Source organism: Rhizobium sp. P28RR-XV, assembly GCF_012641385.1.
In the GTDB taxonomy this organism is placed as follows: Bacteria; Pseudomonadota; Alphaproteobacteria; order Rhizobiales; family Rhizobiaceae; genus Rhizobium.
The window spans coordinates 1-57,671 of the sequence record NZ_JABAIG010000025.1; the positions used below are offsets into that span (position 1 = coordinate 1).

Genomic DNA, 57,671 nt, shown 5'->3' on the forward strand with positions numbered 1-57,671 from the left:
CTTCCACTTCGAAACACACGAGGGAGCGATCGCAAGTGCTGCTGCGATCGATCGTATCGTTTCTCCGGCATTCAAGCGCGCCATCGCCCGTTCGCGAAGATCTTCGGAATATGGTTGGGTCATCCCTACCGACCGTCCTTTCCCGGTAGGAACAGAGAATCATATCTCAGCTGATTTGCGAACCTGCGATTCTGAGAAATCGAAGCGTGCTCTAAGGTCGAGTGGCACTACATCGGACCGGGAAAGCCAATGCAAAATGGCTATGTCGAAAGTTTCAACGGCCGGGTGCGTGACGAGCTATTGAACGAGAGCCTCTTCTTCGGTCTCGATCATGCCCGAAGCGCCGTTGCCGAATGGGCGGAGGATTATAATAATTTCCGCCCGCATTCATCGCTCGGATACCAGACCCCGGCAGGCTATGCCGGGTCCATCGCCGCAACCGGCTCCAACGCTGATGAAAACTTCGCGTTTCCGCCGGTTGCTTACACCGCGCCACTCGGCGTATTCAAAACCGCCGATGGATGAAACTTCAGTGGCAGGTCAGACGTTATCGGCAAAATCTGCTTGTCCTCCAGCACAATATCAGCCATTCGCTCGCGTATTTCGATGCCAGTAGCATTCTGCAAGGCGAAATCAGTACCGTAACCAAAGCGTAGCATGGGTACGCCGCGTTCGAACGCCACTGCTATCCTGTCAAGAAAGCTCCAGTCGCGTGCGTTCGCCGTTAGTTCATTTTCCCTGAATTCAGATGGAATATCACGATATCGGCATGCCATCACCTCAACATTGCAGTTGGATGGGTGCTTGGCCCGCCCCAGGCGCTTGCACCAAACACCGCATCAATCAAAGCGCCGCAGCCATGCCAGCGTTTCGTCCCGATCGTCCAAAGGTGGTGGCAGGCTTTCGAAGATTCCGCGCCGACCGAAATCCTCGAAACGGAGTGGTTTCAAAACGTTTGCCACCTTTCGATACGCGACCAATGCCTCTCCACGGTTGACATCCCCGATCCTTGGTTCCTGCCCGGCTTGGATAATGATGCCACCATCATAAGAATGGATGGAGCATTCCGGCTCTAGCGCAGCACGGATTTTATCAAGGCCCCCAACCCGCCGAAGGCGCTCGTCATCGATTAGTGTCAGCCAATTGATCGATCGTATCACTGGTGTTGCCGCTGCCTCACTCCTGACGCGCCACAAGCTCAGATCCGGATAATCAAAGCCGATAAAACGTTTCAGAAATGGAAAGGCGAGATCAATGAACGGGCCACGACCGCCTCCCTCCTCCATAACGAGGCCTAGACCAAAAGTGCCGTGGATCGGCCGACCTATGGCTGCCCAGCGGGTCAGAACGCTCAGCAGTTGCGTATAATCTCCCTGCGGCCAGTCAGCCGGGAAATAGGCCTCAAGCCGGCCGAGCGCATTATCCTTGTTTGCCAAACGCTTTTCGGCGATAGCGGGCCGCGCCACAACGCCGATGTGATATGGGGTTGGTTCATCCCTGTCGACACCGCCCGAAAAACCGTAGAGTTCGGCGTCGAAGCCTTCCACCTTTTCCTCGGGCGGGATGCTACGCATGCGGTCCGTAAAATAGCCGACATAATCGAAATTTTTCGTGGGTTTTAAGCGGTTGCCATCATAGGGCATGTAGTGAGTGATCTTATCGGAAAAGATCTTTCCGTAATCCTCCACCAAACGGATCAATCGGATACGAACTTCGTCATCGTAAGCATGGCTGAAATATAATTTGAGCACAAACCCGAATTGCAGCGCCGGATTGCCGCGTTTATCGGCAATCGTGAGCTTGGCCAAATCCGATATGGTCTTAAACTCCGACAGGATTTTATTGTAGTCGATTTCTGTCACTTTATATTCCACCTGCGAGTAGGTTTCATCAAGCTTCACAACGCGAGCGCAGCAAGCGACGCTCCGCCCGTTTCCGGAGCAAGCAGAATGGCGCCTACAGCCACAGCACCCACGCCGAGCGGAACGAGCCAGCCTGCATTGCGACTAAACCAGCTCCCGTTATTCGATGGCTCGGTCTCTCGCTCCGTCTGCGGCGCTGGTTGAGTAACAGGGGCCCTGTTGCCATCATCATCATCGCATTTACAGTCTTTTTTGAAGTTGATGTCGTTCCGATCCTGATCCGTATCCTGTCCAATTTCATCGTATGTTTCATTTTGATTGCCGCGATATCGATCCTTCGGCAATTTATTTTCGCCAAAGCTATTGTTATCGTGATCGGTGTAATCCGGCATCTTCGTGCCTTTAGGCCCACCCCTCAACTGGTTACCGCCGTCATCCAGCCGATATGCCCACTTCCCGTCCTCGCCAATTTCATAGGCACCTCCAGGGGTTACGTTGCGCCCTGCCTGGCTAGCCCACTCCAATATCTTGCCATCGATGCAACGCTGACTGAACGTGCCGGCCGCCTTGCAGGCACACGCAAACTCACAGATCTTCTCCAATATCTCGCGCTGCGGGCCTTTAACTGGCCCAGTATAATATCCCCCCGCCGATATGGTATTGCCCTTGTTCAGCAGCATGCGATCCGTCAGGCGCGTAACATTGCGACCTTCCATGAACACATTCGGCGACCATGACAGAAAGGTGGCGCGATCCTTGTTCACGCCGGAAACGATCCCCCCGCCGACGCCAGGCTCATCGCCAAAAGACCGATAGAATTCTGAGCCCTTGACCCCATTCATCGCTCCACCATGCGAGAATACCGTCGTCGTGCCTTTGGCAAGATCCCGGGCATAAGCCGTGTTGGTATAGGGGATAGGCTTGTCAGGGCTCTTGCACACATCTGGCATAGTTGAACGAACCCAGCCATCGGAATGTTTGTGGCAGAGCGTCAATCCATTGATGGCGATAGTCTCCTGCATCGGCTTCAGTCCTTCTTCCGATAGCTTTCGATAACCGCGACGCAACGCGGGCCGTCGGGATGAGATGTCGAAACGATCGACCGCATGGGCACCCTCTTATCTGAGAGATGACCATCCCGCTCGCCGGCGTCACTTGCCAGGTGAGTTTTGGATGCAAGCGCAAAGCTCGCCATCACCATGCCGTTCGTCGCCCCACAATCTCCCGTGTTTCCGAGCGGCGCTTCGAAATCTTGGACGAGAGGTTCTGGTATAAGGGCACCGGATAACGCAAAGCCGAGATCCTCTGAGCGCCAACGCTCTCCATTCAGATCGGCAAGAAATCGATCCGGAACGAAGGCCTCGAAGGCTTGCCGCAAGGGCTTGGCAAGCCCTCTGCCGACAACGCCTTTGGGAGACGAAGGCTTTTCAGTCTCAAACCCAGTAAATAGGGACTTCAAAGCGCCGACCGGTGGATGCGCTCCTGCATCTCCGCTTCCGATCAAAAGCAATGCGGCCGCCTCGCCGGGGATAAGGCCGTGGGGCGTCTGTCGTGAATAAAGGCGGTTGTTCATGGCGAGGATATCCAAAAATTCTGCGTCCATGAAGCTGTCAATGGCGCCGACGATCAGTGCGGGAAACTGTCCCGTCGATATCTCGTTCGTACCACGAACGATTTCGTAAAGAGCAAGGGTCTCCCCGTCGATTAAGATCTCGACGTCTGAAAATAGATGGGGGTAGGTCTCGCTTATCCAGAGAGATAGCCGCTTGCCGATCGAATGACCGACGAGCCAGCGCGGCGCGACAATCCGTAATGGAACAGGTCCAAACGTCTCGGCAACTACGAGATCATCCGCCGCACCGGCGAACAGCCTTTGCAGTCTCAGTTCGAAGTTGCGCATATCTTCAAACGGAATGGCACAGGACAGCGTCATTGGCATTCCGTCGACGCCAATGGGCCCCTTACGCGACTTCGTAAAATTCCGCTCATTGGCAAAATAAGCATCGCAGGCATTGGCAAACCCCTTGCCCAAGGGGCAATGCAAGCCGACTCCGAGAATTTCGACCATGGCGCTGCTCAACATTCCACTCCCGCCATCTGCCGTACATGCAAATTGCAGCCCGAAACGGACATATCTCCCCTCGGACAGGGAATAGCCGTGTTCCAAACCATCTCCAGCGTCTTTTGCGTTCCATTCAGCAAGACGGAGACTAGCCTCGGACGGCTCTGTGTTTTTTCATGCCCCATCCAAGTGGCGCATTCCATGATGATCTGCGGCAGGCGAAATGCATAATCACCGCCCGCGTGGAGGCCGATCACTCGGCCTGTCTCGCCGCCTTTCAAATCAAATATCTGGTCTTCGGGAGCAGCCTGGAAAAAGCGGTCGGAAAAATCTTGCGGAGGTAAAGGCGCTTCGTATTTCCGCCAGTTCTCGTCATACGTACCGGCGTGCGCCGAACGGGCCTCCCAGGACGGCTGAATGGCTCCGAAACCGTGCGGATCCGGCAGAGTGCCATCGTCGATCAAGGCAGCCGGGCTTTCGATGAAGGGGAGAGAAATTTCCGTGCCCTCCGGCATTTCCTGCCAGGCCGACGTCCAGCCCATGCCGATGGGATTGACACCATTCGCCGGCCCATCTGCCTTGATGAAGTCGGCGCCGCCCAGACTGTTGCGCCAGCTAAGCCGACACTCGCGGTAGGACTCGTATCCCTCGAGCTGCAACCTGCCGGATTTTTTACGAAGCCGGCGGGCGCCGAAAACTAACGCGCGCTTCGAATGTGCCCCAAGATCAAAACCGGCTTCCATTTTATTGACAGCGCGGCCCGCGGGCGCGGTGATGCTTCCGGTGAGCAGGAAATCGACTTTGGGCCGAAACGGTGAAATATCGGCCTCCGCTTTCAATTCTAGGCTGTCGTCATCCTCGTATTCGGGCGCAATGCGGATCGCGCCTTGATCTTTTACAACAGCGTTGAGGCCATTTTCCTGGACATCGAAGCGCGCGCGAACCGCAACGACCCAATTTTCCATTCCTGCGCGGTCACGAACAAAGTAACCCAAGGCGGCGAACGGAGTCCGGTTCTCAACCTGCCACATGACAGCGCCTCAATTCAGGTCAATCGTAGCGGCATCAAGCGATATATGCCGTTCCGCAGACTGAGCGATCGACACGCCGTGCACGATGATGCTGCCATCCTTACGAAGCGTGAGCGATGATTTTCCATTGCGGATCGTCATTGCGCCCGTATCAGCGTCGATTTCCAGCATATCGGCAAGCTTGCGCAATTTCGACCATGCGCCGTCCTCATCAAAGGCAACGGCTTCGACAAAAAGGGCTCTCTTGGGAATATCATTCATGATTTTGGACCCGAGTAGTTTCTCTCTGGAATACATGGCCTCACACGACGCTCGCTGTAGATAACGCATAAATTATGCGGCCTTCCTTTCATACGGAAGTATTCCCAGCGAAATTATCGAATTTAGGCCGAAGCTCCCTTATCATGGTTCGTGCCGTCCCTGGCGTGATGGACCAGCATTCGGGAGTACCGATTTCCGAAACAAGGCGCGCGCGGTGACTCTCTCTGTCATACTGAAGAAGTACTCGACACAAGGTCTGTGGGACCCCTCGATTAGAATCGCCCAGAAACGCAATCACCGCAGGCTTCACGTCCTTTATCGAGCAACTGAAAGCCCACCATTGGCCATCCGCGTCATAGGCGTAGCCACTGTTACCGAAATTCCGCCCGCCATCAGAAATAGAAAATACGACAGCCATGGTTTGCCAACGCTCATCCGCAAGCACATCCGCAGCAAGAACCGACCGTACAACAGCCGTTAGATGCTCACGCCGTCGCTGCCGCTCATCGGCAAGCGAAACAATCGCTCCACCATTTCTGTAGGGGCTATCCAACAATGCCCTATTCTCCAAGGTTAGGGCGAAGCTGCGCGATGATGGTGTCGACGTTCTTTGGTGTTACCTGCCAACGCGCGAGGTCTTCATACTCGAAGTCAGCGTTAACCTTGCGGCTCACACGATTGAATTGGAATAGGATCTTTCGAAAGCCCGTGTCTCCGTCTTGACGAAGCCACTCTCGGTATGCGGCTACTGGCTGCTCGATCTCACGCAACTTTGGTGCAACAGCGGTATAATTTCCCTTCTCATCGTAAGCATAGCCAAATATCTCGCTTGCTTCACCGCTCTCATCAACTGTAACCACAATTGAGATCTCGACCCACTCGACACCCTGCATCTTGCCCGAACTTACGATTGCTCGTGCAATATCGCCCATGAGTTCAAGGTTTTCCGACATTTATTACTCCATGTCCCGAAATCGAATTCTGTTGAAGCTTTCACCCGCTTGGTTTTTGAAGCGCTTCTCATTGCTATATTTAACGGCTCCCGTTTTGGGATCGCGAATGGTGTACTCCACATCAAAGCTGCTCGGGCGCACCGATCCAGGCGGATTGACGTCGATGTTATAATTGACTTCGTAGCCTTTGTTTACCCAGTCGGCCCATTCATTCTCCATTGTTTTCCATGCGCCGGTGTTGAGATTACCAGCTTGAGGAGCGATACCATAATCCGGCGTATTGCCCATAAACCTGTGCGCAACGAGATGGCCGCCCTGATCACCCGGATCGCCGAGTTTACCAATGGCCGTGGCATTGTCACCTCTGGCCGTGCCTCCAAAATCCTCGCGCAGAGTGCCTTTCGCATTGATCGGTCTGCCGGTTGCCGGATCGTAAGTGATTTCATTGTCATTTCTGCCATGCGTAAGCTTGCTCGACTTCGGCTTGCCAGCTGCCTCGCCATTCTTCAGCTCATTTTCAGGGGACGGATTATAATTTGGGTCTTCTGTCTTTACCCCTGGATGATGATCTTCAGGCTTTCCAAACTCGCGCTCGAGTTGATCTACAGCAAATTCACGTTCCACTTTACCGCCAGACGCATGCGTGAATTCGACAATAACTTTCGAGGCTTTGCCCGCCTCTTCCCCAGCCTTCACGACACGGACGAAAACCTTGAGCGATTTCAACATCGCCTTGGCGGCAGCGCTTATTCCTTCACCCAGCGCAAGGTCGCCGACCAGAAAGACCCCGTCTACCGTCAAGGTTGCAATTCCGTACAACCAGCCGCATTGCGTAAACCGCTTTTTGATTGCATTCCATGTTTCGCTGAAATAGCCAGCTATCGCGTCAGCGGCCTTACTATATTCCGACTGACTCAAAAGTTGCATATTCATGCCATCCTCGGCATATTTTGCAGCTTTGTCTTTGTCCCCCAACCCAAACCAACTGAGAATCTGCTCCGTTGCGGATAACTGGAAATTGCTCTGGGCCATTTCGGAATAGCCATAGCCCGACATGAGATGGCCAAAACCACTTTCGGAAACGCCTGCCATCAATTGTTTGCGCGCTTCCGCGTCGGTCGCCAGCACATAAACCATTTTTGCTATAGCGACATATTCGTAGAATTTTTCGCCGGTATAAGCTACAATCGAGCACGCATTATCTGCATGCGTTCCTTTTGTAATATCCGCACCCGCGCCTAGGTTGTTACCCGCGTTGGTCAAATTATTCGCAGCACCGGTGCCAAGACCCATCTCATGCACCGTCTATTATGGATGCTTCAAAAGCGGTGACATGCCATTGTTGAAAGAATTTCTTCATCTCAATCGGCAACAGTTCATTCCACGAAAACGCCAGGCTCGACACACCTGGCTCCAACGATCCGAGCGCCATGTCACCGATTGCCTGTGCAGCCGCAAGCGTGATGCCCTTCATCTGCGAGTTGGCCTCGGGACCTGATATCGTTTGCTGAACCAGCGATCGGAAAAGATCCATCCGTTGCGAGACCGGAATATCAATTTCGGCCGTATCCCGCGCAGGGGTGATACCAAGTTCCTCCCAAAAGGCATTTCGACGGTCATCGCGTTTCTGCTGATTGTCCGTTTCATCGCCCTCCCAGGTGCCAGTGAGGAATTTTGTCGCCATCACATCCTCAATTCATGTCAATTTTTCCAGCAGTCATCGTAACGGATGTATCCTGCTTGATGTTGAGTTTGACACCCTCAATGGTAATCGTTCCATCGCGCTCCATGACTATTCGAGATTTTCCGCAAATGATCTCGTATTTGTAACCAATCATCGACACCTTGGTCTGCCCCACCTCCTCCCATGACCCCATCGCGACGCTCTCATTCTTCACGCCGCCAACCGTTAGCTGATACCCGCCCCCGACCGTGGTTGCCTTTGCCGCACCGACGATTTCCGTAGACGACACCATTACGGTTTCCGCCTTGTTCTTGCCAACGCCGACGATCATATTGCCTTCGCCCATGGTAGCTTGAGAGAGAAAGCCAAGGACATCCGTGAAGCCGCCAAGCTTGCTCGTAAGAACGTTGCCGACTGTGTCGCGCAATATCCCCATCGCGGCCGTGACACCTTTTTGCAGGATGTTTGGCCCAACCATTAGCGTCATATTGCCGCCGATGACTTCGTGGTGATTGTTGCCGACCTCGATCGACTTATTGTGGCCTATCGACTCCGCCTGGTTATTATCGATGCGTTTGGAATGGGAGTTTTCGACGTGCACGCGATGATCGCGTTGAGCGTGCATATAGATTTCTTCCCGTCCGTTCTCGTCTTCGAAGGAGAGCTCGTTAAAGCCATTACCCTTGTGGGTCTGCGTTCTGAAGATGGACTTGGTCTTATTCGCGGGAAGCGTGTAAGGCACGCTATTGGCTGGATTCGGCACCACGCCGGTTACCAGGGGCCGGTCCGGATCGCCGTCGATGAAGGCGACCATGACTTCCATGCCGATGCGCGGGATGATCTGGCCGCCCCATGTGCCGCCGGCCCAGTTCTGAGCGACCCGCACCCAGCAGGTATCCGATCCGTCCTTCTTGGCGCGGCGATCCCAGGGATACCAAAGCTTGATGCGGCCGTATTGATCCGGATGGATTTCCTCGCCGGATGGGCCGGCGACGATCGCGACCTGAGTGCCGCGAATGCGCGGCCGCTCCGTCTTGCGATGCGGCGTCATCGCGACGCGCGACGGCACCGCTTCGAAATCATTGGTATATTCCGGCTGGTCCATATTGGTTTCGTAGGAGGGGTCGAGCGCGACGTGGGTTGCGCGCACGATCACGTGTTCCTCGTAAACATGCTCCGGATGGGCCACTTCATAGGGCGTGAAGCGGCGGCCTGCCTCCAATATGCGTGAGGTCGAACGCCCAACCACGCGATTGTGGTCGGCCTCACTTGCCTGCATGCGCAGCTTCTGCGCCCTTTCGGCTTCCGCAATCGATGAGATGCGGGCCGGATATTCGTAAAGCTCACGCTTCATCGCGCCCGGCATCTGCACAAGTGATGGTGTGGTCGTACCCGGCACCATTTGCGGCGTCTCGAAATTCCAGTCGGCGCCGGCGCGTTGGCCGGGGATATAGGCGTAATGCCTCATCCATTCATTGATATGGTTGCGGTCGGTCGAACCTTGGGCAAGCCGAACCATGCCCTCGCCCTGTGCGGATGGCGACGGCCCCGCCCATGAATTCGCGCCGTCCGCGACATGCAGCCGGTGGCTGCCGTCTTCGTGGGAAAACCAGTAGAACAGCCCGTCTTCCTCGAAACGGCGGGTCAGATAATCCAGATCCGTTTCGTTCCATTGCACCGAATAATGCTGTGGCGGCGGCGGTGTCACCACGCCGGAAACATCGGGGGCCGGAATTCCATGTTCGGAAAACAGCGTTTCGACGATATCGATGCTGGTCTTGTCCATCCAGATGCGGCAGTCCGAGCGCTGCGAGAGCAGCCACATTTGCGGCTTCAAGACCATCGAATAGGAGCGCAGACCGCGCGTGATCGGCGGCCCTTCCTGCAGGCTCGTCACCAGACCGTTGAAGGGACGGCGAACGCCGTCACCGCCATCTTCGGCCTGCCGAACTTCGATGGAGACATCGACGAGCCGGCCGATCAGATCCTGCGGCTGGATGATTTCGCGCTTGGCGCGCACGGAAAGCTGGATGTCGAAAAGTGCGGACACGCCTTCCGTTATCGTCACCCGCTCCGGCAAGAGCTGGTCCGTACCAAGCGGTGAGACGACCCGGAGATTTCGGGTCGCCTGGATGAAATCATTGGCCGAAGGCTGATCGTTCATCTGCGTTTATCCTACCAGTGAACTTGCCGAGCCCGTCTTGCCGGCGCTGCCGACCACCTGCTTGCGGCCGCCCACCAGATAGGCGATCTGGTACAAGGTGCCATTCGGCACGGTTTCGCGCATGCTGGGACCGTAGAGCACGTCCGGCGTCAGGATCTTGCCGATATCGGCGCGCGAAGCGACCGTGCCGAGCAGATAGGCACCGCGCACCATGTAGGTCCGGACCTCGGCATCAGTCACCGTATAGTTGAACTGAGCGACAAAGGCCGAATGGTGGTTGACGTCCATTTCCCGGATGATGTGAGGCTCGTTGTTTTGCAGCCACACCTTCAGCCAATGCGTCAACGACATCTCATTGGCTTTTTCCATAACGGACCGGAGACCAGAAGCGAACGCACCTGCGGCCTGGTTGCGGGCGGCATATTCGCGCGGACCTTGCGGCCATGAGAAGTAATCGTAGGAAGGACCGCGGCCCGCGCGCTTGATCGGCGGAAGGTCGGTCTGCTTCACCGGCTCCATTTGCAGAGCCGGCGATGAAACGGAAAAATCTACCATGGCGACCTCGATGAAAAAGGTTGTCGAGAATGTTCAAATCCCAGCCGCCGCAGCGATCTGGCATTGGGCACGATTCCGGCGCGTTGATTGCAACGCGCCGGAAAACGATGCTGGTGTTAGGCAGCCTTGGTCGTTGCCAGATCGTAGGAAGCGATCATCGGCGACTGCGGCGTCTGCGAGTCGTCGTAAGGCGTGTACTTCACTTCCATCTTGGTGAAGTTCAGCTTGATCGTCTCGACCGGGCGATCGCCGCTGGAATCGACCGAGTAGCTGGCGATCAGCGTATTGGTCAGCGTGTATTCGATGTAGGTATCGCCCGGATTGCCTGTTGTCACCAGATGGATGACGGCCTGCTTGCCGGTACGGCCCGAGCATGCTTCCTGGAACAGCTTGGTCGACGAGGAATCGCTGACCTTGGTCAGGATGACTTCCGAAACGGTGGGCTCGGAAGCTTCGCGGTTCGCTGCGGAACCGGCCGACGTCTTCATGTTGCGCGAGACGTTCCAGTGGATGACTTCGATGTCCATCCACTTCTTGTGCTGCTCATGGGTGGCATCGCCTTGAATTCCGTCGATCTGCAGATAAATCGGCATGCTCTCAACTCTCCTGTTTGAATTTGAATTTCACCTTGTCGCTGCAAGGCGGGTTTACCTTTCCGTCTAATGCCGCATCCGGACGTTTCGCTCGTCCGGGGCTGCTTCATTCGCCGCGCCGCCTTGTTCGGGGTCAGCGAATTCATGGTCGTTCACCGGCTTCTCCTCGATGAGGAAGCGGTGATCGTGAAAACTGATGCTGATGCCGGCAATCTTGCGCCGCTCGGCAACGGCATCGAGGAAGAAGGTCGACAATTCGGGCAGAAGATCGCGCCCGATCATGGTCTCGATGGCGCGCGCGCCCATCTCGCTCGCCTTCGCGCGGCTGACAAGCGCGTCACGGGCCGGTTCCGACAGGAAAACCGCGGTCCCGTAGGAGGCTGAGACACGATCGCGGATGCGGCCTATCTGGATATCGACAATGCCGCTCAACGTCTCGCCGTTCAGCGGCATGAAAGGCAGCACCGTGGTTCTACCGACGAAGGCCGGCTTGAAATGCTTCTGCAATTCGGGAAGCAGCAATGCTTCAAGCGCCTGACCCTCGGGCATGGTCTCCGGATCGGCGGCAAGTGCCGCCAGCAGATCCAAGCCGGTATTGGCGGTCATGACGATCGTGGTATTCTTGAAATCGATGTCGCGGCCTTCGCCATCGCGCAGCGTCCCCTTGTCGAAGACCTGATAGAACACCTCCTGGACGCCCGGATGTGCCTTGTCGATCTCGTCCAGCAGCAGGACGCCGTAGGGACGTCGGCGGACCGCCTCGGTCAGCACGCCGCCTTCACCGTAGCCGACATAGCCGGGCGGCGATCCGAGCAGCAGCGAAACCTTATGCTCCTCCTTGAACTCGGACATGTTGATGGTCGTCAGATATTGGCTGCCGCCATAAAGAAGATCGGCGAGAGACAGCGCCGTTTCGGTCTTGCCGGTTCCCGACATGCCGACAAGCAGGAAGACGGCAGGCGGGCGGCGTGGGTCGGAAAGGCCGGCGCGCGCCGAGCGCATGGCGGCCGAAATTCGCGCGATCGCGGCGTCCTGGCCAAGCACGCGCTCCTTGAGCCTTGCGTCGAGCGTCTTGACGGTCTCGACCTGATCCGACAGCAGCTTGCCCACAGGAATACCAGTCCAGCGGGCGACGATACCAGCGATCACTTCCTTGTCGACGACGCGCGGAACCAATGGCGTCTCGCCGGCAACATCGGCAAGGTTGCGCTCAGCTTGCGCCAGCGCCGCGCGAGCGGCTTCCGAGGAACCGCTCGCGGGAAAAAGCGCGACATTGCCCTCATGGGTCTGGTCGCCCCGTGCGGGCGCACTCTCCTCGGCCTGCAGCGTACCGGCATCGCTAAACGATGCCTCGATCCGGTCCGCCTCCTTCGACAGGCGGATTTCCTCGTCGAATTTGGCCTGCAAACGCTCAATCTCGAGCAGCACCTCGCGCTTCTCATTCTCGATGATCACAAGCCGCGCGGTGAGCTCAGGCGTCACCGGCTCGGCTAAAAGTGCTGCAGCTTCCGCCTCCAGCATCTCCTGCTCGTTGCGCAAGCCTTTGAGCGCCTCGGGAACGGTCTGTCGGGAAAGCGACACGGCGGCAGCGGCAGTATCGATGAGGCTGATCGCCTTGTCCGGCAACTGCCGCGCCGGGATGTAGCGGGCGGAAAGACGCACGGCGGCAGCCAGCGCCTCGTCGCGGATGCGCACCTTGTGATGAGCCTTGAAGCTACCGACAATGCCGCGCAGCATGCGGATGGCGGTTTCCTCATCGGGCTCCAGCACCTGAACGACCTGGAAACGCCGGGTCAGTGCCGCATCCTTCTCGATGTGGCGCTTGTATTCGCTCCACGTCGTCGCGGCAATCGTTCGGAGTTCGCCGCGGGCCAGTGCCGGCTTTAGAATGTTGGCGGCATCGCCCTGCCCGGCCTGGCCGCCGGCGCCGATTAGACCATGCGCCTCGTCGATAAAGAGAATGATCGGCTCCGCGGCGGCGCGCACCGCGGCGACCACGCCATGCAGGCGCCGCTCGAACTCGCCTTTCACGCCGGCTCCGGCCTGCAGCAGGCTGAGATCGAGGAGGAGAATACGCACGGACTTCAGCATATCAGGCACGCTTCCGGCGGCAATTTCCAACGCCAGCGCTTCGGCCACGGCCGTCTTGCCGACCCCCGCCTCGCCCACCAGGATAGGATTGTTCTGCCGGCGCCGCATCAGGATATCGATGACCTGGCGCAGTTCGCGATCCCGTCCGATCACCGGATCTATGCGGCCGAGCTTGGCATCGGCCGTCATGTCGCGGGTGTAGAGGCGGAGAAATTCGTTCTCGCCGGCGGCGGGAACGGCTTCAGAATGTTGCGATGGCGAGGCGGCATCCTGAGACGGAGCCGCGCTCAAGCGCTTTTCGAGAATATTGCGATCGAGGTTGCGTAGCGATGGCGCCATGCCCCGCGCCATGATCCGCAGCGATTGGTCATCCGTGAGCGCGGTCAGAAGATCGGCGAGCGTAACGCTGTTGCGGCCGCATTGAAGCGAGGCGACAAGCCAGCCTTCCCGCATCAGCGCCAGCAAATTTTGGGAGAGCACGAGGGCGGCACCATCCCCTCTCGGCAGTTCGGCAATGGCGTTATCAAGCTCCGCGCGCAGCGCCGCGGATGACACGCTAAGTTCTTCAAAAAAAGAGCAAACTTCCGATGACTCTAATAAGGAGACTATCCAATGTGCGACATCGACATTCGCATGCCGATCACGTGCTGCATGCGACGCTGCAGCCTCGAGGCCGACGCGCAATGCTGGCTCGAGCGTTCTGATCAGGCGATTGAGATCGATATTCGACACCTAGAAGTTTCCTCCCTCTAGTTTCATTTCAACCACACCTTCATGTCGCGGCAACAACTAGGGCGGTTATTCTCCGGAGTCCAGACGGACAACAAAAAATTTTTCATGTGGTCAAAAATCGGAATTGTCACAAATTCGTTGCAGAATAGACATGGTTGACAAAGGAATATATCGACATAAGTATCACGCCCTTAAACGATGTAGTTCGAGCTATGGAGCTAATATCCTGCTGAACGTCCGCGACATAGAGAATTCATTTGAAGAAAATGCGCCATGCGGAGAAAATGTGCGCAACAATACTTCTATGCGCGAAATATACTATAGAATAAAAGACGCCAGAAACCAGGCTCGCGCTACGGAACGAGGTATATCACCAGGTGAAAATATTAGTCTTTCACCTCTTTGGACAGATGTTAGCAATCTTGGATTGCAGATTGTTTCTTCTAAAAGTAAGGACCTCGAAGTATTAGCATGGCTGGCCGAGGCGGAATTACGTCTGCGAGGATTCGAGGGTTTAAGGGATGTCTACCAGGCGATTGCGTCGCTATTGGACAAGCATTGGGAGAAATTTCATTCCGTCGGAGCAGACGATATCGAAGAGCGGCTTGCCCCGCTTTCAGGTCTTAATGGTGTCGGCGGCGAAGGGACCATCATTCAGGCGATCAGGCTGTCGCCGCTCGTTCCCGGAATGAAATTCGGTCAATTTTCCCTTTGGGATTTTCAGTTGTCGCAACGGCCCAACGAGGTGAAACGGCGCGATGAGCTGAACCAGGCTGTCCTTGAAGCCGGCACGGCAGCGATGAGCTCGCATCTGGAAATGGTGAAGGGCTGCATCGCAGCTTTCGATCGGCTGGTGTCCATTTTGAACGAGCGCTGCGGACAGATGGCGCCACCCAGCTCGAATACGCACAATGTCCTGCACGAGGCTGCCGCAGCGCTTCGGACCCTTGCCGGCATCGAAACGCAGGCAGCCGAGGCCGACGTGGATCCGCAGCAGCAGGAAGGTTCGGGCGAGCCGGCGCAAGGTCGCCCGCGCCCCTTGGGCGCCGAGCAGATCGGCTCGCGCGAAGAGGCTTTCGAGCTGCTGCTGGCCGTCGCGCGTTATTTTCGCCGCACGGAACCGCATTCGCCGATCTCCATGTCGATCGAGACGATGGTCCGGCGCGGACGCATGGATTTTTCGGAACTATTGGCCGAACTGCTGCCGGAGGCGCAGGTCCGCAACGCCGTTCTAACGGCGGCGGGCATTCAGCCGAAGTCGAACAAGACGGGATGACAAATAGAACTGGTATCCTGAACTTTTTGCAACCCGCTCTTTCCAAAGGCGAGTTGTGCCACATGTGAAGAGCGAAATTGCCGCTGGGATTTGAAGGAGAAGCTTTATGGCGAGTGTTCACGAAAAACTGGAACGAGTGCGCAAGCCGAGGGTCCACATCAAGTATGAGGTGGAGACCGAGGGCGCCATGGTCGTCAAGGAATTGCCCTTTGTCGTCGGCGTGCTCGGCGATTTCTCGGGCAATCCGACCCAACCGCTGAAACCGTTCGGCGAACGCAAGTTCGTGCAGATCGATCGCGACAATTTCGACGATGTGATGCGCCGCATGACGCCGGGCCTGAACATCGCTGTCGAAAACACGCTCGAGGGCGACGGTTCGCAGCTTCCCGTTTCGCTGAAATTCGAAAGCATTCAGGATTTCGAGCCCGGCTCGGTCGTCAATCAGGTGCCCGCGCTGAAGGCGCTCCTCGATGCCCGCAACCAGCTTCGCGACCTCATGAGCAAGGCCGACCGATCCGAAGAGCTGGAGCGGCTGCTCGAGGATGTCCTGCAGAACAAGACGGATCTCTCGAAGCTGATGTCCGAACTCGGTCTGGCCGACAAGCCGACCGCAAGCTGATCGTCGTCGATTGCCGGCTGGCGCCGGTCGTCCAATCCTGTTTCAAGCAGCCGATAACGGCAGGCATCGAGCTCCACCGCTATCGCCCGCACTTTCCGCAAGGATCGAAAAAATGAGCGCTGAAAGCCAACTGAAGACCAAAGAGGCCGAGTTTGCGCCCGATGAAAATCTGCTGTCGCAGATCGTAGCCGCAACCCGGCAAACCGAGCCCGACCGTGCCCAGGATCTCTTAAGAACGCTGACCGATCAGGCTCTCAAGGGGACCGTCACCTATGATCGCAATCTAACGATCACCCTCAACAAGGCGATCGCCGAACTCGACAGCAAGATTTCGCGGCAGCTCGCCGCGATCATGCAGTCGCCGGAATTCGCCAAGCTGGAAGGCAGCTGGCGCGGCCTTCACTATCTGGTCAAGAATAGCGAGACCAGCGTCAACCTGAAGATCCGCGTCCTGAACGCGTCGAAGCGCGACGTCTCCAAGGATCTGGCGAAAGCGGTGGAGTTCGACCAGTCGCGGCTGTTCAAGTCCATCTACGAAGACGAATTCGGCACACCGGGCGGCGAACCCATGGGCGCCATCATCGGCGACTACGAATTCGACAATTCGTTCGACGACGTGCAGACGCTGCAGGCGATTTCGTCGATTGCCGCCGCCGCGTTTGCGCCGTTTATTTCGGCCGCCAGCCCGCGCATGTTCGGCTTCGACGATTATCGTGAGCTTGCCCGTCCGCGCGATCTGGAGAAGATTTTCGAAACGGTCGAATATGCGAAATGGCGCAGCCTGCGCGACAGCGAGGATTCGCGTTTCGTCACGCTCGCTCTTCCCCGTGTGCTTGCCCGCATGCCCTATGGGCCGAAAACCAACCCGATCGACGATTTCGCCTTCGACGAGACCGAACATTCGAAGACCGGCGAGCTCGATCACAACTCCTATTGCTGGATGAACGCATCCTATGTGATGGGAACGCGGCTGACGGACGCCTTTGCCCAAAGCGGCTGGTGCACGGCGATCCGCGGCGCGGAAAACGGCGGCAAGGTCGAAAACCTGCCGATGCACATCTTCTCGAGCGATGATGGCGATCTCGACCTCAAATGCCCGACCGAAGTCGGCATCACCGACCGCCGCGACGCCGAACTCGGCAAGCTCGGCTTCCTACCCCTCTGCCACTACAAAAACACCGATTATGCCGTGTTCTTCGGTGCCCAGACGACGCACAAGCCGAAGCTCTACGACAAGCCGGAGGCAACCGCCAATGCGGCCGTTTCCGCCCGCCTGCCCTACATGATGGCGACGTCCCGCTTTGCGCATTACCTGAAGGTGATGGGCCGCGACAAGATCGGCTCCTTCATGGAAGCGCAGGATTGCGAGAACTGGCTGAACCGCTGGATTGCCAATTACGTCAACGCCAATGACGATGCGGGTGAAGAGTCTCGCGCAAAATATCCTCTGCGCGACGCGAAGGTGACGGTTCAGGAGGTTCCGGGCAAGCCCGGCTCCTATAACGCCGTCGCCTGGATGCGGCCCTGGCTTCAGATGGAAGAGCTGACCACCTCGCTTAGAATGGTCGCCCGCATCCCGAGCAAGAACTAGGAGAGGTGGCGCGGCGATCGCCTCGCCGCGCACCTTCAGCCAGCACCATGACCGCGACGACGATGGAACCGAGAGCTCCCTGGCCCCGTCAGGCGCATCGCGTGATCGCCATGATCGACGATGCGCTAAACCGGCAGGTCAATGCTATTTTGCACCACCCCGAATTCCAGGCGATGGAAGCGCGGTGGCGCGGGCTTGCCATGCTCATGCGCTATACAGGGCAGTCGGACGAGGTGAAGGTCAAGATCCTCAGCGTCAGCTGGCCCCAACTGACGCGCCATCTCGAACGGACGACGGAGTTCGACCAAAGCCATCTTTTCGAGCTGATTTACAGCCGCGAATTCGGCATGCCCGGCGGCGAGCCGTTCGGACTGCTGATCGGCGATTACGAGCTTTCGCCACAGGATCCGGCCGGGGGCGATACCGTGGGGGCGTTGACCCAGATCGGCATGGCCGCGGCCGCGGCATTCTGCCCCTTCATGGCGGCAGCTGCGCCGCAGGCAATCGGCTTGCAGGATTTCAGCGAACTCAACCGCGTGCAGGATTTTTCGTGGCTGTCCTATGATCCTGCCCGCATCCGCTGGAACGGGCTTCGGGCGCGCGAGGATTCCCGCTTCCTAGGGCTCGTCGCTCCACGGATCCTGATGCGGGCTCCCTACGAGGCCTATTCTCGCGACCGCGACGATCAATTCCCGTTTCGCGAAAGCATCGCAGCCGACGGCAGCAGCCTGCTTTGGGGCAACGGCGCCTTCGCCTTCGCGATGATCGTCATCCGCAATTTCGTCGAATCCGGCTGGTTTGCCGACATTCGCGGCGTGACGCAGGATGCAATCGACGGCGGCATGCTGAGCCAGGAGGAACTGGCGCCCTACGATCTCGGCATCGAAAGCAATGGTCTTTCGCAGCAGGCTCCTGTCGAAATCCGCCTGACCAATGCGCAGGAGCAGCAATTGTGCGAGCTCGGCATTGTGCCCGTCGCGACCACCTATCTTTCCGCCTCAGCGATCTTCAATTCCAACCAGTCGCTGCATGCACCACCGCATTATACGAGCGAGCACGCCCGGCAGAACGCGCGCATTGCGGCAATGCTGCAATATGTGCTCTGCGCCTCGCGCTTCTCGCACTACCTTAAGGTCATCATGCGCGACGAGATCGGCCGGCTTGCCGATACAATCTCGATCGAACGCAAGCTGAACGACTGGCTGTCGCGCTACACGCTCGGCAACGACGATGCGGACCTGTCGCTGCGCACGCGCTTCCCGCTGCGCTCGGCCGGCATCAGCGTCGACGAAGTTCCGGGCAAGCCCGGCATGTTCGCCTGTACCGTGCGGCTGCAGCCGCACTTTCAGCTCGATGACGTATCGACCAGTTTTCATCTCATCGCGGAGACGGCAAACGCGACGCATGCGCTCTCCCGTTCCGCAAACACGCCGCAAAGGAAATCCGCATGACGCTCGCCGCCAAGATCGCCGAAGCCCTCAGCGAAAACGCGCTCGACGATGCGATCGAGCAGGCGAAAGCGCATGTGAAGGCGGCACCGACGGACAAGGACGGAAGACATCTCCTTATCGATCTTTTGATCCTTGCCGGCGATTACGCACGAGCCGACGCGCAGTGCAATCTTGCAACGACGTTTGCGCCGGAAGACATGATGGGCTTTGCCATGCTGCGCAATCAGCTGCGGGCAATGGCGGCGCGTTCGGCCTGGTTCGAAGAGGCGGCCGCACCGGATTTCCCGAACGGCCCGACGGCTCTCGACCAGGCGGCGATGAAGGTTGCGATCGCGCATCTCGACCGTTCTGCAGATACGTCCACCACACTGCGGTCCCTGGAGGAGATCAGGGGCGAACGACCGATGAACTGGAACGGCCAGCTCGTTTCGGACTTTCGTGATCTCGACGACCGCATTCCACATGCTCTCGAAGTCATCATGACGGGCGGAGCCTATCTCTGGATCGACTTTTCGAGGATTGCCTCCCTTCACGTCGAACCGATCGCGCGCCCGCGCGATCTCGCCTTCCGCAGGGCCGAGCTGGAACTCGGGGACGGGGCAAGCGCGCCCGTCCTCCTGCCTGCGATCTACCACGGCACCACGGGTGCCAGGCTGCTGCTCGGCCGTGAGACCGAATGGGTCGATGAGGCGACGGGCATCACCACCGGCCGCGGCCAGAAATGCTTCCTGGCCGGCGACGATCTTGTTTCCTTCCACGATCTGACGTCGCTTGAAACGGTCTCCGGCTCCGACGGGACGAGGCGCGCCGCCCATGGTTGATCCGCTGGAACGCTACAGGCCTCGGGAAAGGGTCGTCGCCAGATCGATCATCGATCGGCTGATCGACGAAAATCCCGACCGCCTGCAGGATCCGCCGCAGACCTCGGCCGAGCAGCTGCGTGAACTGCGCGAATGCATCCGCCGCGATCTCGAAGCCCTGCTCAACACCCGCCGCCGCCCGACGGCACCGCCCTCGATCCATGATGAACTCGGCGATGCGCTGGTGTCTTTCGGCGTCGACGGCATGGTGTCGGCAAATCTTGTGACCGACGAAGCCAAGAACCGCCTCGCCCGGCTGATCGAGAGGCGGATCACGCTTTTCGAAACGCGGCTTTCCGACGTGCGGGTGAACATCCTGAAGAGCCGGGGCAATGGTGAGCGCGCCCTGCGCATGCGCATTCAGGCAACCTTCCGCGTGCATGAGGGCATGCCGCCCATCAGCTTTGAATCGACGATCGACCCGTCGACCCAGCGCTTCCTGGTGGAGGCCAACAATGGCTGACGGTTTTCTGCAGCGCTACAACGACGAGCTTGCTGCCATCCGCAAGCGGGCAGCCCGGTTTGCCGACGCTTTTCCGAAGATTGCCGGCCGCCTGCGTGTGACAGGCGAAGTCGCCGATGATCCCCATGTCGAGCGGCTGATCCAGAGCTTCGCCTATTCGGCGGCCCGCGTGCGCCAGAAGCTCGACGACGAGTTTCCGGAACTGACGGATGGCCTGCTGGAAACGCTTTATCCGCACTATCTGGCACCGCTACCGTCGATGAGCATCGTGCGCTTTGCTCCCAGCGCCATGTTGGCATCCGTACAGACCGTGCCGCGCCATACGGAAATCTTCGCAGAGCCGATCGGCGGCGAGAGCTGCCGCTTCCGCACCACGCAGGACACCCAGGTTGCTCCCATAAAGATCGTTTCGGCCTCCCTGGCGGGCCATCCGATCAATGCGCCGCCCTCTCCTCACGCGGGGGCTGCTGGCTGCTTGCGCCTTTCGATCCGGGCACGCGACACCAATAAGCCGTTCAGCGAGATCGGCCTCGACCAGCTTCGGCTTCATATCGGCTCTTCCTGGCAGCAGGCGGTCGCCATTCACGAGCTTCTCGTCAATCATACGCTCGGCATCGCTCTGGCCCAGCATGCCGATGACCGCGCTCCGGTCATGCTACCGGCCAAGGCTCTTCGTCCCGTCGGCTTCGAGCCGGAGGAAGCTATATTGCCCTACCCCACATCGAGCTTCACCGGCTATCGGCTGCTGACGGAATTCTTCGCCTTGCCGCAGAAATTCCTTTTCGTCGATATCGTCGGGTTGAAGGCATGGCGTGGCGAGACGCTGGAAATCTTCATCTATCTCGACGAAACCAGCGCCAAATTGGAGCGAGCCATTTCGGCGCGCGATTTCGTCCTGAATGCCACCCCGATCGTCAATCTGTTCCGTCAGACCTGCGAGCCGATCGCGCTCGACGGGACGCGCACGGAATATCGCGTGCTGCCCGATGCCAGGCGACAGAAGACGCGCGAGATCTATGCGATCGAAAAGGTGCTCCTATCGGCCCGGACCGGCGAAGAGGAACAGTGCCAGCCGTTCTTCGGCCGCAGCTTGAAAGGCGGTGCCTCGTCGCTTTTCTGGCAGTGCGCGCGCCGTTTCGATGCCGACGACCACACGTCGGACATGGAAATCACCTTCGTGGATCGGGCGCGCCGCGCAAGCGATCCCGTCGATAGGATCGCCAGCATCGACGCCCTTTGCCTCAATCGCGAACTGCCCGAGCAATTGCCGTTTGGCGGCGGCCATCCCCGTCTGCAGCTCGCCTCCGGCAGCGAGGCGGTGGAGGCCGTCGAAGCCCTGATGGCGCCGACGCCGTCCGTGCGAATGAACGAGCAGCAGGGGCGCAACTGGCGGCTCATGTCGCATCTTCAGCTCAACCATCTGTCCATCTTCGACAATGATGGCGCTGCACTGAAGGACATGCTGGCGCTCTACGCATTCAGGGACAGCCGCGAGACGCGGCAGCTCGCCGATGCCTTGGTGCGGGTCGACGCCAAGAGTTCGATGACACGCCTTGGCAGCGGCGGGATGGTGACGGGCACGGATATCCGCCTCGAGTTCGATCCGGCTGCCATCGATAGGCCCTCGGCCTATCTCTTCGGCAGCGTTCTCGACCGGTTTTTCGGGCTTTACACCTCGATCAACAGTTTCACCCGCCTCTCCATCTCGATGAAGGGGCAATCGAAGCCGATTGCCGTCTGGCCGGCTCGCGCCGCCGAACGACCGCTGCTTTGACGAAAGGATGATTTGAAGGCGATGGACCAGTTTCGGCCAAGTGATAGCGAAATGCTTGCCGCGCTGCTTGAACGCGACCCCGGTCGCTTCGAGCCGACGACGGCCTTTCGCATCGCCCAGCACGCGGCCGGCGATCACCTTACGGTATCCTCGCCGGTCGGCGTTTCGCCGGCCCCCCTTGCGGTTAGCGACTTCAAGCGCAAGGGTATGATGGGTTCGGTGCGGGCCAGCATGGCCGGCCTGCTTGGCCCTCTCGGCGCCATGCCGCCGAGCTACAATGAGCTTGTCATGCGCGAAGAGCGCAATCGCGCTCATGGGTTTTCAAGCTTCTTCGATCTCTTCACCAGCCGTCTCGCGGAGCTTTTCGTCGATGCCTGCGAGAAGTACCGGCTTGCCCGCCGCATGCGATGGAGCCCGGACAGAAGCGGAAATTCCTTCATTACGGCGCTGTTTGCGCTTTCGGGCTTCGGCACGGCGAGGCTGAAGGAGCGGGTTCGGCCGGATGACGAGCTGATCCTGAGGTTTTCCGGTTTCTTTGCAGCGCAGACGCGCAATGCGGTCAACCTGCAAGCGATGCTACGGGAATTCAGCGGGCTGCCGATTCAAATCGAATTGTTCAAGGGCCGCTGGCTTTCCATTCCCGTCGAGGAGCGCAGCCGAATGGGGCAGCCGCAGGGCGTGCAGCTGGGCGTCAATGCAACAGCGGGTGCCGCGATCCATGATTTCGGCGGCAGTTTCCGTGTGGTTATCGGGCCGGTCGATTATGAGGACTACCGCTCGCTTTCGCCTGGTAGCAGCAACATCGATGCGCTCTTTGCGCTGACGCGCCTTTATGTCGGTCCGTCACTCGATTTCGACATCCAGATCGTTTTGAAGAAAGAGCATATCCCCTTCTGCCAGCTTGGCCAGTCGGGCGACCCGCCGAGACTCGGATGGAACAGCTGGGCACGCGTCGCTGCGGCAGATCGCGACAGCGGCGATGCCGTTATCGTCGAACCCAGGGTGAACCGTAGTCCCTCGAAGCAAGGAGGCGCCCATGCGGCTTGAGCTGCGGCAAGTCTCCGGAGAGGGCGCCAGCAAGGGCTGGTTTTTCGAACGCGGCAAGCGCACGCTCGGTCGGTCGCCGGATTGCGACTGGCAGGTTTCCGACCCGGATCGGCTGATCTCGAAAGTTCATTGCGTGATCGAGCGCGACCGCGTCGGTTTTCTGCTGCGCGACCAGAGCGCCAATGGAACCCATGTGGATGGCGCAGCGATCCTGGAAGGAGAGACGGCAAGGCTTTCGGACAAGTCCAGGATCACATTCGGCGACGTCACCTTCAACGTCGTCATCACCGGGGAGGCGGATCGCGATATCGACGATCCGGCCGCCGATTTGCGCCTCAGTGATGAAACCATGACGATCTCTTCTATCCTTGCCGATATTGCGCCGGGCGGCAGCACAGCCACCGGCGTACTTGGTCAGCGGGGCGGCGATGATTGGATCGCATCGGTTCCGCAATCCTCCAAAAAAAGCAAATCATCCAGCAGGAACGTCGATATCGGCTGGAACGGTCCGCCTGATATCGCCGGCATCAAGCCAACCCTTCCGGACGACTGGAATTCGGAGTTCGAGCTTGGCAGCCAGCTGGAACATGGTCCGGCGACACATGTCTCCGTTGCCGTTGCCCGCAGCACCGGCCGGGATGCCACCGAGACTGCCAAAACGATCGTCCCGGCCAACGATATCCGAACCATGGATGAAGCGGATCAAGGGACGGACGATACGAGCCTGACTTTGCAATTCGATCCGCTTCGGCAGCTCGAAGCCCTTGTCGACACATTGGAGCAGACCCTCGACGATGAGGCATCGATCTTCGGCGTGGAGAACGATAGCGCGCATTCATCGGCCTCGCTGTTCAGCCGGGAACGGACCGACCAGCTCGCTGAACGCCTTCGATCGCTTATTTCAAGGCAATCCGCGCTCAACGCCGGCCTTGAAAATCTCGTGCGCGAAGCAAGCCGGATTTTCGAGCCGCGCATGATCGAAGCGCAGGTCGATGCCTCCCCGCGCAAGGCTCTTTGGCGCGGCAGCCGTGACTATTGGAAGTCCTATCGCAGCCGCTTCGAAAAGGACGGCAAAAGTATTTCGGTCCGCGACCTGCTGGCCGAGGCGTTCCAGGCCGCTACGGATGGCCGCGACGAACAGCATAACAGCAGTTTTTTAGAGAGGACGGGCAACACCCGATGAAGAACGAAAACCGAGTGGTTTGGAACGAAGGCATGTTCCTTCGCGTGCAGCATTTCCAGCAGGCCGACCGCTGGACGGAGCGGCTGGTCCGCACGACTGCCCGGGGACTTGCGCCCTATCCCTGGGGCATCGCGGAAATCGGCATTGATCGCAGCGCGCTTGCCATCGGCCAATTTGCGCTGTCTAACCTGCGCGGCATCCTGCCGGACGGCACGCCCTTTGAAGCGCCGATCGATGCGGACCTGCCTCCTCCACTTGATCTCGACGACTCGACAAAGAATGCCATCGTCTATCTGGCCCTGCCGGCGCGCCAGCCCGGCAAGGCCGACGTCGCCATGAACGGCAGCGCCATGCGCAATAGCGTGCGCATCACCGCCTCGCAGTATGAGGCGCCGGATGCGAATATGGAGACCGACTTCATGGCGCCGATCGATGTCGGCCGCCTGAGCCTGCGCTATCTGAAGACCGGCGACGAACTTGCCGGCTATGACCTGATCGGGCTTGCCCGCATCATCGAAGTCCGCTCCGACAGGGCGGTTATCCTCGATCCGGATTATATCGCGCCATCCTTGAATTGTGCCGCCGAGGCGCGGCTGAACGAGCTCATCACCGAATTGCTCGGCATCGTGCGCCATCGCGCCGAGGCGATTGCCGAACGCATCGGCGATCCCACGGTTCGTGGCACCGCCGAGGTGGGCGACTATTTCCTGCTCCATATCCTCAATCGCGCCGATCCGATGCTGCGCCATATCGCGGCGAATGCGTCGCGGATGCATCCGATGACCTTTTATGAGGAATGCATCCAGCTCGCGGGCGAGCTGGCCACCTTTACCACCGACCGCAAGCGCGCCAGCGATTTTCCGCCCTATCGGCACGACGATCTGAAGGCAACATTTTCGGCTGTTTTCAATGATCTACGCTCTTCTCTTTCAGCAGTGCTGGAACAAGCGGCGGTCGCGATCGAGCTCATCGAACGGCGTCACGACGTGCGCGTCGGCACCATCAACGATCGCTCGTTGCTTAAGGATGCCGGCTTCGTGCTTGCCGTGCGCGCCGAGATGTCGGCCGAAGATGTGCGCCGCAAGCTGCCGGCGCAGATCAAGGTTGGTCCCGTTGAGCGGATCGCCGAGCTTGTCAATGTCGCGCTGCCGGGCATCCCCGTCCGGCCGCTCCCCGTGCTGCCGCGGCAGCTGCCCTACCGCTCAGGCACGATCTACTTCGAACTCGATACGAAGAATCCGCTTTGGAAACAGCTTGATACCTCCGGCGCAATCGCCCTGCATCTTGCGGGCGACTTTCCTGGCCTGGAGATGGAACTGTGGGCTCTGAGAGAATGAACACACCACGCTCAACACCCTGGCACGAGCTGCCGACGATCATCGAGCTGACCGAGGACGGTGCCCGCAAGAACGAGACGGCCCGCAAGATGGCCGATTTTCTGGACGAAGAACTGGACCAGAAAGCAGGAGGCAAGGCTGGCGATGCGAGCGGCGGCTGGTCGGTCGATGCCCTGATCCGCGGCTTTCGCTTCGGTGGTGAGGACGTTCCCACCATCGTACGTTCGGCGGCGCCATTGCTCAATCTCGCCCATAGCCTGCGCAACACCGAAGAGCAGCCCGACATTGCCGAACTGCGGCGGGTGACGATCGATGCGGTCGGCCGTTATGAGCGCGATCTTGCCAGCGCCCGCATCAGCCCGGAGCGGGCACGGGCGGCGCACTATGTCGTCTGCGCGACCATCGACGACGTGGTCTTAAGCAAGCGCTGGGGCGTTCGCGCCGGCTGGGCGCGGTCCGGTCTGGTCTCGACCTTCCACATGGATGTCACCGGCGGCGATCGCGTCTTCGATCTTCTCGATCATTTTCAGCAGAGCCCCGGCACCAACAAGGATCTGCTGCTCCTCATCTATCTCTGCCTGTCGCTCGCCTTCGAGGGCCGGACGCGCGTTTCCCCGCGTGGCTCGCTGGAGCTTGGTCGCATTCGCGACAGCCTTTATAAGACACTGCTTGGCCAATATGGCGTCTTCGAGCGCGAGCTATCGCCGCATTGGCGCGGTGTTTCCGCGCGCCACAAGCCACTGCGGACGGCAGTCGCCCTCTGGACGATCCTTTCCGTGCTCGCGCTACTTTTTGCGCTTGGCTATATGTTCTTCACGCTTTCCCTCAACAGGGCCTCTGATGCCACTTTCGAGCGTCTCGCCAATCTGCCGCCGCGCGATACGCCAAGCGTTCTGATCGAGAAGCCGAAAGAGGTTACCGTACAAGTTCCACCTCCGGCAACCAAGCAGCCCGACATGCCGCCGCCCGTGGTCAAGGCGCAGCCGAGCCCGCTCGACAATCTTCTGGCCTTCCTGCAGCCGGAAGTCGATCGCAAGCTCGTCACGCTGTCGAATTCCAACGGACGGCTGCTTGTGCGCATCAACAATTCCGGCCTGTTCGACACCGGCAGTGCCGAAGTCAGCGACAAATTCCGCGATCTTCTTCAGCGCATCGGCGGCGCGCTGGCCTCGGAAAAATTCCGCGCCGTCGTGGTCGGCTATACCGATAACGTGCCGATCCGCACCGCGCAGTTCCCATCGAACTGGCATCTTTCCGAAGCGCGCGCGCGCGCCGTTGGCAACATCCTGGCAGCTTACACCGGCAAGGAGGCTATCCTGACCGAGGGCCGCGCCGACAGCGATGCTCTGGCAAGCAACGATACGCCCGAGGGCCGCGAGGCAAATCGCCGAACGGAAATTCTGGTGCTGACCGATCCGGCGCAGCGCCTCGGCGATGCTGCCCTCAACCCGCAAGCGACGCCACAAACGCAGACCGGCAAAGCGCCGGCGCCCGCGACAACGACGGGGGGTGGCCGATGAATCCGCTTGGCGCGTTCTACACGCTTCGCTCCTACGTCTCGGCCTATGCTGGCCTTCTCGGTCAGCGTTTCATATCGCTCATCTGGGTCGCGGCGATCTGCATTGTCATCTGGTTCTACGGCTATATGGCCGGTTATGGCAACTTCAAGCCACTGGCGGGTACAGGCGCGCGGATGATCGCGATCGGCGTGATCATTGCCGCCTGGCTTCTCTACATGCTGATCGCGAGGCTACGCGCGCGCAAGCGCGACAAGGCGTTCGTGGACGGCATCGCCGACGATGCAGCCAGCCAGCAGGCCGAAGTCGGCGAAATCCATGGCCGCCTGAAGGAGGCGCTGCTGCTGCTGCGCCGCATCAGCAAGAAGCGCTTCGGCTATATCTACGAACTGCCCTGGTACGTCATCTTCGGCGCACCCGGATCGGGAAAGACGACGGCACTGACCAATTCGGGACTGAAGTTCCCGCTCGGCGATGCGATGGGAAGCAGTTCCGTGCAGGGCGCCGGCGGCACACGCAACTGCAATTGGTGGTTCGCCGACGAGGCGATCATGATCGATACTGCCGGTCGTTACACGACGCAGGACGATCTGAACGGCGCATCGAAGGCCGGATGGGAAGGTTTTCTCGGCCTCCTTCGCAAATATCGCCGTTCCCAGCCGATCAACGGTGCCCTCATTACGCTCTCGATCGGCGACCTGCTCGGCCGCGATCATGAAGCCCAGCTCGACGAAGTGCGCTCCATCCGCAAGCGGCTATCGGAGCTCGATGAATTCCTCCACGCGCGCGTACCTGTTTACGTCATCCTGACCAAGGCCGATCTATTGACCGGCTTCGTCGAATTTTTCGACGGCCTTGCCAAGACAGACCGCGAGCAGGTCTGGGGGACGACTTTCAATCTCGACGAAAGCTACAAGGGCGAAAACCTGCCCGAGCGCTTCATGGAAGAGTTCGCGCTTTTGCAGCAGCGGGTCGATGCCATGCTGATCGAGCGGCTGCAGCAGGAGCCGAATGTCGAGGTGCGCGGCCGCATATTCCGCTTCCCCGCGGAGCTAGCTTCGCTCGGCGAACGCCTGCAGGAAGTACTGAGCGAACTTTGCTCGTCATCCAATCTTGTCGAAGCGCCGCTGATGCGCGGGGTCTACTTCGCCTCGGGCACACAGAGCCGGGAAACGGAAACACCGCGAACGCGCCGCAGCTATTTCCTATCGCGTCTGTTCAAGGACGTCATCTTCGGCGAGGCGTCGCTGGTCGCGCGCGACAGGCGCCTGTCCGGCCGCCAGGCCATGATCAGGCGCATCGCCTATAGCGCAGCCGCAATCGCGCTTGCGATCGTCTTCACCGGCTGGACGGCAACCTATTTTCAGAATTCCCGCGCGATCGCTGCGGCCGAACGGCGCATCGACAACTACGAGAAGCTTGCGACCGGCATCCCGGTGCGCGATGTCACCGACGCGGATTTCCTGCGGATCTTGCCGGCGCTCGACAATCTGCGCGCTGTTACCAGCGGCTTCGATGAGGCGCGTGTCTGGCCGACGAGTTTCGGCCTAGACCAGGAAGACAAGATTGTCAGCCGCCAGCGCGGCGCCTATCAGCGGGCGCTCAATTCGCTCCTTTTGCCGCGCATGCTGGTGGAGATTCAAAATGAGCTCAAACAAACATCGGACGTCCAGAAGACCTTCGATGCCTTGAAGCTATACGGCATGCTCGGCGGCATGGGGCCGATCGACAAGGATTTCGTTTCGCAGCAATCGGAAGACATGTTTGCGGCACTTTATCGCGGGGAAGGACGATCTGCCGCGCGCAAGACACTCGTTGAACATGTCGAGGCAATGGCTGCAGGCAGCCTGCCCGCGATCGAGCTGGATAACACCTTGATTGCCAAGGCGCGGGAGACCATCCATACGCAAAGTCTTGCGGCTCGCGCCTATGACATCGTGATCCATTCGCGACAGGCGCGCCGGCTTGACGCCTGGCTTCCGGTCGATGCTTTGGGGCCGCTGGGCGCTCAGATCTTCCAGCGGAAATCCAAGGCGACGCTCAGCGATGGCATTCCCGGCATTTTCACCGGCAAGGGCTATCGTGACGTGGTGCTGCCGTCGATCGCAGCGGCAGCAGCCGAGGCACTCAGGGAGAAATGGGTTCGCGGTGACGGTGGAGCGGCGTCCTATGGGATGACTACGGACGCGATTTCGCAGGCGGCGCTACAACTCTATTTTGATGCTTTCCAGCAGCGCTGGTCTTCGCTCCTCGCCGATATGCAAGTGCGCCCGTCGAGCAACCTTGCCGACGCGACCGAGACGGCGCGCATTCTGGCGGCCAATCCAAGCCCCGTGGAGATGGTGCTGAAATCAATCGCCGCAGCCACGGATCTGCGTCCGGCTGCCGGCGCCGAAGTCGCCTCGCTAGACGATGCTCCGGATGCGGCACTTACGGCCGCCACAGCAAGTGCTGTCAATGCACCTGATCCTTACGGTCCACTGCGTGCCGCACTTGAAGTAAATTCCGCCAATGCGCAACCGTCGCAGGACGGAAAGGACGCTAGCAGCGACAAGCCGCGCTCCCATATCCAGAGCCTCCAGCCAATCCTGCAGAATATCTACAGTCAGTTGTCGCGTGCGGCCAATTCGACGGCGGAGGTTGCCCGCGTCTTCGACGCCGGCGGCCAGCTCGCCAATGCCAACCAGGATCTGTTGCAGCAGGCGCGCGGCTTGCCCGCACCGGCGGATGCATGGATGGTGGCGGTTGCAGCCGATATCGGCTCGCTGGCGGTCAAGACGGCCCGCGCCCGCATCAATGATCTTTGGGCGGCCGAAGGCGCCGATCTTTGCGCTCGGATCGTCACCGGTCGCTATCCTTTCGACCGGACATCCAGCCAGGATATCGCCATGGCCGATTTCGTTCGGCTCTTTGGACCGCAGGGCATATTCCAGAACTTCTTCAAGAACCGGCTTGAGGCTTTTGTCGATACCAGTGCCCAGCCATGGGGCTGGCGCGGCACCTTCGGTGGTGACAGCATTCCGAGCCAAGCGATCGCGCAGTTCGAGAATGCCAGCAAGATTGAGAACGCCTTCTTCCCGGCTGGCAGCGAGAAACCCGCCATATCGATCAATATCAAGCCCGTCTCGCTGTCGGACTCGGCCAATGCTGTAATCATGGATATCGTTGGCGAACGCGTCGTCTATAACCACGGACGCATAGTCCCGAAATCCATTGCCTGGCCGGCGGCCGGCGCACAGAACCAATCTCAGATCGCATTCTTGCCGGGAGGCTGGCAGGAGGCCATGACACAGACCGGCGACTGGTCGCCCTTCCGCCTGTTCGATGCCGCCAAGGTGACGGTTCAGGCCCCCGATCTCTTCCGTGCCAGATTCGAAGACAAAGGCCAAGAAGCGGAATTCGACGTGCAATTCGGCTCGGTGCTCAATCCTTTCCGGCTGCAGGCATTCTCCGACTTCAGCTGCCCGGCACAATTCTGATGGTCTGCCGATGAACGATGCCCTTCCCCGCGCTCAATCGCCGATGCAGGCCGATGCGATCGGCTTCTTCGGCAAATTGCCGACACATGGCGATTTCGTTTCCTCCGCCCTCGGATTGCGCCTGCAAAGCGAGCTTGACCGATGGATTCACGGCGGCCTCATCGCCCTTGAAGCGACGTTGGGCGAGGAATGGCGCCGGCTTTTTCATGCGACGACGGCCTGGCGCTTCGTGGTCGGCAGCGGCATCTGGGGGCCGACCGCCGTTGCGGGCGTGCTCCTGCCGAGCCGCGATCGTGTCGGACGGAGCTTCCCTCTGATCATCGTCGCACAGCTGCAGCGCTTTTCCGGTCAGCTGCGCGATCTTTGCGAGGATGACAGCTGGTTTACAGCGGCAGAAGCGCTCGCAGAAACCTCCGACAACGCCGACTTCGACATGCAGCGCTTCATCGAGGGCACCAAGCGGCTTCGCTCGCCCTTTGCCGACAAGCGATCGGCGACGGCGCAATCGGCTGCCGCGGGCGAGGCCGGCCCGCCCGCCTCGCTCTGGTGGCGCATCAATCCCGGCACGCGCCATGGCAAGGGATTTCGCACCATGGCAGCACCCACGGCGCAGGATTTCGTCAAGCTCGTGACAGCCGAAGCCATCCGGGCGCCCATCGCCACGGAGCCGTTGGTGCGCGCTGCGGCATCCGTTCCAGACACACCGGACAAAGAGGTGCAGGTCGCACCGGCAACCCGGGTGGATTGGACGATAGATTACAGTCGCGCCAGTCATCCGGGAACACGTTTTTCGCTGAATGCCGATGCCCTTCTCGTCAGCGCACCTCGCATCTTCGCGATTGCCGATGGCGTCGGCGATGGCCTCAGTGCCATTGAGGCGGCAAGGATCACGACCGGGATCCTCGCCGGCATTCCCGAACGCGAGAGCGCGCAAGCATTGGTGCAGGACGTCAAAGGCAAACTCAGCCACGCACATGCAATCCTTCGCGCCAAGGGCGCAAATTCCGAAAAAGAAGCCGCCGTTGCCAGTTTCGTGGTTGCAATCGTGCTTGATGACGAATTCGCGGCCATATGGGCAGGAGACGCGCGCTGCTATCTGCTGCGCGATGGATTGATGCGGCTTTTGACGCATGATCATATCGACATTGGGCTTCGGCGCACGCTTGGCCGCGGCCTGGGGCTGAAGGATCAGTTCGTCGCGGAAACCGTTAGCGATCAACTTAGCCGCGGCGATCGCCTGCTGCTTGTGAGTGGCCCGCTCTCCCGCGCGCTTACGGATCGCATCATTGCCGAGATCCTGATCGAGACACCTCTGGAACAGGCAGCCGAGGCGCTGATCCAGGAGGCGCTCATCGCCAACTGCCGCGAAAACGTCAGCGCAATCGTCATCAGCGCCCAATGAGCGGAGATCCAAGCACCAATGAGATGAAAGAGATCGCAACGCGCTTTGCCGAGCTGCTGCATCTCATCACCCACGACGGCGAAACCGAGCGGCCGAAGACCATGAGCGATCTTCTGGCCGATCGATTGCGCGATGCGCTGGATCGGCGCCTGCCCTCGATCGCCGACGATCAGCCGAGCTTCGTCGCGAACACGTTTCTGGTGGAAGCGGTCGTGCATCGCAACGAGCGGACGGAAATCAGCCGGTTGCGCCATCGCGATCTGGGAACGCGGCATGCGCTGAAGACGATCAGCGCCGAGCGAGCCGACGAAGCCGTCACCAAGGCCCTGCTGTTGCGGGAGGCACGGATAGGCATGACCCTTTGCCATGTCCATCTCGCCGCCGTGCAATGCGCCATCCGCCTGGCCGATGGCCGCCCCGCAATCATCGCGGAATGGGCCGGGCCATCGCTGCCGCAACGATTGGCCGCCAGCTCGATTTCGTTGGGGGATGTCAGGGCGGCTATGCGGTCCCTGCTTGCGGGGCTTAATGCAATTCATGCGGCTGGCTTTGTCCACGGCGATATTTCGCCCGCCAACCTGCTGCTATGCGAAGACGACTTCAGGCGGCTGAAGATTACCGATTTCGGCACGACGATCGAATACGGGGCACGCTATCGCGACCTGGATATTGCGAAGGCCGCAACAGCGGGTTTCAGCGCGCCGGAACTCTTAAGAGATCCCGGCGCCGATCCGCGTGCCGATCTTTATTCGGCCGGTTGCGTGATGAAACTGCTTCTCGATCATTGCGACGAGGCCGATGAAACGGTTGCGCGGTTGACGGCCGTCGCGCAGCACCTGGCAGATCAAAGCCCATCGAGCAGGCCGCCGAGTGCAACGGCGGCCATTGCCTTGATAGACGAGGTCTAGTCCGAACCCTGTCAGTTCGACGATGAACTGCCCGGTAGCGGGGCGGCAGCCGTCGGCACGCTCTTCTGATAGACGGTCAACAGCTTGGCGGCATCGACCATGTCTGCGTTGCTGGCGTAAATCGTGTCGCCATCCTGCATCTTGAACTGTTGCATCAGCACGAAATTAGAGACTTGCTTGAGGTTGACGCTGTAGATGACTGGCTTGACCGAAACGACGGTCGGCGCACTGGCGCTCTTAGCTAGGCTCGACGCAACCTGCGAATAGATCTTCTGATTCCGGAAAAGGTAGAAGTTGCGGGAGTCAGCACGATCGTCGAGCATACCACCGGCGCGGGCAAGCGCCTGGGCCAAGGTCGTCTTGCCCGGTTCCAGCGGAAATTCACCGACGCTCTTGAAGGCGCCAAGCGCCGTGAAGGTTTGCGACGCTCCGTCGACGAAGACCTGATCGCCAGGAACGAGATACACGTTCTGCTTATCGTCCTGGAGAATGCGAGCGAGCGGCGCGGTGGCGCGCTGCGTTCCACGAGTCACTGTAACGGTGGTATTGCTGGGCGCAGAGGATGCGCCGCCGGCCAGCGCGAGAACATCGAGCACGCGCTCCTTGCGCGCCGTCAGCGGAAAGCGTCCAGCCGAGCGAACCTTGCCATCGACCGTCACGGCGTTGGAAGGCTGGTCGACGACCGTGACCACAGCCTGGGGATTGACCGAGGAGCCCTTAAGGGCGGTGACGATCTGCGATTGCACGCCTTCCGGGCTCGAACCGCTCACCTTCTGCTTACCGACGTAGGGCATCGTGACAAAACCCTTCGGATCGACCGTGAAGCGACCCAGATTAAGCGACTTGCTCTGGGTCGCGGACAACAAACCATCCTCGCCCGTATCGAGCACGGTCACGTCGAAGACGTCTCCCGCGCGCAGCCGCGCATTGGAATAGCCGCCCGAGCGGAGGCTTGCGAGCCCCAGATCGGTGGGCGCATAGGACGGCGCAACGACCTGCGCGCCCATCGGAGCCTCGGAGAGCGGCACGACCGGAATCTTCCGCTGCGTGTCGGGCATCCTGGCATTGCGGATATTAAGGGCGCTTGGCCCGTCAGACGGCCTTGCACAGGCGCTGAGGACAACCAAGGGTAAAATCGCCGCCCATTTCCGCATTCCGGAATCTCCTTCGGATGTTAGAAGCAAGGCAGAAATATCAACCACAGGGCGGGAGGCAATATGCCGGGCTAATAAATAATGAATTATGACAGTCCGGTTGTTTACGATTGTGTCCAAATAGCAACCGATCACCCGCTTTGATGGTTGGGACCACGCCTCCGCATTCATTTCGACTACGACTTAACGGCCGAAATACACGGAGAAATTACGAATCAGGCGGCAACCACGGCGATAGGGAATGCAGGATGCAGACACGGTCGTCCATAATCATTTAGAAGATGAAACCTCTTTCACTCAAGCGACGCGTGCAAGGCGACGATGATACATTTCCGTCGAAACCCTCCCTTCACGCGTGTTTCCTCGATAGACGCACTCTCTCCAAAATAGTATCAAGATTACGCGTTGACCTGACCGTCTTTCTCAGTAGCAAAAGGCTATGAAATCATGATTACAAGGATAGCTTGCGTATTTGCGCTCGGCGTTTTTTCCGCCGCCCCGGCGTTCGCGGACGCTTGTTCGGATCATTACGAGAGCAGCGGCGTGCCGCTCGTGACGGGCATCACCTACAAGACCTGGATGGTTTTCCCGTCCGTCAATACCACCGCCGCCTTCGACAAGGTGTCGCGCGCTGTTTTGGCCGAAGGCTTTGTCGATGTGAACGTGGAGAAGAAACTCGGCACGCTGACCGCGCAGCAGGAAACGAGCGGATCCGGCAGACCGCAAACTCTGCGCGTGGTCGTGCGCAAGAATGGCAAGGGCAGCCGCGTCGATGCGGTCTTCATCGTGCAGCAGGGCCAGGTGGCGCCGGGCGTCGGCAAGAATCTCTGCCGTATCGTGAATGCGGTCGGCGAATGAACCGCCTGCGGGCGAAACCTTGTTCGCTCGGCAGACCTCATCTTACCTATCGCCGTTCCGGGGCCGTCTCGCAGTCTCGGACGGCATTTCGCCAAAGGCCTGATGATAGAGCGCCGCAAAGCGCCCCATGTGGGAAAACCCCCAATCGCGTGCCATCTCGGCGACCGGCCGTGAAGGTCCGCAGTCCATCAACGCCTTGCGAGCGCCCTGCAGACGGATCATCCTCAGATAGTTAAGGGGCGTCATGTTCTTGAATTGCTGAAAAGCGGCCTGAACCGACCTCACGCTTGTTCCGGCCTCGCGGGCAATTTCACCGATCCGGATGTCGGCGCCGACATTGGCATGCATAAATTCGACGGCGCGCTTCAACTGCTTTGGCATCGCCGGTGAAACCGGCCGGCGCAAGTGCGCTGAATAGGCATGCGGCACCACTTCCAACAGCGCGATCATCATCGCCTGCAGCAGACGCTCGCTGAACGCCAGGGACGAGCGGTCCGCATCGTCAACCGTCAAATTCTGCCAGATCAAATTTCCGAGTGTCGCGATCTGCGCGCCTCTTTGCGTCATGAGATCGACGGCGCCGCCCATTTCCAGATCGTCGAGAACGGGCGCGTCCAGCAATTCGCTCAACTGACGGATCATTGCCGATTTTTCGAAGGCCATGCCCATATGGCCGCGCCGCTCTTCCAGGGTCAGCTTTTCGAACGACGACATATCTGCAAGCAGGCCCTCGCCTGCCTCCGATACCAGCTGTCGCCCTCCTGCATCGATCAACATTTTGCCCATGGTTGGGAGATAGAGACCGTAGGCATTAGGACCACCGGGAAGCGTCACGCTCATTCCGGAATGACATTTCCCATTCCACACGCTGCAGGAACCGACCGTATAATGTCGGTCCTCCACCGAAATCGAAGCGCGTCGTTTGAGAGGCTCGACGACGGCGGGAAATAGGGTTCTCGCATAATGTGCCGTCATCTCCTCAGCATCGGCATTGTCAATTTTGAATATCGATTGAGTAACGTACGTCAAAAATTTTCCTCAGATGCACGCATTGAGACGCCTTCCTTTAGAATTTCTCAACGCGTGCGGCGGCAGCTCGTCATTCATATCTCCGGCAAATAATTTTAGACGAGATGTGATCCAAGCGCACTACCTAAGAAATATTAGTCCAAATAGAGGATGATACAACTCTAGTTAGTACTATGAACGTTTGGCGAGAAAAGATCATCATTTCATAAGATGATTGCGGCCATCAGTTTTTTTATTTTAGATATAAAGAAAATCACTTCGGAAATACAGATTACAATTCTTTCAACATTAAAGGAACGCATCCAGCAATGAGGTTCGGAGCAGAAGGCCTTGACGGAATGTTATCGATAACATAGCCTCCTTCCATCGAAGCTTTGGGAGGAGCGGGATGGACGACGGAAAGCTGCTCGAATTTTGCGAGATCACCAAGGAGTTTGGTGGAACGCGCGCCCTGTCGAATGTTTCGCTCGATCTGCGGCCGGGTGAAATCCTGGCGCTTCTTGGTGAAAACGGCGCAGGCAAATCGACGCTCATCAAGACGCTGGCAGGCATCTACAAGCCCGATGGCGGACAGATCCTGTTTCGCGGCAAGCCCTATCATCACCGCCCGCCGCAGCCTAACCAGCGTCAGCCGGTCGCCTTCATCCACCAGGATCTCGGGCTGATCGAGTGGATGACGGTCGGCGAGAATGTCGGGCTGGCGCAGGGTTATTCTCTGCGCGGCCGCCTGATCGACTGGCGCGCGACGGAGCGGCGCACGGCAGAGGCGCTGAAGCTCGTGGGCTGCGACTTCGATCCTTCGACCCGCGTTCAGGAACTGACGCGCACGGAAAAATCACTCGTCGCAATCGCCCGCGCACTCGCCGTCGAAGCAGATGTGCTGGTCCTTGACGAACCCACCGCCAGCCTGCCCGCCGACGAAGTCGAGAAGCTGTTTGCGGCCATTCGGCCGCTCAAAGAACGCGGCGTGGCCATGATTTACGTCTCGCATCGGCTGGACGAGATTTTCCGCATTGCCGACCGCGTCGCTGTCTTGCGCGACGGTCAGTTGGTCGGCCAGAAGCCGGTTTCGGAGACGACGCCGGATGAGCTCATTCGCATGATCGTCGGGCGCAAGGCCGACCAATTGTTCGTCAAGGCGGAAAGAGCGGCAGGACCTGCAGTCGTTTCTGTCAAGGAGCTTTCCTGCCGCGGCGCCGGACCCGTGTCCTTCGATATTCGGCAAGGGGAATTGCTCGGTCTTGTCGGTTTGCGCGGTGCGGGGCAGGAACTGATCGGACGCGCGCTGTTCGGCTGCGAGCCATCGCACGGTACGGTGCGACTGAACGGGAGCGAGCCGGACCTTTCCAGCACGGTCGCAGCGATGGCGTCCGGCATCGGCCTGATCGCCAGGGACCGGACCGAAGAGTCCGTCGCCATGTCGCTCAGCCTGCGTGAAAATACCTTCCTGAACCCTGGTGCGTCGGGGCGTAGCTTGTTTTCGTTCCTGTCGCCGCGCCGGGAGGCGGAAGCGGCCTACTCTCTCGGCGCCCGCGTCGGTCTCAGGCCCAACGATCAAAGCCTCGCCATCGAGGCACTATCGGGCGGCAACCAGCAGAAGGTCGTCGTGGGACGATGGCTGGCGACGGGTCGCAAATTGTTGATCGCCGAAGATCCGACGGCCGGCGTCGACGTCGGCGCCAAGGCCGACATCTATCGCCTGATCGCCGAGGCAGTCGAGGCTGGCCTTGCCGTTCTCGTCGTCTCAACCGATTTCGAGGAAATCGCCCATATCTGCCATCGCACCCTCGTATTTTCGCGCGGAAGGATCGTGCGCGAGCTTAGCGGCGCTAACCTCACAACACCGGCGGTCATCGCCGCCGCATCGGCATCCGAAGCGGCCTGAACCGGAGAGAAACATCATGCAATCGATCGAATCCAACGCGCTCGAGCCGACCCGCGCCGAGCTTTCGGCTATGAGCTTCGGCCAGAAGGTCCAGCGTCTGCTGCCCGTTTACGGCCTCGTCATCCTGACCGTGCTGCTGATCGTGCTCTTCTCCATTCTGCTGCCGCAGACGTTTCCGACCATGCTCAACCTGCGTTCGATCGTTTCGGATAAGACGATCATCGCCATCCTGTCGCTTGCGGCAATGATCCCGATGGCGGCGGGCCGCATCGATCTGACGATCGGCTATGGCATCGTGCTGTGGCACGTGCTTGCGATCAGCCTTCAGACAATGTTCGGCCTGCCGTGGCCGGTCGCCGTGCTTATCGTCATTGCGCTCGGCGCGCTGACCGGTTTCCTGAATGGCCTTCTGGTGGAAATTGCCAAGATCGACAGCTTCATCGCAACACTCGGCACAGGCACTGTCCTTTATGCGATCGCGCTCTGGCATACGGGCGGCCGGCAGGTTGTGGGCATGTTGCCGCAAGGGTTTTATGCACTGAACGGCACCATGGTTTTCGGCCTGCCGATCACCGGCATCTACGTCCTTGGCCTTGCCTTCGTCATGTGGATCGTCCTCGAATATCTGCCGATCGGCCGCTACATCTACGCGATCGGCGCCAATCCGAAAGCCGCCGCGCTGAACGGCATCCCGGTTCGTCGTTTTGTCATCGGCGCCTTCGTCACCTCGGGCACGCTTGCCGCCATTGCCGGCGTGCTGCTTGCCTCCAAGCTGCGCATCGGTCAGGCAAGCGTCGGGCTTGAATATCTCCTGCCCGCGCTGGTCGGCGCATTCCTTGGCTCGACGACGATCAAGCCGGGCCGCGTCAACGTCTGGGGCACGATGATCGGCGTCATCATCCTAGCGGTCGGCATTGCCGGCATCCAGCAATTCGGCGGTTCCTTCTATGTCGAGCCTCTGTTCAACGGCGTCACATTGCTGGTCGCGATCGGCATTGCCGGCTATGCGCAGCGACGCCGCAGCCATGCAGGGCGCATGGCGCCGGCCCAGGCACCGCAACTCTCCGCCAAGCCGGCGGAGAAATGAAAATCATCTGAAGTTCAAATGTCCAAAGGGAGGAGACGACATGAACCGTAGACAATTCCTGCAGGCGACCACCGCCGTTCTCGTGCTGTGCGCCGGCCAGGCCTATGCCGATCCGATGGCGGATGCGAAGGCCGTCGTCGACAAATATGCGACGCCGGTGACCAAATGGGACGGCCCGACGACCGGCCCGAAGGCACAGGCCGGCAAGACCATCGTCGTGCTTGCGGGCGACCTCAAGAATGGCGGCATTCTCGGCGTCAGCAACGGTGTCGAGGAAGCAGCCAAGGCCATCGGCTGGCAGGTGAAGGTTCTCGACGGCGCGGGCTCGATCGGCGGTCGCACGGCTGCCTTCGGTCAGGCGATCGCGCTGCAGCCGGCCGGCATTATCATCGATGGTTTCGATGCCGTCGAGCAGGCACCGGCGCTGGAGCAGGCAAAAGCCGCCAAGATCCCGCTGGTCGCCTGGCATGCGGGCCCGGTCATCGGCCCCGACGACAAGAACGGCCTCTTCGCCAATGTCAGCACCGACGCCATGGAAGTCTCGAAGGCCGCCGCCGACTGGGCCTTCGTCGATGCCAAGGGCAAGCCGGGCGTCATCATCTTCACCGACTCCACCTATGCGATCGCCATCGCCAAGGCGGACAGGATGAAGCAGGAAATCGAGCGGCTAGGCGGCAAGGTGCTGGAATACGTCGACACCCCGATCGCCGAGACGTCGCAGCGCATGCCGCAGCTCACGACGTCGCTCCTGCAGAAATATGGTGACAGCTGGACCCATTCACTTGCGATCAACGACCTCTATTTCGACTTCATGGGTCCCTCGCTCGCCTCCGCCGGCAAGGGCGGCACCGACGCACCGATCAATGTCGCCGCCGGCGACGGCTCGCAATCGGCCTATGAACGCATCCGCGCCGGTCAATTCCAGAAGGTCACGGTGGCCGAACCCCTCAATCTTCAGGGCTGGCAGCTGATCGACGAACTCAATCGCGCATTCGCCGGCGAAAAATGGTCGGGCTACCTGTCGCCGCTGCATGTCGTGACGGCCGACAATATCCAGTCCGATGGCGGACCGAAAAACACGTTTGATCCGGATAACGGCTATAAGGACGAATACAAGAAGATCTGGGGCAAGTGATCCCGTTGAAACGATATGGCGCGGCCTACGGGTCGCGCCATATCATTCGGCAAGATGCTAAACTCGGCGGCTGCTATCGCGCGCAATCAGTTGCGGTGAAATCCTAACATCGGTGACTGGCTGTGTGCCATCGAGAATATCCAGGATCAGTTGCGCGGTCCGCTCGCCGATTTCCCGCGCAAAGGCGTTGATCGTCGTCAATGTCGGCACGCAGACTTCGCCGATTTCATAATTGCCGAAGCCGCCGATGGAAAAGCGCTCTGGCACCGGAATCCCAAGTCGGCGACATTCGGTGAGCGCGCCGTAGGCGGCAAGATCCGAGACGCAGACGACGGCCTGCGTATCCGGATAGAGCTCGATCAACTTCGCCATGGCATTGGCGCCTTCCCGCATAGAAATCGGCGGCGATCCCGCGGCGATCAGCCGGGTGGCATCAAGGCCATGCGCCTGCATCGCCGCGATGAAGCCAAAGCGGCGCTCGCTGCCGCGCGAGTCCCTCTCGACATCGCCGCCGATGAAGGCGATGCGCCGACAGCCAAGGGCTACGAAATGGTCCACCATATCCCGCATGACGGCCGTGTTGGAAAAGCCGACATAGTGGCCGATCGGATCGGCCGGGATGTCCCAGGTCTCGATCACTGGAATGGCGACGGTCTGCAGGAGCCTGCGGGCACGGTCCGTATGCGTGCCACCGGTCACGACGATCGCCTGCGGCTTGCGGCGCAGCAATTGCTCGATCAGCCGCTCCTCCTCCTCGACATTATAGTTCGTGTAGCCAAACAGGATCTGCATGTCCCGCTTGGATAGGATATCGGAAAGGCCGCCGGCAGTCTCCGCGAAGTTGGCATTGTTGATGGAGGGAATGGTGACCGCGACAAAGCCTGACTTTTGCGAACGAAGATTGGAGGCCGTACTGTCGAAGACATAGCCGAGTTCCTCCGCCGTTCTGAGGATGGCTTCGCGCGTCTCCGGGCTGACGAGGCTATCGGCCTTGAAGGCGCGCGATACCGTCATGGGAGAGACTCCCATGACGCGGGCTATATCTGCCATGGTGGGCGTTTTGCGATCGTTGCTCATCGACGGCCTATGTTATCGTTACCATCAGAGTAATATGCCTCTCCCATGGATGGCAAGAGCCCGCCCTTTTACCCCGATGTGGGAGCGCCGTTCGGGCGTGGCCCCGAAACGCTTTTTGCGAGGGGCAGCCTATAGCTGGAACTCATGCGCAAGCGTCACGTGATGATGGATACGTCCTTCGAAGAACCGGGAGAGGACGGCTTCTGTTGCCGCGCGCGCTTGCGCACGGACCGGGCTTGCAAGTGCGTTTTCCACGGCAGCCATGTCCGGATAATTGACGGCCAGGATCATTGGGAATTCAGGGGCGCCTTCGTCGCGTGCTTCGGCGAATGTGACCCGTACGTCAAGGGCGCCCGGAAACTGCTTCCATTTTGGCAGGATGGTTTCCATGACGGCGGTGCGAAACGCTTCCGCCTGCCCTTCCCTGACTTTGCCCTCGAATAATGCGTATCGGGTAATCATCCGGCGATCTCCTTGTTCGGCCCTTTAAAGAATTCCATCAATGCCGCCTGATCTTCGCCACCGAGGCCTGAGGCCGTCAGCATGCGATGTATCTCGGCGCAGACCGCCGTCAGCGGCATGGCCGTGTTGGTCCTGCGGGCGAGATCCTGCGCGCCGTTCAGATCCTTGACCATGTTGTCGATCCTGCCGGTGCGGCGATAATCCTTGGTGACGTAGCGCGGCATATATTCCTGCAGAATGGCGCTATCGGCCCGCCCACCCTTCAGCGCCTGCGGGATCTTGTCAGCATCGACGCCGGCATCGAGCGCCAATTGCGTCGCCTCCGCGACGGCCAGGAAGTTCAATGCGCAGAGAACCTGATTGATCAGCTTCGTGGTCTGGCCCGCGCCGACAGGCCCCATATGCGTATAATTCGAGGCCACGTGACGCAGGACCTGATGCGCCTCCGCGACATCCTGTTCGCGACCGCCGGCCATCAGGGTCAGTTGCCCGATCAGCGCCTTCGCCGCGCCGCCGGAAAGCGGACTGTCCACCCAGCGCAGTCCCTTTTCCGCAACCTCGGCGGCAAGCGCCTTCGTCGCGTCGGGATCGATCGACGACATGTCGATGATCAGCGTTCCCGGCCTGGCCCCTTCGGCAACGCCGCCCGGGCCGAATACCGCAGCATGCACAATCCTGGGCGAATTGAGGCTCAGAATCACGAAATCGGAAACGCTCGCCGCCTCCGCAGCGCTGGGGGCTGCCATGGCGCCTTTTGCAGTCAGCGCGGCGACCTTGTCCGTGTTGGGATCGAAAACCGTCAGATGATTGCCGGTCTCCACCAGGCGGGAGCCGATTGCACCGCCCATTGCGCCGGCGCCGATCAACGCCACCTTGTTGCTCATGATTGGTCCTCCTCCAATGCGGCTATGATGGCCGCCACCACCGCGTCCAGCGGCTGATCGATATCGACGGTGATCGCCCGTTCGTCAGCGCCGGGTACCTCGAGCGCGGCAAACTGACTGTCGAGCAACGCCGGCGGCATGAAGTGGTCCGGCCGCGCCTGTAAACGCCGCAGGATCGTTTCTCGCGTGCCGGCAAGATGAATGAAGGAAACCGGCGCGCCGACAACCTCGCGGATCCGATCACGATAGATGCGCTTCAGCGCCGAACATCCGATCAGCGCCGTCTCATCCGCCAAAGCCAGGTAGTGACCGACCTTGTCGAGCCAGGGCCATCGATCGGCATCGGTCAACGGTATGCCGGCACTCATCTTGGCAACATTGGCCGGTGGATGAAGATCATCGCCATCGACATAGATGCCGCCAAGGCGCATCGCGATCGCCGAACCGACAGACGACTTGCCGCAACCGCTGACGCCCATGACGACGTAGCGCTGCAGCCTGGCATCGTCAGAGCGAAGCTGTGATGCCGCCATCGACATAAAGCACGTGTCCGTTGACAAAGGAGGAGGCGTCGGAGGCGAGGAAGATGCAGGCGCCGACCAGTTCTTCGACGCGACCCCAGCGGCCGGCGGGCGTGCGCTTTTCGAGCCAGGACGAAAATTCGGCATCGGCAACGAGGGCTGCATTCAATGGCGTATCGAAATAGCCGGGCGCGATGGCATTGCATTGCAGCCCGTGCCTAGCCCAATCCGTCGCCATGCCCTTGGTCAGATTGCCGACGGCACCCTTGGTTGCCGTATAGGGCGCTATCGACGGCCGCGCCAGTGCCGTCTGCACGCTTGCGATGTTGATGATCTTTCCGGCGCCGCGTTTGATCATGTGCCGTGCAACGGCCTGACCGACGTTGAAGACGCTCGATATGTTCGTGCGTAAAAGCCGCTCGAAGGCGTCGGCGGGAAAATCCTCGAGCGTCGTGCGGAATTGCATGCCGGCATTGTTGACGAGGATATCGATCGCGCCCGTTTGCGCCTCAAAAGTATCGACAGCCTGGCGCGCGCCCTCGTGATCCGTGGCATCGAATGCCAGCAGGTGCACCTTGCTTTCGAAGCTTTCAGCTGCCTTGGCAAGCTTTTCCTTATCGCGTCCGTTGAGAACCAGCTCGGCGCCCGCCGCGGCCAAACCTTTGGCGAGCGCAAGCCCGATGCCTTGGGAAGAACCCGTCACCAGGGCTCGCCGCCCTTTCAGATCGAAGAGGCCAAGAGACATCGTTTCCTCCGTTTTTTTTAACTCGACAATGGTTGTCTTCCCCGTTTATGTTATCGATAACATTTGATGTCAAGGGAGGACGTGAAAAGATGGACAGGCCATCAATCCTGCAGATTGGCCCCTATCCGCAATGGGATCAAGAACCGCTCGATGCGGCATTTCGGGTGCATCGCTATTTCGAGGCCGTCGACAAGGCGAAACTGCTTGCCGACGTCGGATCGTCGATCAAGGCCATTGCCACACGCGGCGAACTCGGCGCCAATCGAGCCATGATCGAGGCCTGCCCGAATCTCGAAGTCATTTCGGTCTATGGTGTGGGCTTCGATGCCGTCGACCTGCAAGCCTGCCGCGAGCGCGGCATTCGCGTTACCAACACGCCCGACGTCCTGACCAACGACGTTGCGGATCTCGGGATTGCCATGATGCTGTGCCTATCGCGCGGCATGATTGGCGCCGAGACCTGGGTGCGTGACGGCAGCTGGGCGCAAAAGGGGCTTTACCCTCTCAAGCGGCGCGTCTGGGGACGGCGTGCCGGCGTGCTTGGCCTCGGCCGCATCGGCTTTGAAGTCGCCAAGCGCCTGAAGGGCTTCGACATGCATATTGCCTATTCCGATGTCGAGGCGAAATCCTACGCATCCGACATGACCTTCTTGGCCGATCCGGTCGAGCTTGCCAAACAATCGGACTTCCTGTTCGTCACGCTCGCCGCTTCGCCGGTAACCCGGCATATTGTCGGCCGCGAGGTGATCGAGGCGCTCGGCCCGGAAGGCATGTTGATCAACATCTCCAGAGCTTCCAATATAGACGAAGACGCACTGCTCGACGGGCTGGAGACGGGCAAGCTCGGATCGGCCGCTCTTGACGTCTTCGAAGGCGAGCCGAAGCTCAATCCGCGCTTCCTGGCGCTGAACAATGTGCTGCTGCAGCCTCACCATGCCTCCGGGACCGTGGAGACGCGCAAGGCCATGGGCCAGCTGGTGCGTGACAATCTGGTCGCCCACTTCGCCGGCCAGGCTCTGCCGACACCCGTTCTTTGAGGAGAGGAAAATGAAAGCCATCGTCGCTTACGCCGCCAAGGATGTGCGGATCGAGGATCGTCCGGGGGAAGAGCCGGGTGCGGGAGAAGTCAAGCTGAGGCTCGCGACCGGCGGTGTCTGCGGCAGCGACCTGCACTACTACCATCACGGCGGCTTCGGCACCGTGCGCCTGAAGGAGCCGATGATCCTGGGACACGAGGTCAGCGCCACCGTCATCGCACTCGGCTCCGGCGTGCAAGGCCTCGAGCTCGGTCAGCTCGTTGCCGTCTCCCCTTCCCGCCCCTGCCGGACCTGCCGCTACTGCTTGCAAGGACTGCCCAATCAATGCCTCAACATGCGCTTTTATGGCAGCGCCATGCCCTTTCCGCATATCCAGGGCGCATTTCGCGAAACACTCGTCGCCGACGCCATCCAATGCGTGCCGGCCGATGGGCTGACGCCTGGCGAAGCGGCAATGGCGGAACCACTGGCCGTGACCTTGCATGCCACGCGGCGCGCGGGCGAGATGCTCGGCAAGCGCGTTCTGGTCACCGGCTGCGGCCCGATCGGCGTCCTGTCGATCCTGGCTGCGCGCCGGGCGGGCGCCGCCGAGATCGTGGCGACCGATCTTTCGGATTTCACCCTCTCGCTCGCCAAGCAGGCCGGCGCCGACAGGATCATCAATACGAAGAATGAGCCGGAGGCTCTTGCTGCTTATTCCGCCGACAAGGGCACCTTCGATGTCCTTTACGAATGCTCAGGCGCTGCCGCCGCGCTGGTCGGCGGTATCGCAGCACTTCGTCCGCGTGGGATCATCGTGCAGCTCGGTCTCGGCGGCGATATGAGCCTGCCGATGATGGCGATTACCGCCAAGGAACTGGAGCTGCGCGGCTCCTTCCGCTTCCATGAGGAGTTTTCAGTCGGCGTCGATCTGATGCGCAAGCGCCTTATCGATGTGCGGCCGCTCATCACCCACACCGTGCCGCTCGCCGAGGCGATCAGTGCCTTCGAGATCGCCTCGGATCGAAGCAAGGCGATGAAGGCGCAAATCGTCTTCGCCTGACCGTTTGCGACCTCCCTCGGATCGGCAGGATCAGAGGGAGGTCGTCTGTCCGTTAGTCGAGATCGGCGCCGATTGCCTTAAGGGCGGCGCGGGCTACCTGTTCGTCCTGCTCGCCGGAGCCCGATCCGACACCGATGCCGCCGACAAGCGTGCCGGCAACACGGATCGGCAAGCCGCCGCGCAAGCCGGTCATCCCGCCATGGGTTGCAACCGCAAGCGGCACCCTGGCATGTTCCGGCAAGGAATGGCTTGGCGCACCGATGGAGGCGGCCGTCTGTGCCTTGGCCGCGGCACTTTTCAGCGATTGGAAACGTGAACCGCGCATGCGAAAGGAGCCCAATGTCACGCCGGACTGGTCGACCACGACGATGCATTGCGGCTGCCCCATCGCGGTGGCCGCGGCGATGGCCGCCGTCAACAGCGTCGTCACACCTTCGTCGCTCAAGACACTCGACGTCAGAACATGGCTCATGCAACTATCCTCCCGTTTGCGGACTCAATTCTATATGTTATCGATAACACATCGATCTCCAGATGTAACCTTATGGGAGGTATTGTCATAATGTCGTTCTTCGAGATTTTCGATCCGGCCTTCGGGAAATTCATCCTCGGCAACGCTCCCGTCAAACAAATTGCCACCGGATTCGACTGGGTGGAAGGACCTGTCTGGTTCGGAGATCTGAATTGCCTGCTCTTTTCCGATATTCCCAATAACCGCATCATGCGCTGGGTACCGGGCTTCGGCGTCAGCGTCTTTCGCGAGCCTTCGAATTTTTCGAACGGCCATACGCGCGACCGGCAGGGCCGGCTTGTCAGCTGCGAGCATGGCGGCAGGCGCGTGACGCGTACAGAATATGACGGATCGACCACGATCATCGCCGACAGCTATCAGGGCAAGCGGCTGAACTCGCCGAATGATGTCATCGTCGCCTCGGACGGTGCCATCTGGTTCAGCGATCCCCATTATGGCATTGCGACGGATTATGAGGGGCATAGAAGCGAGCAGGAATTGCCCTGCAATGTCTATCGTGTCGATCCCTCCGGCGCGATCTCCGCTGTCCTGACGGATTTCAATTGCCCAAACGGACTTGCCTTCAGCCCCGACGAGAAAAAGCTCTACGTCGCCGATACCGGCCGCATGCATGGTAGCGACCCGCAGCATATTCGCGTCTTCAATGTCGGAGAAAACTGGCGGCTGTCCGGTGGCGACGTGTTTCATACGATTTCACCGGGCTGCGCCGATGGCATGCGCCTCGACAGCGACGGCAATCTCTGGTCTTCAGCCGCCGATGGTGTGCATTGCATCGCGCCGGACGGTCACCTCATGGGCAAGATCCTGGTGCCGGAGACCGTCTCCAACCTCTGCTTCGGCAGCCGTGGCAAGCACAAGCTTTTCATGACGGCGACGACCAGTGTCTATGCGATCTCGCTCAACCGGAGCGGCGCACTCTGACGGCAGGCCCAGCACGTTGCGAAACCGGGATTGGGAACGCTGGGAAATAGTGGCAATCGCCGATCCCGTGGCGATTGCCGTCGACAAATCCAGGTAGATAATATCAGCGCAAATCGATCCGCGGTACCGACCGCGCGGCCGCATGCGCAATCGGTGCAATGTTGGCAGACAAAGCAAGCTCCTGCCTGCGGGCGGCATCCTGCAGCAGGTTCGCCATCCTTGAAACGGATATGTGATCTGCGCGCATGACCTGGCGGATCAGCGGGTCTCTAAGAACTTCGGCGATCGTCAAGTCCCTATGGGTCATGGTTACCTCCTGTTCGTTGGAGCAGAAGATAAACGGCTTAATTAGCAGCGCGATGTCAAAAGACGGACAAAAACAAGGCAGTTCGTTCGATTTTGTTACAGAATAATTGCAAAAACGAACGGTGGAACATATTCCCAAACTGCAACAGGACCCTAGTTTTCGGTTGTAGAAAGGTTGATCGGTGACGATCGGCCTGAATGGGAGGTCCGTTTGCTCCGCGAAGGTGCAACGTTTTTGCAATAATTTAGACTATAATTTTGCAACTTTTGCGTTCATCATCGCGCGATGCCGGGGCTTTGCAGTTTAAACATCAATGATCGGCCGCGCCATGTATTCAGATCAGACCACAGAAGATGAGCGCCTCATCTATCATGCAGATCTTCTCAGCCAGCTTTCCAATCCCAAACGTCTCGAGGTTTGCATTCATCTCTCACGCCACGAAGAGGATGTGAACAGCCTAGCCAGGAAGCTGGGAATATCGCAATCGGCGCTGAGCCAGCATCTGACGCGGCTGCATCATTCCGGTATCGTGAAAGTGCGCCGCCAGGCGCAATTCAGATATTATACCTGCGATCACCCCGGTGTTCGGCAGATCCTGAAGACATTGTCGAAGCTGTTCGATGCCGAACTCGGGCCAATGTCACCAGACGCGACCGACGAGGGTGCTCACGGCAAGAAATCGTGACATGGCGCCTTGCGGCCCTTGAGGCCGCACGACATCGATAACGAAAGAGGCCAGATCGCAGCGGCTCAAACGCCGCGCTTGTTGCCCCAAATCAGCACGTGCAATTGCGGCAACACTCTTGCCTCAAACCATCGGTCGCCGCTGACCTTGTCGACGAGCCAGCGCATGCGCTCGACGATGCCTTCGATATCGACGATGGCATCGTCGGCCTCCGGCGGCGGCGGCGTGTGATTGCCGGGTTGCAGATAAAGCGGCAGGTCGGGATAGCGCGACGCGGCCTCGCGCGCATAGGTGTAATCGACGTCGTTGAACACGACGATCTTCAGCGCGACCTGCGGCTTGCGAGCCGCCATGCGCAGACAGTCGTCGAATGCGCCCCAATCCGTCGCCATACCGCTCGATGGCGGCTTCGGGCTCAGCACCAGCACGTCGAGTTCGGCGAACCAATCCTTCGCCAGGGTCCCTTGCGTTTCCAATGCGAAACGATAGCCCTCGGCATGACCGCGCGCGATCAGCGGGCCGAGAGGCTGGATTGCGGGATTGCCGCCCGACAGCGATATCGTCAAGGGCTTGCCGCCGGAAAGCCGCGTCACCTCCGACCAGATCTCGTCGACCGACATCGGCTGCCACTGATCGCGGTAGTCGCTGTCGACCGCGTGCAGCGTATCGCACCAGGAACAGCGATAGTCGCAGCCGCCGGTGCGCACGAAGATTGTCGGAAGGCCGATCAGGATACCCTCACCCTGGATCGTCGGCCCGAAGATCTCGCTTACGCGAATGCGCGCTTCGCTCATGGCCGGTATTCCGCCCAGGTCTTCGGCGTCTCGCTGACGCGCACCGCCGATGTCTCCGGCAGGCGAGACTTGCACCAGTCGTAGAAATGCCTGGCCAGGTATTCCGAGGTGACGCGATCATGGCCAAGCACATCGTTGAGATGGCGATGGTCGAATTCCTCGTCGATATAGCGCTTCAGCGGCTGCAGCTCATGATAGTCACGCACAAAGCCGTTCCGATCGAGTTCGCTGGCCGAAAGCTCTACCACGACGATGTAATTGTGCCCATGCATGCGCGCGCACTGATGGTCGTCGGGAAGATGCGAGAGCTGGTGCGAGGCTGAGAAGTGAAATTCCTTGGTGATGCGGAACATCACTTCACCTCCGCAGCGACAAAGCCCGATGTCGCCGACACCCAGAAATCCGGATCCTCATAATCGGTGGGATCCGCGATGCCGGCGATATGGAAGGCTTCGCGCCGTTCGACGCAGGTGCCGCAACGGCCGCAATGGCGTTCTCCGCCCTTGTAACACGACCAGGTCTCGGCAAAGGGCATTTGATGCCGTGCACCATCCGTGACGATATCGGCTTTCGAGATAGTCACATAGGGCGCATAGAGGGAAACGCTGGCATAGCCATCGAGCGCGTGGTTCTGCATCTGCTGAAATGCATCGATGAAACCGGGCCGGCAATCCGGATAGATGAAATGGTCGCCGCCGTGAACGGCAACGGCGACCGCATCCGCCTTCTGGGCGGCCGCCAGCCCGAAGGCGATCGCGAGCATGATCGCGTTGCGGTTCGGCACGACGGTCGCCTTCATGGTTTCTTCGGCATAGTGCCCGTCCGGCACATCGACATCGTCGGTTAAGGCCGATCCGGTGAGGTGCTTGCCGATGCCGGTGATGTCGATGATCTGATGAGGGACGCCCAGACGCCTGGCGCAAGCGGCGGCGAAGTCGAGTTCCTTGCGATGGCGCTGGCCGTAGTCGAAGGAGACGAGGCCGATAAGCTGATGTTCGGCTGCGACTTTATGGGCGAGCGAAACCGAGTCCAATCCGCCGGAGCAGATGACGATAGTCTTCATAGTACAAGATCCCTTGTTTTGACCGGGTGGGCTGCGACCGGATTTCATGGCTCTTCGACGCCACGGCGCGGTCTCTAACAGCAGAACTCGGAGGAAACAAGGCATCCGCTCTATTTCAAGACAACACGCCGGCGAGTGCTGGCGCGCTGATGATTATTGCCACGGAATTAGCTGACGCCGGCAAATTGTCCGGAAATATTCAGATCCGGATAGTAACCGGCAGGCTTGCCTCCGACCGTCTGACCGCCGGTTAGGCCGCCCTGGACCTCCGGCCCGAAGAACGAATAGGGAAAGGCCGGCTGCAGGGCGCTGATTTCGTCGAGACGGCGGCGTAGCTCGGATGGTATTGCGAAATCCAAGGCGCCGAGATTGTCGTTCAATTGCTCCAGCTTCGTAGCGCCGACGATGATCGAGGCTATTCCGGGCTGCGTCATCGCCCAGTTGACTGCCACCTGCGCCATGCTGCGCCCGAGCTCCGCCGCCACCTTCTCCAGTTCGGCAACGATGGCCCAGTTGCGATCGGTAAATTTCTGGAAGCCGGGATTGGTGGTGCCGCGCACCGTCTCGAGCCGGCCGGCGGTCTCGCCCTCGCCGCTTGGGCGATATTTGCCGCTCAAGAGGCCGCTCGCCAGTGGGCTCCAGGCCATGATCCCAGCGCCATAGCGCGTGCCGAACGGCACGAACTCGTTCTCGATATTGCGCTCGGCCAGCGAATATTCCAGTTGCAGCGCCGAGATCGGCTCGTAGCCGCGATGCTCGGCAACGGCCTGGGCGCGGCTGGCGTACCAGGCGGGCACATCGGACAAGCCGACATGGCGTACCTTGCCGGAGCGAACGAGATCGTCGAAGGTGCGCATCACCTCTTCCGGCGGGGTCAGGCGATCCCAGCAATGCATGAGATAAAGATCGATGTGATCCGTATTGAGGCGTTTCAACGAGCCTTCGACGGATCGCAGGATGTTCTTGCGGCCGTTGCCTGCCGCGTTCGGCGTGCGGGCGGTAAGATTCATGGTGAACTTGGTCGTGATCACCGCGTCATCGCGCAACCCGCGTTCGGCAATGAATTCGCCGAGCCAGGTTTCCGACGTGCCACCCGTATAAGCATCGGCCGTATCGAAGAAGTTGCCGCCGGCGTCGACATAGGCATTGAAGATGGCGCGCGCCGCTGCCTTGTCCGATCCCCAACCCCATTCCGTGCCGAACGTCATGGTGCCGAGGGCAAGCCGCGTTACCTTCAAGCCACTGTTGCCAAGCGTGTAAAACTCTATGCTCATAGCGATGCTCCTCTTTGACATGCAAGCCTGAGTTCGATGATCGAAGGGACCCGCAGCGATTTGATGCCACTAAGTTCGCTGCTTTTCGGCCATTCGATAAGATCATTTAATTTGCATGCATTATGCGATATCATGCATGAATGGATCGCGATCTGCTGTCACATCTGCCTGTTATCGCCACTGTCGCGCGCCGAGGTGGATTCGCGGCCGCCGCCAGCGAGTTGGGAATGAGCGCATCGGCCGTCAGCCATGCGGTACGGCTGGTGGAGGAAAGGCTCGGACAACCGCTGTTTGCGCGCACGACGCGCAGCGTGGCGTTGACCGAGGCAGGTCGGAGCCTGATCGGCACGATCACCCCGGCGCTACAGGATATTCATGAGCGCATCGAGCGCATAAAGGCCGTCCAGGGAAGACCGAGCGGCCTCCTGCGTATCAATGCGTCACGTGTCTGCCTGCCGCTTGCCGTCACCCGCGTGATAGCAGCCATGGCCGAACGCTATCCCGAAGTCGAGGTCGAGATCTTCTCCGATGAGCGATTGACCGATATCGTTGCCGAGGGCTTCGATGCCGGCATACGTATCGGCGAAATGATCGCGCAGGACATGGTCGCCGTCCGCCTCACGCCGCCCTTCCGATCGGTCATCGTCGCCTCCCCTGATTACATCGGACGTTTCGGCTGCCCGAACACGCTCGGCGATCTTTCCAGTCACAATTGCATCGGCTACCGCCTCATGCGTTCCGGCGGCCTCTATCAATGGGAATTCGTCGAGAATGGGCGGGATGTCGCCGTCACGGTGCGCGGCCAGGCAATCGTCACGGAATCGCATTCGGCAATCGAGCTGGCCTTGGCCGGCGTAGGGCTGGCCTATGTCTTCGAACCGCTTGTGCAGTCGGAAATCGCATCCGGCAGGCTTGTTCAGCTCCTGAACGACCATGCCGTCACGGAGGCCGGCCTTTTCCTTTACTTCCCGCGTCGCGCCGAGCTGGCGCCAAAGCTGCGGGCCTTTATCGAAACGGTGCGCCATCTCGGTCGCGGGTCGTCCGCTGGCTAGGCGGGAGCGCTTTTTTAGCGTCAGCACCTTTCCGGGATAGTCAAATTGCGCAGGTATTGTACCGAATGCGCACCAAACAGACGGCTCTGCCTCCATCGGGGTGAATTGACGTTGCCGTTTTTCATGGCACCCGGCAGTCATAGGCGGAAGGCTTGGAAAGAATCCGCTTAAGAGGTTTCGCGGCCTTCGCCTCCGTCCATCGGCTCCCCCAGGTTTGATGGGTGGTTTCACGGTCAAGACATGAGGATCCAGTGCAAGATAGCTCCCCCAAAAGACTGCCCAGTCCCATCGATGTCGAAGTCGGCAAGCGCATACGCGCGCAACGTCGTTTGCTAGGCATGAGCCAATCGGCGTTGGCTGAAAGGCTGGATCTAACGTTCCAGCAAGTCCAGAAATACGAGAAAGGCACCAATCGTGTTGGTGCAAGTCGTTTGCAACGCGTGGCGGAGAGCCTTGGCGTTCCGATCTCGCATTTCTTCGACAATCCGACGTCGAGCAACGATGCTTCGACCAATGAGGCGCATGCGTTCAAGAACGACCTCGTCAGTTTCCTTTCATCCGAGGAAGGCGTCGAACTCAATCGCGCCTTTGCAAAGATCAAGGATGCAAGGACGCGTCAAAAAATTGTGGGCCTGATCAAGTCGCTTACCGTGGCCTAGATCGCTGCTCGCGCGTTGGCGATCGCGCTTCCTGCCGTCAGCTTGTAATGCGCGGCGTGCGAATGACTTTCAGGAACAAGGCGTTCATCGCGTCGGAAATACCCTGTGTCGGACTGACTTCGAAGTAGAGGCCAGGCGAGGCGCAGTTCTGCAGATTGGTCCCAATCTGCGATTGGAAAGGCGCGATCCATTGATTGTACCAACCGTTGGTCGGCAGCGGCAGATAGGTCGTATAGAGAATGGCGATCTTGATGTTCTGATTCTTCAACGGCCGGCAAAAGGACGTATCGAGCGGTTCCTGACAACGGCCATTGGTCGTCGGCTTAGTGCAGGTGTTCGGCTTGTTGCTGTCGCCGACGCCATCGGTGACGAGGAAGAGAATCTTCTGCCGATCCGTACTGGTTGTACCGCTGCCGCCTGTTCCTATGATGGGCGCAAGCTGCGTCAGCATCGTGTCAAAGCTTGTATCCTGGTCATTGTTATAGCCTTGCTTGGGAACCGTCATCAGATCAACCGCGCTCGTCGTGTCTTTGACCTGCGTCATGTCGGATGACAACGACGATACATTGGTCAGGCCAACCTTTTCGGCCTGCGTCCCGAAAGTATAAACGGCCATCCGATATTGATCCGACGTGACGCGATTGGCGACCGCGGTATCGGTCAGCTTCTGCGTCGCCTGTCGCACGACATCGATACGGGTGTTGATCTTGAGCACATTCTTCGCAAGATTGTAGTAGTTGTTGGGGTTATCGAGATTGTGGCAGGCAAAAGCACAGCTATCGGACGTGTGGGACACCATCGCCTGGATGTCAGTTGTCGTCGCGCCAACTCCCATCGAAGGCGTGTTGTCCAGCAACATATAGAAGTCCATGAAGGTCGCCGTCTGATACTGCGCGGATGCGGAACCACTCACGGGAATGGATGTCTTCCCGATAATCTGGCTGAGCGTGGTCGGCACATTGGCCGAGAAGCTGACCGTCGACGAGACGACGTTTCCCGTGCGCGTCACCGCGACATTGACGGCGACAGGCGTGTTCGGAAGATCGCCGGATGCCTGACCTAGAAAGAGCTTGTTGGCATCATCCTGACCGATCGTGACGGTGCCGTCCTTCGTCATGGCCATGGCAGCCGCAACTGCCGGGGACGAATCGGCGATTGCACCGACCGCGGCTGCATCGGCGGCGTTTTGCAATTCCGTCCTGACGAGCATGGCGTTAGTGACATCAAGCGCCAGGCCACCCGCCGCAATCAACGGCACGGCAATAAGAGCAGTCGTCATCCCAAAGTTGCCCGCTCTCTCCGCGAGCAATTTTCGCAAGAGCTTATACATTGCATCGAACGACTGTAGGCGGATCCAGACTCTCTTCACCAGGCAAGCTCTCTATTATACAAGTTGCATTCTCAAAACATTCGTCGATTACAAGTATTATCATTTTCAGATATACTAATTTATAGTATCGCACCAAAATATTGAAATTCCGATAAAAGCAATATCTCTATTTTATATTGCTAGCCTCCACGAAAAATTTACCAGTATTCAAATTATGTTTGAGAAACTACCTGACAGAGGAACGAAAATAAAAACCTCTTTTGAGCAGAAATGACGTACGTCTGAATTGCAATCGGTGGCTTTCGAAAAAATAATTCCGCAAAACTCGCAAACCCAGTCAGGACAGTACGTGCAATAACGCCCGCCTGTCACAGTTTTTGCTCAACTGTCTTTACCCGATTTTCAGTGTTTACCCGCAAAAGGCGCGCCGTTGACTTTAGGTTGCAGCTTTAGTTGAGGACTCCCCTCACCTATTGACCGTAGTTGGGATCTTTTGCGTGCGCGTTCTTTCCTGCATTTTCACGGAACATAATCTGTGGCTTGTTCTTCTTGCAGCATTTGTCTGCATCAGCGGTGGATGGATCACGTTCGGCCTGTTGCGGCAAGCGGGAAAGACACGCGGACTTCAACGCGGCGGATGGATCTTCCTGACAGCGGTCGCGGCAGGATCCTCGATCTGGTGCACGCATTTCATCGCCATGCTGGCCTATCAGGTCGAAGCGCCGGTTACCTTTGATCCGATCCTCACCATGGCATCCCTTCTTCTGGCCGTGACCGGCTGCGCCTTCGGTTTCGCAATCGCTTTGTCCAAGCTGTCACGGATGGCGCCGGAAGTGGGGGGTGCCGTCGTCGGCCTTGCGATTGCCGCCATGCACTATACCGGCATGATGGCCTATCACGTCGATGGAATTGTCGAGTGGAATGAGAGCTATGTCGTCGGTTCCGTCGTGCTTTCGGTGATCTTCGCCACGCTCGCCCACCATCAGGCGATCCGTCGTCCCTCGCATTTTTCAGGACTTGCGGCACTCGTCCTTTTCGTCGTTGCCGTCGTATCGCTCCATTTTACCGCGATGACAGCCGTATCGGTCACGCCGCTGGTAACCGGCGCCGGACTTGCCGATTCCTATGCGCTAAAGGCCATGGCCGTGGCGGTCGCCGGCGGCGGGCTCATCATCATCGGCACGGGCGTCGCCAGCTACATGATCGATGAGCGCGCCTCGCGCGAATCCATCCAGAAACTCCAGCATATGGCATTGAACGATCTGCTGACCGGCCTGCCCAATCGCGGCAGCTTCGCCGATTATCTTCAGGGCGAAATGCAACATGCCAAGGAAGACGGCGCAAAGCTTGCCGTGATCGGCATCGATCTCGACCGCTTCAAGCAGATCAACGACCTGCGTGGTCACAAGGCCGGCGACCAGGCCCTCAAGGCGATCGGCCGGCGGCTTGCGCGTCTCGTCAAGGATGGAGAGTTCGTCGCACGTGTCGGCGGCGACGAGTTCGCCGCAACCAAACGGTTCCAGGTTCAAAGCGAACTCCTGGATTTCGTGGCTCGCCTTGAAAAGACCCTGTTCGAGCCCATCCGCATCGATGATTTCGAGACGGCGACCGGCGCGAGCATCGGCGTCGCTGTCTATCCGGATGACGGCATCGATGAGGAGCGCCTGGTGAGCAATGCCGATCTCGCCATGTATCGCGCCAAGGCCGATGTTGGTCGCGCGGTCTGCTTCTACGAGTCCAAAATGGATGAGGCGGCGCGCGCCCGGCATATGCTGGCGCAAGATCTGCGCCGCGCGGTCGAGCTGGATCAGCTCGAACTGCACTATCAGGTGCAGACTTCCGTCAGCACCGGCGAGATCTGCGGTTATGAGGTTCTGGTCCGCTGGTACCATCCCGAGCACGGCGCCGTGCCGCCTGCGGAATTTATTCCCATCGCGGAAGAGAGCGGCACGATCCTCGTTATCGGTGAATGGGTGTTGCGTACCGCCTGCAGGGAGGCCGCATCATGGGACAAGCCCTACAAGATCGCCGTCAATCTTTCGCCGGTACAATTCGCCCATGCCGATCTTGCCCGGCTGGTTCATTCGATCCTTGTTGAAACCGGCCTGTCGCCAAAACGGCTGGAATTGGAAATCACCGAGTCCACCATCATCGCCGACAAGAGCCGCACCTTGCATGTGCTTCGGCAGATCCGGGCGCTGGGCGTCACCATCGCCATCGATGATTTCGGAACCGGATACTCGTCGCTCGACACACTGCGCTCATTCCCATTCGACAAGATCAAGCTCGACCGATCCTTCATGAACGAGGTAGACCGGAGCATCCAGGCAAAAGCAATCGTGCGCGCCGTGCTGACACTCGGCAAGAGCCTGGAAATTCCGGTTTTGGCAGAGGGTGTGGAAACCGATCATCAGCTGGAAATCCTGCGCGTCGAAGGCTGCGACGAAGCACAGGGCTTCTTCCTTGGGCGGCCGAAGCCGGTCGCGCAGATCTTTCAGATGACGGCTGCCGACGAGGACGAGGAATCACCATTCTCCGGACGCATTCCGCCGCAACGCATGCGCCGTCGCTAGGAGCGTTCCGGACGCAACGGCACGCTGACCGGTCGTCCAAGGGCGCAGTCGTTGCGCCCTGGCGCCCATCCCCCCGGATCCGTTTGCTGCTGACCGTAACGTCAAATCGAACGGTCGCCGGTTTCGCCGATCCATTCATCTGCAAGCTCGATCGTCACCGTGGAGCGGATGTCGGCGGCATTGGCGGCGGCAACGAGCTCGTAGCGGCCGGCGGCCGCGCGGAACGCCTTCGTCCCCTCGTCAAAATAGCTGAGATCACGCGGCCGCACGACAAGAGAAGCCGTGCCCGTTTCGCCGGGCGCCAGCCGCAGCTTGGCAAAGGCGCGCAGTTCCTTTTCCGGACGCTCGATCGTGGAATCGATTGGCCGCACATAAAGCTGCACGAGTTCGGAGCCGGTTCTCTCGCCAACATTGGTGACATCGATCGTCACGGTGACACCCTCTGCGCTCATCCGCGTCGTCGACGCCTTTGCCTCGCCCCAGGAAAAGCGCGTGTAGCCAAGACCGAAGCCGAACGGAAACAGGGGTTCGATACCGCGGGTATCATGATGACGATAGCCGACAAAGACGCCTTCGGCGTAACGCACATGCCCATCCTTGCCAGGATAAACCTTGGGATCCCCAACCATGGCGCAATTGTCCGAGAGACGTTTCGGGAAGGTCTGCGGCA

The 57,671-nt window shown here is 59.4% G+C and carries 52 protein-coding genes and 1 pseudogene (1 of these 53 running past the window's edge); 26 read left to right on the top strand and 27 right to left on the bottom strand.

The window, feature by feature from the left end:
* Positions 1-213: 213 nt before the first annotated feature.
* Positions 214-525: pseudogene (locus HGP12_RS32045) on the top strand (integrase core domain-containing protein); the annotation flags it as partial.
* A 314-nt stretch (positions 526-839) separates the two neighbouring features.
* On the opposite strand, the gene HGP12_RS32050 reads toward HGP12_RS32045, so the two are convergent.
* The 12 genes from HGP12_RS32050 to tssH form a co-directional block, all read right to left on the bottom strand.
* Positions 840-1,862, bottom strand: coding sequence for a type VI immunity family protein (locus HGP12_RS32050; protein WP_168842965.1), 1,023 nt, complete (start codon positions 1,860-1,862; stop codon positions 840-842).
* A 35-nt stretch (positions 1,863-1,897) separates the two neighbouring features.
* Positions 1,898-2,884: a DUF4150 domain-containing protein gene (locus HGP12_RS32055; RefSeq protein WP_168842966.1), complete on the bottom strand. Its 987-nt coding sequence runs from the start codon at positions 2,882-2,884 to the stop codon at positions 1,898-1,900.
* Positions 2,885-2,889: 5 nt separating this feature from the next.
* Positions 2,890-3,945 carry a hypothetical protein gene (locus HGP12_RS32060; protein WP_168842967.1) on the bottom strand — a complete coding sequence of 352 codons (1,056 nt, stop codon included), beginning with the start codon at positions 3,943-3,945 and terminating at the stop codon, positions 2,890-2,892.
* Positions 3,939-4,955 carry a DUF2169 domain-containing protein gene (locus HGP12_RS32065; RefSeq protein WP_168842968.1) on the bottom strand — a complete coding sequence of 339 codons (1,017 nt, stop codon included), beginning with the start codon at positions 4,953-4,955 and terminating at the stop codon, positions 3,939-3,941. Before HGP12_RS32065 ends, HGP12_RS32060 begins: the two co-directional genes overlap by 7 nt.
* Before the next feature lie 9 nt (positions 4,956-4,964).
* A complete protein-coding gene (locus HGP12_RS32070; RefSeq protein ID WP_168842969.1) occupies positions 4,965-5,285 on the bottom strand; it encodes a hypothetical protein in 321 nt (106 codons plus the stop codon).
* Between the two features lie 491 nt (positions 5,286-5,776).
* Positions 5,777-6,169, bottom strand: coding sequence for a hypothetical protein (locus HGP12_RS32075; RefSeq protein ID WP_168842970.1), 393 nt, complete (start codon positions 6,167-6,169; stop codon positions 5,777-5,779).
* 3 nt (positions 6,170-6,172) lie between these two features.
* Positions 6,173-7,462 carry a DNA/RNA non-specific endonuclease gene (locus HGP12_RS32080; RefSeq protein WP_168842971.1) on the bottom strand — a complete coding sequence of 430 codons (1,290 nt, stop codon included), beginning with the start codon at positions 7,460-7,462 and terminating at the stop codon, positions 6,173-6,175.
* 1 nt (position 7,463) lies between these two features.
* A complete protein-coding gene (locus HGP12_RS32085) occupies positions 7,464-7,853 on the bottom strand; it encodes a hypothetical protein (protein WP_168842972.1) in 390 nt (129 codons plus the stop codon).
* A gap of 7 nt (positions 7,854-7,860) precedes the next feature.
* Complete coding sequence (gene tssI, locus HGP12_RS32090; RefSeq protein ID WP_168842973.1) at positions 7,861-10,017, bottom strand: type VI secretion system tip protein TssI/VgrG; 2,157 nt, start codon at positions 10,015-10,017, stop codon at positions 7,861-7,863.
* 6 nt (positions 10,018-10,023) lie between these two features.
* A complete protein-coding gene (locus HGP12_RS32095) occupies positions 10,024-10,572 on the bottom strand; it encodes a hypothetical protein (protein WP_168842974.1) in 549 nt (182 codons plus the stop codon).
* A gap of 116 nt (positions 10,573-10,688) precedes the next feature.
* Complete coding sequence (locus HGP12_RS32100) at positions 10,689-11,165, bottom strand: Hcp family type VI secretion system effector (RefSeq protein ID WP_168842975.1); 477 nt, start codon at positions 11,163-11,165, stop codon at positions 10,689-10,691.
* 66 nt (positions 11,166-11,231) lie between these two features.
* Complete coding sequence (tssH, locus tag HGP12_RS32105) at positions 11,232-13,988, bottom strand: type VI secretion system ATPase TssH (protein WP_168842976.1); 2,757 nt, start codon at positions 13,986-13,988, stop codon at positions 11,232-11,234.
* 304 nt (positions 13,989-14,292) lie between these two features.
* Here tssH and tssA point away from each other — a divergent pair, with 304 nt between their 5' ends.
* From tssA to HGP12_RS32175, 14 genes are all read left to right on the top strand, one after another.
* Positions 14,293-15,264, top strand: coding sequence for a type VI secretion system protein TssA (tssA, locus tag HGP12_RS32110; RefSeq protein WP_246703635.1), 972 nt, complete (start codon positions 14,293-14,295; stop codon positions 15,262-15,264).
* Between the two features lie 106 nt (positions 15,265-15,370).
* Entirely contained in the window at positions 15,371-15,883 is a 513-nt protein-coding gene (tssB, locus tag HGP12_RS32115) for a type VI secretion system contractile sheath small subunit (protein WP_168842978.1), read from the top strand.
* Between the two features lie 112 nt (positions 15,884-15,995).
* Positions 15,996-17,474, top strand: coding sequence for a type VI secretion system contractile sheath large subunit (tssC, locus tag HGP12_RS32120; protein ID WP_168842979.1), 1,479 nt, complete (start codon positions 15,996-15,998; stop codon positions 17,472-17,474).
* 47 nt (positions 17,475-17,521) lie between these two features.
* Positions 17,522-18,925: a type VI secretion system contractile sheath large subunit gene (tssC, locus tag HGP12_RS32125; protein ID WP_246703633.1), complete on the top strand. Its 1,404-nt coding sequence runs from the start codon at positions 17,522-17,524 to the stop codon at positions 18,923-18,925.
* Positions 18,922-19,746, top strand: a complete 825-nt coding sequence (locus HGP12_RS32130) for a type VI secretion system accessory protein TagJ (RefSeq protein WP_168842980.1) — start codon at positions 18,922-18,924, stop codon at positions 19,744-19,746. Before tssC (HGP12_RS32125) ends, HGP12_RS32130 begins: the two co-directional genes overlap by 4 nt.
* On the top strand, positions 19,739-20,248 hold the full coding sequence (gene tssE, locus HGP12_RS32135) for a type VI secretion system baseplate subunit TssE (RefSeq protein ID WP_168842981.1): 510 nt from the start codon (positions 19,739-19,741) through the stop codon (positions 20,246-20,248). The genes HGP12_RS32130 and tssE overlap by 8 nt, the downstream gene beginning before the upstream one ends.
* Positions 20,241-22,022 carry a type VI secretion system baseplate subunit TssF gene (gene tssF, locus HGP12_RS32140; protein ID WP_168880143.1) on the top strand — a complete coding sequence of 594 codons (1,782 nt, stop codon included), beginning with the start codon at positions 20,241-20,243 and terminating at the stop codon, positions 22,020-22,022. The genes tssE and tssF overlap by 8 nt, the downstream gene beginning before the upstream one ends.
* A gap of 21 nt (positions 22,023-22,043) precedes the next feature.
* Positions 22,044-23,069 carry a type VI secretion system baseplate subunit TssG gene (gene tssG, locus HGP12_RS32145; protein ID WP_168842983.1) on the top strand — a complete coding sequence of 342 codons (1,026 nt, stop codon included), beginning with the start codon at positions 22,044-22,046 and terminating at the stop codon, positions 23,067-23,069.
* On the top strand, positions 23,059-24,252 hold the full coding sequence (locus HGP12_RS32150; protein WP_168842984.1) for a type VI secretion system-associated FHA domain protein: 1,194 nt from the start codon (positions 23,059-23,061) through the stop codon (positions 24,250-24,252). The genes tssG and HGP12_RS32150 overlap by 11 nt, the downstream gene beginning before the upstream one ends.
* On the top strand, positions 24,249-25,589 hold the full coding sequence (gene tssK, locus HGP12_RS32155) for a type VI secretion system baseplate subunit TssK (RefSeq protein ID WP_168842985.1): 1,341 nt from the start codon (positions 24,249-24,251) through the stop codon (positions 25,587-25,589). Before HGP12_RS32150 ends, tssK begins: the two co-directional genes overlap by 4 nt.
* A complete protein-coding gene (tssL, locus tag HGP12_RS32160; protein ID WP_168842986.1) occupies positions 25,586-27,109 on the top strand; it encodes a type VI secretion system protein TssL, long form in 1,524 nt (507 codons plus the stop codon). Before tssK ends, tssL begins: the two co-directional genes overlap by 4 nt.
* Positions 27,106-30,585, top strand: a complete 3,480-nt coding sequence (tssM, locus tag HGP12_RS32165) for a type VI secretion system membrane subunit TssM (protein WP_168880144.1) — start codon at positions 27,106-27,108, stop codon at positions 30,583-30,585. The genes tssL and tssM overlap by 4 nt, the downstream gene beginning before the upstream one ends.
* Before the next feature lie 10 nt (positions 30,586-30,595).
* Positions 30,596-31,987, top strand: coding sequence for a type VI secretion system-associated protein TagF (gene tagF, locus HGP12_RS32170; protein WP_168842988.1), 1,392 nt, complete (start codon positions 30,596-30,598; stop codon positions 31,985-31,987).
* Positions 31,988-32,010: 23 nt separating this feature from the next.
* Positions 32,011-32,895 carry a protein kinase domain-containing protein gene (locus tag HGP12_RS32175; protein WP_168842989.1) on the top strand — a complete coding sequence of 295 codons (885 nt, stop codon included), beginning with the start codon at positions 32,011-32,013 and terminating at the stop codon, positions 32,893-32,895.
* 11 nt (positions 32,896-32,906) lie between these two features.
* Here the strand turns inward: HGP12_RS32175 and HGP12_RS32180 are convergent, their stop codons facing one another.
* Positions 32,907-34,049 (bottom strand): polysaccharide biosynthesis/export family protein, encoded by a 1,143-nt coding sequence (locus tag HGP12_RS32180; protein WP_168842990.1) that lies wholly within the window; start codon positions 34,047-34,049, stop codon positions 32,907-32,909.
* A gap of 447 nt (positions 34,050-34,496) precedes the next feature.
* Between HGP12_RS32180 and HGP12_RS32185 the strand changes: the two genes are divergently transcribed.
* Positions 34,497-34,907, top strand: coding sequence for a hypothetical protein (locus tag HGP12_RS32185; RefSeq protein WP_168842991.1), 411 nt, complete (start codon positions 34,497-34,499; stop codon positions 34,905-34,907).
* A gap of 42 nt (positions 34,908-34,949) precedes the next feature.
* Here the strand turns inward: HGP12_RS32185 and HGP12_RS32190 are convergent, their stop codons facing one another.
* On the bottom strand, positions 34,950-35,882 hold the full coding sequence (locus HGP12_RS32190; protein ID WP_312862965.1) for an AraC family transcriptional regulator: 933 nt from the start codon (positions 35,880-35,882) through the stop codon (positions 34,950-34,952).
* A gap of 442 nt (positions 35,883-36,324) precedes the next feature.
* Here HGP12_RS32190 and HGP12_RS32195 point away from each other — a divergent pair, with 442 nt between their 5' ends.
* From HGP12_RS32195 to HGP12_RS32205, 3 genes are read left to right on the top strand one after another with little or no spacing between them, the layout of a single operon-like run.
* On the top strand, positions 36,325-37,821 hold the full coding sequence (locus HGP12_RS32195) for a sugar ABC transporter ATP-binding protein (RefSeq protein WP_168842993.1): 1,497 nt from the start codon (positions 36,325-36,327) through the stop codon (positions 37,819-37,821).
* Positions 37,822-37,837: 16 nt separating this feature from the next.
* Positions 37,838-38,908, top strand: coding sequence for an ABC transporter permease (locus HGP12_RS32200; RefSeq protein ID WP_168842994.1), 1,071 nt, complete (start codon positions 37,838-37,840; stop codon positions 38,906-38,908).
* Positions 38,909-38,948: 40 nt separating this feature from the next.
* Positions 38,949-40,043 (top strand): substrate-binding domain-containing protein, encoded by a 1,095-nt coding sequence (locus HGP12_RS32205; RefSeq protein WP_168842995.1) that lies wholly within the window; start codon positions 38,949-38,951, stop codon positions 40,041-40,043.
* A 57-nt stretch (positions 40,044-40,100) separates the two neighbouring features.
* On the opposite strand, the gene HGP12_RS32210 is transcribed toward HGP12_RS32205, so the two are convergent.
* The 5 genes from HGP12_RS32210 to HGP12_RS32230 all read right to left on the bottom strand — a co-directional run bounded on the left by HGP12_RS32210 (position 40,101) and on the right by HGP12_RS32230 (position 43,732).
* Positions 40,101-41,120, bottom strand: a complete 1,020-nt coding sequence (locus tag HGP12_RS32210; RefSeq protein WP_168842996.1) for a LacI family DNA-binding transcriptional regulator — start codon at positions 41,118-41,120, stop codon at positions 40,101-40,103.
* 129 nt (positions 41,121-41,249) lie between these two features.
* Positions 41,250-41,582, bottom strand: a complete 333-nt coding sequence (locus HGP12_RS32215; protein WP_168842997.1) for a hypothetical protein — start codon at positions 41,580-41,582, stop codon at positions 41,250-41,252.
* Positions 41,579-42,466, bottom strand: coding sequence for an NAD(P)-dependent oxidoreductase (locus tag HGP12_RS32220; protein ID WP_168842998.1), 888 nt, complete (start codon positions 42,464-42,466; stop codon positions 41,579-41,581). The genes HGP12_RS32215 and HGP12_RS32220 overlap by 4 nt, the downstream gene beginning before the upstream one ends.
* Positions 42,463-43,005 carry a gluconokinase gene (locus tag HGP12_RS32225; protein WP_168842999.1) on the bottom strand — a complete coding sequence of 181 codons (543 nt, stop codon included), beginning with the start codon at positions 43,003-43,005 and terminating at the stop codon, positions 42,463-42,465. The genes HGP12_RS32220 and HGP12_RS32225 overlap by 4 nt, the downstream gene beginning before the upstream one ends.
* On the bottom strand, positions 42,974-43,732 hold the full coding sequence (locus tag HGP12_RS32230; RefSeq protein WP_168843000.1) for an SDR family oxidoreductase: 759 nt from the start codon (positions 43,730-43,732) through the stop codon (positions 42,974-42,976). Before HGP12_RS32230 ends, HGP12_RS32225 begins: the two co-directional genes overlap by 32 nt.
* A gap of 89 nt (positions 43,733-43,821) precedes the next feature.
* On the opposite strand from HGP12_RS32230, the gene HGP12_RS32235 reads away from it, so the two are divergent.
* Together HGP12_RS32235 and HGP12_RS32240 are read left to right on the top strand one after the other, a co-directional pair.
* Positions 43,822-44,769, top strand: a complete 948-nt coding sequence (locus tag HGP12_RS32235; protein ID WP_168843001.1) for a 2-hydroxyacid dehydrogenase — start codon at positions 43,822-43,824, stop codon at positions 44,767-44,769.
* 10 nt (positions 44,770-44,779) lie between these two features.
* Positions 44,780-45,811, top strand: coding sequence for an L-idonate 5-dehydrogenase (locus HGP12_RS32240; protein WP_168843002.1), 1,032 nt, complete (start codon positions 44,780-44,782; stop codon positions 45,809-45,811).
* Positions 45,812-45,863: 52 nt separating this feature from the next.
* On the opposite strand, the gene HGP12_RS32245 is transcribed toward HGP12_RS32240, so the two are convergent.
* On the bottom strand, positions 45,864-46,283 hold the full coding sequence (locus tag HGP12_RS32245; RefSeq protein ID WP_168843003.1) for a heme-binding protein: 420 nt from the start codon (positions 46,281-46,283) through the stop codon (positions 45,864-45,866).
* 90 nt (positions 46,284-46,373) lie between these two features.
* Between HGP12_RS32245 and HGP12_RS32250 the strand changes: the two genes are divergently transcribed.
* Positions 46,374-47,264 carry an SMP-30/gluconolactonase/LRE family protein gene (locus HGP12_RS32250; RefSeq protein WP_168843004.1) on the top strand — a complete coding sequence of 297 codons (891 nt, stop codon included), beginning with the start codon at positions 46,374-46,376 and terminating at the stop codon, positions 47,262-47,264.
* Positions 47,265-47,367: 103 nt separating this feature from the next.
* Here HGP12_RS32250 and HGP12_RS32255 read toward each other — a convergent pair whose 3' ends face one another.
* Positions 47,368-47,571 carry a hypothetical protein gene (locus HGP12_RS32255; RefSeq protein WP_168843005.1) on the bottom strand — a complete coding sequence of 68 codons (204 nt, stop codon included), beginning with the start codon at positions 47,569-47,571 and terminating at the stop codon, positions 47,368-47,370.
* Positions 47,572-47,899: 328 nt separating this feature from the next.
* On the opposite strand from HGP12_RS32255, the gene HGP12_RS32260 reads away from it, so the two are divergent.
* Positions 47,900-48,256: an ArsR/SmtB family transcription factor gene (locus HGP12_RS32260; RefSeq protein ID WP_168843006.1), complete on the top strand. Its 357-nt coding sequence runs from the start codon at positions 47,900-47,902 to the stop codon at positions 48,254-48,256.
* A gap of 65 nt (positions 48,257-48,321) precedes the next feature.
* On the opposite strand, the gene queE is transcribed toward HGP12_RS32260, so the two are convergent.
* The 4 genes from queE to HGP12_RS32280 form a co-directional block, all read right to left on the bottom strand.
* Positions 48,322-49,050: a 7-carboxy-7-deazaguanine synthase QueE gene (gene queE, locus HGP12_RS32265; protein WP_168843007.1), complete on the bottom strand. Its 729-nt coding sequence runs from the start codon at positions 49,048-49,050 to the stop codon at positions 48,322-48,324.
* On the bottom strand, positions 49,047-49,403 hold the full coding sequence (queD, locus tag HGP12_RS32270; protein ID WP_168843008.1) for a 6-carboxytetrahydropterin synthase QueD: 357 nt from the start codon (positions 49,401-49,403) through the stop codon (positions 49,047-49,049). Before queD ends, queE begins: the two co-directional genes overlap by 4 nt.
* Positions 49,403-50,113 (bottom strand): 7-cyano-7-deazaguanine synthase QueC, encoded by a 711-nt coding sequence (gene queC, locus HGP12_RS32275; RefSeq protein WP_168843009.1) that lies wholly within the window; start codon positions 50,111-50,113, stop codon positions 49,403-49,405. Before queC ends, queD begins: the two co-directional genes overlap by 1 nt.
* 167 nt (positions 50,114-50,280) lie before the next feature.
* Positions 50,281-51,387, bottom strand: coding sequence for an aldo/keto reductase (locus HGP12_RS32280; protein WP_168843010.1), 1,107 nt, complete (start codon positions 51,385-51,387; stop codon positions 50,281-50,283).
* A 140-nt stretch (positions 51,388-51,527) separates the two neighbouring features.
* Here HGP12_RS32280 and HGP12_RS32285 point away from each other — a divergent pair, with 140 nt between their 5' ends.
* Complete coding sequence (locus HGP12_RS32285) at positions 51,528-52,439, top strand: LysR family transcriptional regulator (protein ID WP_168843011.1); 912 nt, start codon at positions 51,528-51,530, stop codon at positions 52,437-52,439.
* Positions 52,440-52,690: 251 nt separating this feature from the next.
* The gene (locus HGP12_RS32290) at positions 52,691-53,098 is read left to right on the top strand and encodes a helix-turn-helix domain-containing protein (protein ID WP_168843012.1); all 408 of its coding nucleotides are present in this window, start codon (positions 52,691-52,693) and stop codon (positions 53,096-53,098) included.
* 37 nt (positions 53,099-53,135) lie between these two features.
* Here HGP12_RS32290 and HGP12_RS32295 read toward each other — a convergent pair whose 3' ends face one another.
* Positions 53,136-54,428 (bottom strand): TadE/TadG family type IV pilus assembly protein, encoded by a 1,293-nt coding sequence (locus HGP12_RS32295; protein ID WP_168843074.1) that lies wholly within the window; start codon positions 54,426-54,428, stop codon positions 53,136-53,138.
* 497 nt (positions 54,429-54,925) lie between these two features.
* Here HGP12_RS32295 and HGP12_RS32300 point away from each other — a divergent pair, with 497 nt between their 5' ends.
* Entirely contained in the window at positions 54,926-57,001 is a 2,076-nt protein-coding gene (locus HGP12_RS32300) for a bifunctional diguanylate cyclase/phosphodiesterase (RefSeq protein ID WP_168843013.1), read from the top strand.
* A 101-nt stretch (positions 57,002-57,102) separates the two neighbouring features.
* On the opposite strand, the gene HGP12_RS32305 is transcribed toward HGP12_RS32300, so the two are convergent.
* Positions 57,103-57,671 carry part of the coding region annotated (locus tag HGP12_RS32305) for a glycoside hydrolase family 3 C-terminal domain-containing protein (RefSeq protein WP_168880145.1) on the bottom strand (this coding region is incomplete at its 5' end). 1,125 nt of the annotated region lie beyond the right edge of the window, so 569 of the 1,694 annotated nt are shown.

Coding starts and splice junctions, on each gene's coding strand:
- HGP12_RS32205 (WP_168842995.1), top strand. CDS start 38,949: ATGAACCGTAGACAATTCCTGCAGGCGACCACCGCCGTTCTCGTGCTG.
- HGP12_RS32210 (WP_168842996.1), bottom strand. CDS start 41,120: ATGAGCAACGATCGCAAAACGCCCACCATGGCAGATATAGCCCGCGTC.
- HGP12_RS32215 (WP_168842997.1), bottom strand. CDS start 41,582: ATGATTACCCGATACGCATTATTCGAGGGCAAAGTCAGGGAAGGGCAG.
- HGP12_RS32245 (WP_168843003.1), bottom strand. CDS start 46,283: ATGAGCCATGTTCTGACGTCGAGTGTCTTGAGCGACGAAGGTGTGACG.
- HGP12_RS32180 (WP_168842990.1), bottom strand. CDS start 34,049: ATGCGGAAATGGGCGGCGATTTTACCCTTGGTTGTCCTCAGCGCCTGT.
- HGP12_RS32240 (WP_168843002.1), top strand. CDS start 44,780: ATGAAAGCCATCGTCGCTTACGCCGCCAAGGATGTGCGGATCGAGGAT.
- HGP12_RS32150 (WP_168842984.1), top strand. CDS start 23,059: ATGCGGCTTGAGCTGCGGCAAGTCTCCGGAGAGGGCGCCAGCAAGGGC.
- queD (WP_168843008.1), bottom strand. CDS start 49,403: ATGTTCCGCATCACCAAGGAATTTCACTTCTCAGCCTCGCACCAGCTC.
- queE (WP_168843007.1), bottom strand. CDS start 49,050: ATGAGCGAAGCGCGCATTCGCGTAAGCGAGATCTTCGGGCCGACGATC.
- tssC (WP_168842979.1), top strand. CDS start 15,996: ATGAGCGCTGAAAGCCAACTGAAGACCAAAGAGGCCGAGTTTGCGCCC.
- HGP12_RS32225 (WP_168842999.1), bottom strand. CDS start 43,005: ATGTCGATGGCGGCATCACAGCTTCGCTCTGACGATGCCAGGCTGCAG.
- HGP12_RS32130 (WP_168842980.1), top strand. CDS start 18,922: ATGACGCTCGCCGCCAAGATCGCCGAAGCCCTCAGCGAAAACGCGCTC.
- tssG (WP_168842983.1), top strand. CDS start 22,044: ATGGACCAGTTTCGGCCAAGTGATAGCGAAATGCTTGCCGCGCTGCTT.
- HGP12_RS32085 (WP_168842972.1), bottom strand. CDS start 7,853: ATGGCGACAAAATTCCTCACTGGCACCTGGGAGGGCGATGAAACGGAC.
- HGP12_RS32185 (WP_168842991.1), top strand. CDS start 34,497: ATGATTACAAGGATAGCTTGCGTATTTGCGCTCGGCGTTTTTTCCGCC.
- tssM (WP_168880144.1), top strand. CDS start 27,106: ATGAATCCGCTTGGCGCGTTCTACACGCTTCGCTCCTACGTCTCGGCC.
- HGP12_RS32175 (WP_168842989.1), top strand. CDS start 32,011: ATGAAAGAGATCGCAACGCGCTTTGCCGAGCTGCTGCATCTCATCACC.
- HGP12_RS32070 (WP_168842969.1), bottom strand. CDS start 5,285: ATGCGTTATCTACAGCGAGCGTCGTGTGAGGCCATGTATTCCAGAGAG.
- tssL (WP_168842986.1), top strand. CDS start 25,586: ATGAACACACCACGCTCAACACCCTGGCACGAGCTGCCGACGATCATC.
- HGP12_RS32065 (WP_168842968.1), bottom strand. CDS start 4,955: ATGTGGCAGGTTGAGAACCGGACTCCGTTCGCCGCCTTGGGTTACTTT.
- HGP12_RS32260 (WP_168843006.1), top strand. CDS start 47,900: ATGTATTCAGATCAGACCACAGAAGATGAGCGCCTCATCTATCATGCA.
- HGP12_RS32100 (WP_168842975.1), bottom strand. CDS start 11,165: ATGCCGATTTATCTGCAGATCGACGGAATTCAAGGCGATGCCACCCAT.
- HGP12_RS32220 (WP_168842998.1), bottom strand. CDS start 42,466: ATGAGCAACAAGGTGGCGTTGATCGGCGCCGGCGCAATGGGCGGTGCA.
- tssE (WP_168842981.1), top strand. CDS start 19,739: ATGGTTGATCCGCTGGAACGCTACAGGCCTCGGGAAAGGGTCGTCGCC.
- HGP12_RS32230 (WP_168843000.1), bottom strand. CDS start 43,732: ATGTCTCTTGGCCTCTTCGATCTGAAAGGGCGGCGAGCCCTGGTGACG.
- HGP12_RS32195 (WP_168842993.1), top strand. CDS start 36,325: ATGGACGACGGAAAGCTGCTCGAATTTTGCGAGATCACCAAGGAGTTT.
- tssI (WP_168842973.1), bottom strand. CDS start 10,017: ATGAACGATCAGCCTTCGGCCAATGATTTCATCCAGGCGACCCGAAAT.
- tssK (WP_168842985.1), top strand. CDS start 24,249: ATGAAGAACGAAAACCGAGTGGTTTGGAACGAAGGCATGTTCCTTCGC.
- HGP12_RS32075 (WP_168842970.1), bottom strand. CDS start 6,169: ATGTCGGAAAACCTTGAACTCATGGGCGATATTGCACGAGCAATCGTA.
- HGP12_RS32200 (WP_168842994.1), top strand. CDS start 37,838: ATGCAATCGATCGAATCCAACGCGCTCGAGCCGACCCGCGCCGAGCTT.
- HGP12_RS32280 (WP_168843010.1), bottom strand. CDS start 51,387: ATGAGCATAGAGTTTTACACGCTTGGCAACAGTGGCTTGAAGGTAACG.
- tssB (WP_168842978.1), top strand. CDS start 15,371: ATGGCGAGTGTTCACGAAAAACTGGAACGAGTGCGCAAGCCGAGGGTC.
- tagF (WP_168842988.1), top strand. CDS start 30,596: ATGAACGATGCCCTTCCCCGCGCTCAATCGCCGATGCAGGCCGATGCG.
- HGP12_RS32295 (WP_168843074.1), bottom strand. CDS start 54,428: ATGTATAAGCTCTTGCGAAAATTGCTCGCGGAGAGAGCGGGCAACTTT.
- HGP12_RS32250 (WP_168843004.1), top strand. CDS start 46,374: ATGTCGTTCTTCGAGATTTTCGATCCGGCCTTCGGGAAATTCATCCTC.
- tssF (WP_168880143.1), top strand. CDS start 20,241: ATGGCTGACGGTTTTCTGCAGCGCTACAACGACGAGCTTGCTGCCATC.
- HGP12_RS32060 (WP_168842967.1), bottom strand. CDS start 3,945: ATGTTGAGCAGCGCCATGGTCGAAATTCTCGGAGTCGGCTTGCATTGC.
- HGP12_RS32255 (WP_168843005.1), bottom strand. CDS start 47,571: ATGACCCATAGGGACTTGACGATCGCCGAAGTTCTTAGAGACCCGCTG.
- HGP12_RS32055 (WP_168842966.1), bottom strand. CDS start 2,884: ATGCAGGAGACTATCGCCATCAATGGATTGACGCTCTGCCACAAACAT.
- tssC (WP_246703633.1), top strand. CDS start 17,522: ATGACCGCGACGACGATGGAACCGAGAGCTCCCTGGCCCCGTCAGGCG.
- tssA (WP_246703635.1), top strand. CDS start 14,293: ATGCGCGAAATATACTATAGAATAAAAGACGCCAGAAACCAGGCTCGC.
- HGP12_RS32190 (WP_312862965.1), bottom strand. CDS start 35,882: ATGACGGCACATTATGCGAGAACCCTATTTCCCGCCGTCGTCGAGCCT.
- HGP12_RS32235 (WP_168843001.1), top strand. CDS start 43,822: ATGGACAGGCCATCAATCCTGCAGATTGGCCCCTATCCGCAATGGGAT.
- HGP12_RS32095 (WP_168842974.1), bottom strand. CDS start 10,572: ATGGTAGATTTTTCCGTTTCATCGCCGGCTCTGCAAATGGAGCCGGTG.
- HGP12_RS32285 (WP_168843011.1), top strand. CDS start 51,528: ATGGATCGCGATCTGCTGTCACATCTGCCTGTTATCGCCACTGTCGCG.
- HGP12_RS32080 (WP_168842971.1), bottom strand. CDS start 7,462: ATGGGTCTTGGCACCGGTGCTGCGAATAATTTGACCAACGCGGGTAAC.
- queC (WP_168843009.1), bottom strand. CDS start 50,113: ATGAAGACTATCGTCATCTGCTCCGGCGGATTGGACTCGGTTTCGCTC.